The 56438-nt window shown below is 67.5% G+C and carries 54 protein-coding genes and 2 pseudogenes (1 of these 56 running past the window's edge); 27 read left to right on the top strand and 29 right to left on the bottom strand.

Annotated features, from left to right (window positions below):
• From glp to RH858_RS09410, 3 genes are all read left to right on the top strand, one after another.
• A protein-coding gene (glp, locus tag RH858_RS09420) for a gephyrin-like molybdotransferase Glp (protein WP_259534856.1) crosses the window boundary here: on the top strand, positions 1–633 show its 3' end. Its footprint begins 642 nt before the window's first position; 633 of the gene's 1275 nt are visible here — the last part of the coding sequence; the start codon falls outside the window, past its left edge; it ends in the stop codon at positions 631–633.
• Positions 630–2567, top strand: a complete 1938-nt coding sequence (locus tag RH858_RS09415) for a molybdopterin biosynthesis protein (protein WP_259534854.1) — start codon at positions 630–632, stop codon at positions 2565–2567. Before glp ends, RH858_RS09415 begins: the two co-directional genes overlap by 4 nt.
• A 102-nt stretch (positions 2568–2669) precedes the next feature.
• Entirely contained in the window at positions 2670–3071 is a 402-nt protein-coding gene (locus RH858_RS09410) for a TRAM domain-containing protein (RefSeq protein WP_259534852.1), read from the top strand.
• Here RH858_RS09410 and RH858_RS09405 read toward each other — a convergent pair.
• Complete coding sequence (locus RH858_RS09405; protein WP_259534851.1) at positions 3068–3541, bottom strand: hypothetical protein; 474 nt, start codon at positions 3539–3541, stop codon at positions 3068–3070. The two genes, RH858_RS09410 and RH858_RS09405, sit on opposite strands and share 4 nt — an antisense overlap.
• 157 nt (positions 3542–3698) lie before the next feature.
• Positions 3699–3884 (bottom strand): annotated as a pseudogene (locus RH858_RS09400) (hypothetical protein); the annotation flags it as partial.
• A gap of 136 nt (positions 3885–4020) precedes the next feature.
• On the opposite strand from RH858_RS09400, the pseudogene folP reads away from it, so the two are divergent.
• Positions 4021–4872, top strand: a pseudogene (gene folP, locus RH858_RS09395) (dihydropteroate synthase); the annotation flags it as partial.
• Positions 4873–4943: 71 nt separating this feature from the next.
• Positions 4944–6053, top strand: coding sequence for a glycosyl transferase family 2 (locus RH858_RS09390; protein ID WP_310561672.1), 1110 nt, complete (start codon positions 4944–4946; stop codon positions 6051–6053).
• 41 nt (positions 6054–6094) lie between these two features.
• Here the strand turns inward: RH858_RS09390 and RH858_RS09385 are convergent, their stop codons facing one another.
• Positions 6095–6265 (bottom strand): HVO_0758 family zinc finger protein, encoded by a 171-nt coding sequence (locus tag RH858_RS09385; RefSeq protein WP_259534849.1) that lies wholly within the window; start codon positions 6263–6265, stop codon positions 6095–6097.
• A gap of 89 nt (positions 6266–6354) precedes the next feature.
• Between RH858_RS09385 and RH858_RS09380 the strand changes: the two genes are divergently transcribed.
• The 3 genes from RH858_RS09380 to RH858_RS09370 all read left to right on the top strand — a co-directional run bounded on the left by RH858_RS09380 (position 6355) and on the right by RH858_RS09370 (position 8816).
• Positions 6355–7509, top strand: coding sequence for an MFS transporter (locus tag RH858_RS09380; protein WP_259534848.1), 1155 nt, complete (start codon positions 6355–6357; stop codon positions 7507–7509).
• A 77-nt stretch (positions 7510–7586) separates the two neighbouring features.
• The gene (locus RH858_RS09375) at positions 7587–8123 is read left to right on the top strand and encodes a hypothetical protein (RefSeq protein WP_259534847.1); all 537 of its coding nucleotides are present in this window, start codon (positions 7587–7589) and stop codon (positions 8121–8123) included.
• 93 nt (positions 8124–8216) lie between these two features.
• Positions 8217–8816, top strand: coding sequence for a CoA pyrophosphatase (locus RH858_RS09370; protein ID WP_259534846.1), 600 nt, complete (start codon positions 8217–8219; stop codon positions 8814–8816).
• A gap of 30 nt (positions 8817–8846) precedes the next feature.
• Here the strand turns inward: RH858_RS09370 and RH858_RS09365 are convergent, their stop codons facing one another.
• Complete coding sequence (locus RH858_RS09365) at positions 8847–9758, bottom strand: glycosyltransferase (protein ID WP_259534845.1); 912 nt, start codon at positions 9756–9758, stop codon at positions 8847–8849.
• An 85-nt stretch (positions 9759–9843) separates the two neighbouring features.
• Entirely contained in the window at positions 9844–10116 is a 273-nt protein-coding gene (locus RH858_RS09360) for a winged helix-turn-helix transcriptional regulator (RefSeq protein WP_119817294.1), read from the bottom strand.
• Positions 10117–10404: 288 nt separating this feature from the next.
• On the opposite strand from RH858_RS09360, the gene RH858_RS09355 reads away from it, so the two are divergent.
• The 4 genes from RH858_RS09355 (at position 10405) to RH858_RS09340 (ending at position 15536) form a co-directional block, all read left to right on the top strand.
• Positions 10405–11115 carry a methyltransferase domain-containing protein gene (locus RH858_RS09355; RefSeq protein WP_259534844.1) on the top strand — a complete coding sequence of 237 codons (711 nt, stop codon included), beginning with the start codon at positions 10405–10407 and terminating at the stop codon, positions 11113–11115.
• 105 nt (positions 11116–11220) lie between these two features.
• A complete protein-coding gene (locus RH858_RS09350; RefSeq protein ID WP_310561671.1) occupies positions 11221–13176 on the top strand; it encodes an ATPase, T2SS/T4P/T4SS family in 1956 nt (651 codons plus the stop codon).
• Positions 13173–14930, top strand: coding sequence for a type II secretion system protein (locus RH858_RS09345; protein WP_310561670.1), 1758 nt, complete (start codon positions 13173–13175; stop codon positions 14928–14930). Before RH858_RS09350 ends, RH858_RS09345 begins: the two co-directional genes overlap by 4 nt.
• Positions 14931–14996: 66 nt before the next feature.
• Positions 14997–15536, top strand: coding sequence for an HIT domain-containing protein (locus RH858_RS09340; protein WP_259534841.1), 540 nt, complete (start codon positions 14997–14999; stop codon positions 15534–15536).
• On the opposite strand, the gene RH858_RS09335 is transcribed toward RH858_RS09340, so the two are convergent.
• The 6 genes from RH858_RS09335 to RH858_RS09310 form a co-directional block, all read right to left on the bottom strand.
• Complete coding sequence (locus RH858_RS09335; RefSeq protein WP_259534840.1) at positions 15533–16831, bottom strand: MBL fold metallo-hydrolase; 1299 nt, start codon at positions 16829–16831, stop codon at positions 15533–15535. The genes RH858_RS09340 and RH858_RS09335 overlap by 4 nt on opposite strands.
• A 54-nt stretch (positions 16832–16885) precedes the next feature.
• Positions 16886–17395 carry a hypothetical protein gene (locus RH858_RS09330; RefSeq protein ID WP_310561669.1) on the bottom strand — a complete coding sequence of 170 codons (510 nt, stop codon included), beginning with the start codon at positions 17393–17395 and terminating at the stop codon, positions 16886–16888.
• 3 nt (positions 17396–17398) lie between these two features.
• Positions 17399–17944, bottom strand: coding sequence for a hypothetical protein (locus RH858_RS09325; protein WP_259534838.1), 546 nt, complete (start codon positions 17942–17944; stop codon positions 17399–17401).
• 273 nt (positions 17945–18217) lie between these two features.
• Complete coding sequence (locus RH858_RS09320) at positions 18218–18343, bottom strand: hypothetical protein (protein WP_310561668.1); 126 nt, start codon at positions 18341–18343, stop codon at positions 18218–18220.
• Between the two features lie 204 nt (positions 18344–18547).
• Positions 18548–19411 (bottom strand): 2-oxoacid:ferredoxin oxidoreductase subunit beta, encoded by an 864-nt coding sequence (locus RH858_RS09315; protein ID WP_259534837.1) that lies wholly within the window; start codon positions 19409–19411, stop codon positions 18548–18550.
• The gene (locus tag RH858_RS09310) at positions 19408–21180 is read right to left on the bottom strand and encodes a 2-oxoacid:acceptor oxidoreductase subunit alpha (RefSeq protein WP_259534836.1); all 1773 of its coding nucleotides are present in this window, start codon (positions 21178–21180) and stop codon (positions 19408–19410) included. The genes RH858_RS09315 and RH858_RS09310 overlap by 4 nt, the downstream gene beginning before the upstream one ends.
• 252 nt (positions 21181–21432) lie before the next feature.
• Here RH858_RS09310 and RH858_RS09305 point away from each other — a divergent pair, with 252 nt between their 5' ends.
• A complete protein-coding gene (locus RH858_RS09305) occupies positions 21433–22074 on the top strand; it encodes an FAD-dependent oxidoreductase (protein ID WP_310561667.1) in 642 nt (213 codons plus the stop codon).
• Positions 22075–22185: 111 nt separating this feature from the next.
• The gene (locus tag RH858_RS09300) at positions 22186–23889 is read left to right on the top strand and encodes a methylmalonyl-CoA mutase family protein (protein ID WP_310561713.1); all 1704 of its coding nucleotides are present in this window, start codon (positions 22186–22188) and stop codon (positions 23887–23889) included.
• Between the two features lie 18 nt (positions 23890–23907).
• Here RH858_RS09300 and RH858_RS09295 read toward each other — a convergent pair whose 3' ends face one another.
• From RH858_RS09295 to RH858_RS09285, 3 genes are all read right to left on the bottom strand, one after another.
• Complete coding sequence (locus RH858_RS09295; RefSeq protein ID WP_310561666.1) at positions 23908–25494, bottom strand: stage II sporulation protein M; 1587 nt, start codon at positions 25492–25494, stop codon at positions 23908–23910.
• 33 nt (positions 25495–25527) lie between these two features.
• Positions 25528–26175 carry a DUF6517 family protein gene (locus tag RH858_RS09290; RefSeq protein ID WP_310561665.1) on the bottom strand — a complete coding sequence of 216 codons (648 nt, stop codon included), beginning with the start codon at positions 26173–26175 and terminating at the stop codon, positions 25528–25530.
• 103 nt (positions 26176–26278) lie between these two features.
• Entirely contained in the window at positions 26279–27709 is a 1431-nt protein-coding gene (locus RH858_RS09285) for an MATE family efflux transporter (RefSeq protein ID WP_259534831.1), read from the bottom strand.
• Between the two features lie 91 nt (positions 27710–27800).
• Between RH858_RS09285 and RH858_RS09280 the strand changes: the two genes are divergently transcribed.
• The 3 genes from RH858_RS09280 to RH858_RS09270 all read left to right on the top strand — a co-directional run bounded on the left by RH858_RS09280 (position 27801) and on the right by RH858_RS09270 (position 30935).
• The gene (locus RH858_RS09280) at positions 27801–28217 is read left to right on the top strand and encodes a gamma-glutamylcyclotransferase family protein (RefSeq protein ID WP_310561664.1); all 417 of its coding nucleotides are present in this window, start codon (positions 27801–27803) and stop codon (positions 28215–28217) included.
• Between the two features lie 302 nt (positions 28218–28519).
• On the top strand, positions 28520–29731 hold the full coding sequence (ilvA, locus tag RH858_RS09275) for a threonine ammonia-lyase (RefSeq protein ID WP_259534829.1): 1212 nt from the start codon (positions 28520–28522) through the stop codon (positions 29729–29731).
• A 103-nt stretch (positions 29732–29834) separates the two neighbouring features.
• Positions 29835–30935 (top strand): pyridoxal phosphate-dependent aminotransferase, encoded by a 1101-nt coding sequence (locus RH858_RS09270; protein ID WP_259534828.1) that lies wholly within the window; start codon positions 29835–29837, stop codon positions 30933–30935.
• Between the two features lie 21 nt (positions 30936–30956).
• Here RH858_RS09270 and RH858_RS09265 read toward each other — a convergent pair whose 3' ends face one another.
• A complete protein-coding gene (locus RH858_RS09265) occupies positions 30957–31277 on the bottom strand; it encodes a hypothetical protein (protein ID WP_259534827.1) in 321 nt (106 codons plus the stop codon).
• 126 nt (positions 31278–31403) lie between these two features.
• Here RH858_RS09265 and RH858_RS09260 point away from each other — a divergent pair, with 126 nt between their 5' ends.
• Positions 31404–31772 carry an Hsp20/alpha crystallin family protein gene (locus RH858_RS09260; protein ID WP_259534826.1) on the top strand — a complete coding sequence of 123 codons (369 nt, stop codon included), beginning with the start codon at positions 31404–31406 and terminating at the stop codon, positions 31770–31772.
• Positions 31773–31804: 32 nt separating this feature from the next.
• Here RH858_RS09260 and RH858_RS09255 read toward each other — a convergent pair whose 3' ends face one another.
• The 4 genes from RH858_RS09255 to rnz form a co-directional block, all read right to left on the bottom strand.
• Positions 31805–32677 carry an ATP-grasp domain-containing protein gene (locus tag RH858_RS09255; RefSeq protein WP_259534825.1) on the bottom strand — a complete coding sequence of 291 codons (873 nt, stop codon included), beginning with the start codon at positions 32675–32677 and terminating at the stop codon, positions 31805–31807.
• A 69-nt stretch (positions 32678–32746) separates the two neighbouring features.
• Positions 32747–33277, bottom strand: coding sequence for a 50S ribosomal protein L16 (locus RH858_RS09250; RefSeq protein ID WP_259534824.1), 531 nt, complete (start codon positions 33275–33277; stop codon positions 32747–32749).
• 111 nt (positions 33278–33388) lie between these two features.
• Positions 33389–34228, bottom strand: coding sequence for an endonuclease NucS (gene nucS / locus RH858_RS09245; protein ID WP_259534823.1), 840 nt, complete (start codon positions 34226–34228; stop codon positions 33389–33391).
• A 37-nt stretch (positions 34229–34265) separates the two neighbouring features.
• Positions 34266–35192 (bottom strand): ribonuclease Z, encoded by a 927-nt coding sequence (gene rnz, locus RH858_RS09240; protein WP_310561663.1) that lies wholly within the window; start codon positions 35190–35192, stop codon positions 34266–34268.
• Positions 35193–35288: 96 nt separating this feature from the next.
• Here rnz and RH858_RS09235 point away from each other — a divergent pair, with 96 nt between their 5' ends.
• Positions 35289–35960, top strand: coding sequence for a DUF4013 domain-containing protein (locus RH858_RS09235; RefSeq protein WP_259534819.1), 672 nt, complete (start codon positions 35289–35291; stop codon positions 35958–35960).
• A gap of 50 nt (positions 35961–36010) precedes the next feature.
• Here RH858_RS09235 and ugpC read toward each other — a convergent pair whose 3' ends face one another.
• Genes ugpC through RH858_RS09215 form a run of 4 tightly spaced genes read right to left on the bottom strand, consistent with a single transcriptional unit; the run spans position 36011 to position 40542 of the window.
• The gene (gene ugpC / locus RH858_RS09230) at positions 36011–37210 is read right to left on the bottom strand and encodes a sn-glycerol-3-phosphate ABC transporter ATP-binding protein UgpC (RefSeq protein ID WP_259534818.1); all 1200 of its coding nucleotides are present in this window, start codon (positions 37208–37210) and stop codon (positions 36011–36013) included.
• Between the two features lie 3 nt (positions 37211–37213).
• On the bottom strand, positions 37214–38107 hold the full coding sequence (locus RH858_RS09225; RefSeq protein ID WP_259534817.1) for a carbohydrate ABC transporter permease: 894 nt from the start codon (positions 38105–38107) through the stop codon (positions 37214–37216).
• Positions 38104–39165 (bottom strand): sugar ABC transporter permease, encoded by a 1062-nt coding sequence (locus RH858_RS09220; protein WP_259534816.1) that lies wholly within the window; start codon positions 39163–39165, stop codon positions 38104–38106. Before RH858_RS09220 ends, RH858_RS09225 begins: the two co-directional genes overlap by 4 nt.
• A 6-nt stretch (positions 39166–39171) precedes the next feature.
• A complete protein-coding gene (locus RH858_RS09215) occupies positions 39172–40542 on the bottom strand; it encodes an ABC transporter substrate-binding protein (RefSeq protein WP_259534814.1) in 1371 nt (456 codons plus the stop codon).
• Positions 40543–40729: 187 nt separating this feature from the next.
• Here RH858_RS09215 and RH858_RS09210 point away from each other — a divergent pair, with 187 nt between their 5' ends.
• The 5 genes from RH858_RS09210 (at position 40730) to RH858_RS09190 (ending at position 43677) form a co-directional block, all read left to right on the top strand.
• On the top strand, positions 40730–41776 hold the full coding sequence (locus RH858_RS09210) for an AAA family ATPase (protein WP_310561662.1): 1047 nt from the start codon (positions 40730–40732) through the stop codon (positions 41774–41776).
• Between the two features lie 2 nt (positions 41777–41778).
• On the top strand, positions 41779–42405 hold the full coding sequence (locus tag RH858_RS09205) for a protein sorting system archaetidylserine decarboxylase (protein WP_310561661.1): 627 nt from the start codon (positions 41779–41781) through the stop codon (positions 42403–42405).
• A 69-nt stretch (positions 42406–42474) separates the two neighbouring features.
• A complete protein-coding gene (locus tag RH858_RS09200) occupies positions 42475–42696 on the top strand; it encodes a hypothetical protein (protein ID WP_310561660.1) in 222 nt (73 codons plus the stop codon).
• An 84-nt stretch (positions 42697–42780) separates the two neighbouring features.
• Positions 42781–43101 carry a hypothetical protein gene (locus tag RH858_RS09195; protein WP_310561659.1) on the top strand — a complete coding sequence of 107 codons (321 nt, stop codon included), beginning with the start codon at positions 42781–42783 and terminating at the stop codon, positions 43099–43101.
• 105 nt (positions 43102–43206) lie between these two features.
• Complete coding sequence (locus RH858_RS09190; protein ID WP_310561658.1) at positions 43207–43677, top strand: type IV pilin; 471 nt, start codon at positions 43207–43209, stop codon at positions 43675–43677.
• Between the two features lie 22 nt (positions 43678–43699).
• On the opposite strand, the gene RH858_RS09185 is transcribed toward RH858_RS09190, so the two are convergent.
• The 5 genes from RH858_RS09185 to mutL all read right to left on the bottom strand — a co-directional run bounded on the left by RH858_RS09185 (position 43700) and on the right by mutL (position 50345).
• Positions 43700–45868 (bottom strand): S9 family peptidase, encoded by a 2169-nt coding sequence (locus tag RH858_RS09185; protein ID WP_310561657.1) that lies wholly within the window; start codon positions 45866–45868, stop codon positions 43700–43702.
• 108 nt (positions 45869–45976) lie between these two features.
• Positions 45977–47152: a hypothetical protein gene (locus RH858_RS09180; RefSeq protein WP_310561656.1), complete on the bottom strand. Its 1176-nt coding sequence runs from the start codon at positions 47150–47152 to the stop codon at positions 45977–45979.
• Between the two features lies 1 nt (position 47153).
• On the bottom strand, positions 47154–47570 hold the full coding sequence (gene hisI / locus RH858_RS09175) for a phosphoribosyl-AMP cyclohydrolase (RefSeq protein ID WP_259534802.1): 417 nt from the start codon (positions 47568–47570) through the stop codon (positions 47154–47156).
• 72 nt (positions 47571–47642) lie between these two features.
• Positions 47643–47957, bottom strand: a complete 315-nt coding sequence (locus RH858_RS09170; protein ID WP_259534801.1) for a hypothetical protein — start codon at positions 47955–47957, stop codon at positions 47643–47645.
• A gap of 87 nt (positions 47958–48044) precedes the next feature.
• Complete coding sequence (gene mutL, locus RH858_RS09165) at positions 48045–50345, bottom strand: DNA mismatch repair endonuclease MutL (protein WP_310561655.1); 2301 nt, start codon at positions 50343–50345, stop codon at positions 48045–48047.
• A gap of 129 nt (positions 50346–50474) precedes the next feature.
• Here mutL and RH858_RS09160 point away from each other — a divergent pair, with 129 nt between their 5' ends.
• On the top strand, positions 50475–50639 hold the full coding sequence (locus tag RH858_RS09160; RefSeq protein WP_259534798.1) for a hypothetical protein: 165 nt from the start codon (positions 50475–50477) through the stop codon (positions 50637–50639).
• Between the two features lie 21 nt (positions 50640–50660).
• Here RH858_RS09160 and RH858_RS09155 read toward each other — a convergent pair whose 3' ends face one another.
• Positions 50661–52121 (bottom strand): MATE family efflux transporter, encoded by a 1461-nt coding sequence (locus tag RH858_RS09155; RefSeq protein WP_303650966.1) that lies wholly within the window; start codon positions 52119–52121, stop codon positions 50661–50663.
• A 113-nt stretch (positions 52122–52234) separates the two neighbouring features.
• Between RH858_RS09155 and RH858_RS09150 the strand changes: the two genes are divergently transcribed.
• A complete protein-coding gene (locus RH858_RS09150) occupies positions 52235–53659 on the top strand; it encodes a hypothetical protein (protein WP_310561654.1) in 1425 nt (474 codons plus the stop codon).
• A gap of 84 nt (positions 53660–53743) precedes the next feature.
• Positions 53744–56344 (top strand): DNA topoisomerase, encoded by a 2601-nt coding sequence (locus RH858_RS09145; RefSeq protein WP_310561653.1) that lies wholly within the window; start codon positions 53744–53746, stop codon positions 56342–56344.
• Positions 56345–56438: the final 94 nt, after the last annotated feature.

Here is a 56438-nt window from a genome sequence, read left to right as displayed (position 1 = left end):
GTCACACGGCTCGCCGAACGGTGGGGTAGTGACGCCACGTATCGAGAGATCGTCACCGACGACGAGGACGCCCTCGAAAACGCGATCGAACGCGACCTGGACCACGACATCGTCGTCACCACCGGCGGCTCGTCGGTGGGGGAACGCGACCTGGTTCCCGACGTCGTCGACGGACTCGGCGAGCTGCTGGTCCACGGCGTCGCGCTCAAGCCGGGACATCCGGTCGCGCTGGGCGCGGTCGAAGACACGCCGGTCGTGATGCTCCCCGGCTACCCCGTCGCCTGCATCGTTAACGCCGTGCAGTTCCTCCGACCGGTGCTCAAGGACGTCGGCGGGATGCCGCTACCGCCACACCCGACCCGAACCGCGCGCCTGACGCGCAAAATCCCCAGCGAACCCGGCACCCGGACGTTCGCCCGGGTTCGACTGGAGTCGGACGACGCGAACGCCGGCGACGACGAGGGTGCTGACGGCGAGAAACCCTCGCTCGTGGCGACGCCCACCCGTGCCTCGGGGTCGGGGGTGCTCTCGTCGGTTGCCCTTGCCGACGGCTGGGTCGTCGTCCCGGAACCGCTGGAGGGATTCGACGCCGGCGAGACCGTCCCCGTCGAGGTGTGGGAGGGATCACAGTGAGCGACCGAAAGCAGTTCCGCGATCTCGCCACCCCGGAGGAGGCGAGGGAAGCGATCGCGTCGCTCGAGTTGACGGGCGATCCGGAATCGGTCCCCCTCACGGAGGCCCGGGGACGGGTGCTCGCCGAACGGATCGACGCCGGACGCGACGTCCCGGGGTTCGACCGGGCGTCGATGGACGGCTACGCGGTCCGAGCGCGCGACACCTTCGGCGCGGACGAGGCGGCCCCGGCGGTGCTCGATCTCGTGGGCGAGATCCACGCCGGCGAGGAGCCGGACGCGACCGTCGATCCGGGAACCTGCGTCGAGATCTCCACCGGGGCGGTGATGCCCCCGGGTGCCGACGCCGTCGTGATGGTCGAGCGCACGGATCCGGTGGACGGCGGCGACGGGATCGCGGTCAGGACCGCCGTCGCACCGGGCGACCACGTGATGCTCGCTGGCGCGGACATCGCCGCCGGCGCCCGTGCGCTCGGCCCGGGGACGCGGCTCACCCCCCGGGAGATCGGCCTGCTGTCGGCGCTGGGCGTCGAGGAAGTTCCTGTCCGGGGTCGGCCGACCGTCGGGATCGTCTCGACCGGCGACGAGCTCGTCCGGCCGGGCGAACCGCTGAACGACGATCGGGGGGAGATTTACGACGTCAACAGCTACACGATCGCTACGGCCGTCGAGGAAGCGGGCGGGACCGCAAAGCTATACCCCAACGTCGGCGACGACGACGAGGAGATGGAACGGTTGCTCTCGCAGGCGGCCGACGAGTGTGACCTCGTCGTTTCCTCGGGATCGACCTCGGCGAGTGCCGTCGACGTCATCTATCGGGTGATTGAACGGCGGGGAGAACTCCTGTTGCACGGCGTCGCAGTCAAGCCCGGCAAGCCGATGCTCGTCGGGCGGCTGGACCGCAAAGACGGCGGTGAATCCGCGTACGTCGGCCTCCCGGGCTACCCCGTGTCCGCGCTTACCATCTTCCGGACGTTCCTCGCGCCGGCCCTGCGCGAGGCCGCCGGCATCCCGGAACCCGAGACCGCGACCGTCACCGGCCGGATGGCCGTCGAACAGCGCCACGGCGAGGGGCGGCTCCGGTTCCTCCCGGTCGGACTTCTGGATGTCGAGGGATCCACAGAACCCGCGGCCGAAGAGAGTGAACCGCTCGTCTATCCGGTCGACAAGGGCTCGGGGGCGACGACGAGCCTCGTCGAGGCCGACGGCGTGGTCGCGATCGACCCGGATACCGACTACCTTGATGCCGGCGAGCGCGTCGAGGTAGAGCTGTTCTCCCCGGACGTCCGCCCGCCGACACTTCTGGGCGTCGGGGAGGACGATCCCGCGCTCAACCGGCTGCTCGACGAGCTCGACCGGCCGCGGTACCTCCCGGTCGGCACGCGGGAGGGTCTCCGGCGGCTCCGGGACGGGCTTCCGGACGTGGTCGTCACCGCCGGCCCGGTGCGCCGATCGGTCGACGCGGTCGAGCTCGGCGGGTGGACGCGGGAGTGGGGGCTGATCGTCCCGCAGGACAACCCGGACGATGTACGGGGGCTCGGTGACCTGCTCGATCGGGACCTCGCGTTCCGCAACCGGACGAGCGACTCCGGACTGCGAACCGCTCTCGAGGCCGAGATCGACACCCTCGCCGGCGAGCGGGGGTTCGACAGCGAGGAGGCCATCGACGAAATCGACGGGTTCACCCTCGAATCGCGGGCGTTCGAGAGCCCGGCCCGTGCGGTCGCCGCCGGCGACGCCGACGTCGGGATCGGCCTCCGGGCGACCGCGACGGAACTGGGGCTCGGGTTCGTTCCGATCGGGATCCAGGAGGTCCGCGTCCGTGCGAACCCCGAGCGAACCGAAAAGCCGAGCGTCGTCCGTCTCGAATCTGCCCTGACGGGTGAGGATCACCTGGCCGGTCTCGACGGGTTCGAATCCGCGGACGATTCGTGACCGGAAAACGGGGCGCCCGCCCGGTTTTTCCGGGGCGCCCGCCCGGGTTTGCGGCGGTACAACTATTAGGAACGATGCCCACGCGAACGGTAGAGGTCTGCTATGGAAATCTCCGATAACCTGCTTTGTCTGTTCAGTGCTGAACTGCGCGAGAAGGGAGACAGCTACGTCGTCGAGGTGCCCCGTCGCGAGATCGAGACCGGGTCGCTCTCGGCGGGGGAGACCTACCGGGTCGCGCTGATCGCCGGACAGGCAGAAACCGACGAACCGTCCGAGTCCGCGGCTGCCGACCACGACGACGGCCCGCAGCCGCCCGTCGAACCCGGCGAAATCCGGTACGTCGAAATCGAGGATCTCGGCAAACAAGGCGACGGGATCGCCCGCGTCGAACGGGGCTACGTCATCATCGTCCCCGGGGCCGACGTCGGCGAGCGCGTCAAGATCGAAGTGACCGAGGTGAAGTCGAACTTCGCGGTCGGCGAGGTCATCGAAGAGGACCTCTAGGCGCCGCGACGGCTGACGATCACGGCGGGCCGATCGTCCTCGGTCCGAACGTACACGAGTGACAGCCGGTGTTTTCCGGGACCGAACACGAGCGGCCCATCGGCCGTTCTGAGGCGAGGACCGTCGACCGATAGCTGCCGGGCAGTCCCGTCCGGAAGGCGGTAGCTCGCCTGCCACGGCGGACACTCCTCGGACGGAACCGAAACCGGACAGCCGAGCCGAACACGGTCGATCCGGGCGCTCGAGATCCCGCTGTCCGGGACTGTCACCGTCACCGGAACTCGCCCGGCACTGTCGATCCCCGCTACCGCCGTCGAGGACGCCACGAGGTCGGCGGCGGCGCGCTCGAGACGGTCGATCTCACCCTCGACGTGCGTCACAGAGCGTTCCGTCTCCGTGGCCGAAAGCGCCCCCGTTGCGACCCCTACCAGCACGACCGCGAGCACGATCGAAACCGCGGGCCGGATCACGGGATCACGGCTCGCCGGTTCGGTCGGTTCGGTCGGTTCGGTCGGTTCGGTCGGTTCGGGGGCGCTCGATCGGCTCGGGTTCGCCGGCGACGGTCGGTGCTCCCACGTCGACGTCCGACGGTTCCCCGTCGAGCCGGCGTCGAAGCCGTTCGACGGTCGCGAGGGCCCGATCCGCCCGGCGCTCGACGGCCCGGTTGACGCTTCGAACGCTCCCGGCGTACCCCCGAAGCGCCTCGGTGGCCGCCTCGAGTTCGGCCACACGGGACTCCAGTGTCTCGATTTCGGCAGCCAACTCGTCGATCCCGGCCTCGGCCCGGTCGCGTTCGGCGACGCTTCCCGAGCCGTTTTCGTGTGTCGACATGACCCGGGGCCGGCTGGTTCGGCATCACTGATAAACCCCCGGTCGCGTCGGCGTGTTTCCGACCGCCGGGATACACCGGATCGTCAACACTTAATCCGTTCGTTACCACGTACCACTCATGCGAACGGTCCACGCGGCCGGACTGCCGATCGGCGACGGGTATCCACCGCGGATCATGGGCGTGTTGAACGTGAGCGACGAGTCGCCGTACGACCCCTCCGTTCACGACGATCCAGGGGAGGCGGCCACGTACGTGGACGAACAGCTGATCGACGAGGGAGCCGACATCGTCGACGTGGGGCTCGAGTCGGCGAACAAGCGGTTCGACGTTCTCACGGCGAAGGAGGAACTCGATCGGCTCGACGTCGCCCTCGAGGCGATCGAATCGGTGAGCGGCGACGCCGTCTTCTCGATCGAGACCCGCTACGCCGAGGTGGCCGACGCCGCCCTGAATCGGGGGTTCGACATGGTCAACGACGTCTGTGGCTTCGCCGACCCGGAGATGCCGACGGTGTGTCGCGAACACGACGTCGCCGTCTGCAAGATGGCGAGCCCCCCCGACCTCGCCCGTCCGGGGGCCGTCACCGACGTCGACTGGGCGCGTGCGCGGTCGCCGGAGTGGGCGAGAGAGGCCGACTACGTCGACCGGGTGTACGAGGCGTTACAACAGAACGGGCTAACCGACAAGACCATCGTCGATCCCGCGTTCGGCGGCTGGAGCGAGAAGAAGACGATCGAGGACGACCGGGAGACGTTCCGCCGTCTCCGACAGTTCCGGGGGCTCGAGCGACCGATGCTGGTGTCGATCAACCGCAAGAACTTCCTCCGACATCTCGCGGATCGATCGACCGAGGAGGCGCTTCCGGTGAGCCTGGCGGCGACGTCGATGGCCGTCGAACGGGGGGCGGACGTCGTCCGAACACACGACGTGGCCGAGACCCGCGACGCAGCGGTGATCGGCCACGAGTTCGGGGAGCGCGATCCGGGTGGGGGGACGCATCCGAACACGGCACTCGAAGAACCGGGAGCAGGAACCGACTGATGGACTACACACAGGAACGGGTCACAACCCTGCACGATCTCGCCGATTCGACGCCCGACGCGCCGGTGGCAGAGTCCGCCGTCGTTGTCCCGATCGCCGGCGACCGGATCGAGTCGGTGACCCCCGAACACGTCTTCGCGGCCCTGTCGGCGATCGACCCCGCCGAGGTCGTGGTTCCGTTGCGGGCGCCGGGCGGCGTCGTCGAGCGGTTCCGGACGTGGGTCCGGTCGTTCGACCTGTCGGTGACGGTGCTGTGGTGTGGCGCCGACGCCCTCGAGTCCACGCTCGCAGAGCACGGTGTCGACGGGGAGCACGGGAAGGGGCGGGACGTGTGGCTCGGACTCGGCGTCGCGGCCTCCCGGGCCGAATACGTCGTACTCCACGACGCCGACGCGACGACGTACACCCGGGAACACGTCCCCCGGCTTCTGTTCCCGCTCTCGATAGGGTACGCGTTCGCGAAAGGCTACTACGCACGCGTCGAGGACGGTCGGCTGTACGGACGGTTGACCCGACTGTTCGTCTCTCCCCTTATCAGGGCACTCGAGACGCGACACCACCACCCGTTCGTCCGATATCTCGCTGCGTTCCGGTATCCGCTCGCCGGCGAGGTCGCCCTCACCGCCGACCTGGCCCGGCGGGTGCGACTCCAGCGTCGGTGGGGACTCGAAATCGGGCTGCTCGGCGAGGTGTTCGACGCGGCCGGCACGCGCCACAGCGCTCAGGTCGATCTGGGGTTTCACAGACACGACCACCATCCGGTGACCGGGGATCGCGGGCTGTCGACGATGGCAGGCGAGGTGGGCACGGCGCTGTTTCGCACCCTGGAGGACCACGGCGTCGACGTCGACTACCCCACGCTTGCGGCGGCGTACCGTGATGCGGCCGATCGGCTCGTCGAGCAGTACGCTGCCGACGCCGGGTTCAACGGGCTGTCGTACGACCGCGACGCCGAGCGCGAGCAGAGCCGAACGTACGCCGACAGCATCAGTCCGCCGGGACCTGACACGCGCCTGCCGGCGTGGACGGACACGACGCTGTCGCCGTCGGCCGTCGTCGACGCGGCGACCGGGACGATCCGGACGGATCCGGAACCCGAGACGGACTGAAAACGGCGGAGAAAACGGGGGACGGTCGGGAACCGGAGCGCTCAGCGAATGTCCTTCCAGGCCCGCCCGCACTCCGAACAGGTCCTGACGTCGAACAGCTCGTCGGGATCGTCCCGCCGATCCAGCACCTCCTCGCAGTCTGCACACTTGAGCCGTTCGTAGTTGTCCTTGAACAGTTCCCCGTCCCGGAGCCCTTTGCGCGTCGACTTCATGTGGGGGGCTTCGACGCCGGGGCTGTTAAATACCCTGTTCGGTTGTCGGGATTCAACAGGTTTGTAGCCACCGGCACGGTACGACAGGTGTGTCACGCGTTCGACTGTTCGGGACGCTGTGCGGCCTGGTGTTCCTCGTCAACTTCGCGCGGATCGTCTTCGCGCCGCTGGTCGGGGAGTTCATGGACGTCTTCAGCGTCAGGGAGGGCACCATCGGTCTCGTCGTCACCCTGGCGTGGGTCGGCAGCGCCTCGCCCCGGCTCCCGACCGGCTACCTCCTGACGAAGGTGCCGCGTCACTACGTGGTGCTGGGAGCGGGGACGGTGCTCACGGCGGCGTCGTTTTTCATCGCGAGCGCCGCGAGCGTCCCCGCACTGATGGCCGGTGCGTTCGCGATGGGGCTGGCGTCTGGCGCGTACTTCGTCTCGGCGAACCCGTTCGTCTCCGAGCTGTTCCCCGATCGGGTCGGACGAGTGCTGGGGATCCACGGGATGGCGAGCCAACTCGCCGCCGTGCTCGCGGCACCGATCGTCTCCGTCGCGGTCGTGTACGACTGGCGGCTCGTCTTCTACGGTACGGGGATCGCCGCCGCGGCGATCACGACGCTGATCTTTCTGGTCGCCCGGCGGACCGAACTCCCCGAAGCGGGAACGAAGGATCGCGACTTCTTCGGTGCCGCCCGCCAGGAGTGGCGGATCATCGTCACCGGCGTCGCGATGCTGGGCACGGTCGGGTTCGTCTGGCAGGGCGTGTTCAACTTCTACGAGCAGTACATGCTCGCGAAGGGGTTGCCGGAGTCCGTCGCGCGAAACCTCCTCACAGTGCTTTTCGCCGCGGGCGTTCCGGCGTTCCTCGTGAGCGGGCGGCTCGCCGATCGGCTGCCGCACGTGCCGTACATCCTGGGTATCATCGCCGCGTTTCTCGTCAGCGTCTTCGCGTTGACGATGACGTCCGGACTGTTCGTCGTCATCGCCGTCTCCGCAGTCGTCGGCTTCGTGATACACTCGCTTTTCCCCGCGATGGACACGTATCTGCTCGACACGCTGCCGGACGCCACCCGGGCGAGCGCGTACGCGTTCTACTCGGCGTCGATGATGCTGGCCCAGGCCGGCGGCGCCTCCGTCGTCGGCGCACTCGTGGAACGAGGGTTCACCTACGACGCCGTCTTCGGTGGGTTCCTCTCGGCGCTTCTGGTGATCCTGATCGTTCTGACGGCGCTCGAAAGCGCCGGACGACTCCCCTGAACCTGCTGAAGCGACGGAGGCGATCTTCACTTTTCGCGACCGCACCAGTTTTGGCAGCGGCAGCCGTCCGCCCGGACGTGAGCAACGACAGCGCACCGACCGACGCCGACCGGGCGTTTCTCGAGCCGGACGCCCTCGCGGGGGTCGTCGACATGTTCACCGTTCTGGGACGGGAGGAACTCGCGGACGCAGCAGCCGAACTCGCGTTCAAGCGGGGGGAGTCGATCGACCGCGACGCGGTCGAGCGAGCGATAGACGACGCCATCTCGGAGTTCGCCCTCGTCTCTGTCGAACGCGAGCAGACGAACGGCGCCGACCAGGACCCACACCGCCGCCTGTCGCGTCTCGCAGTCGGGCCGACGGCCTTCCCGCGACTCCCGGACGGCGCCGCCGACCTCCCACACATCCTCGAGATCGATGGGAACCGAGCGATCGACCGAGAAGCGGTCGCCACTGCAGTCGAGGAGCGACTCCGGCGGGACGCCGCCCGTGCAGCCGCCGACGGCGACGACGACCGGCTCGAAACGCTGCTCGACGTCTGCTTCGACGTGGACGTCTGGGCCGGGGTCGACACGGACGACGTCCGCGCAGACATCGAACGCGCCCTGGAGTGACCGACAGAGATTCGGTCTCTGTTCGGTGTCAGTCGGCTTTCGCCGGACGAGAACGCCCCACAGAGCTATTGTATTCCGGCGCAAACTGAGGGTATGGATCTGGCGGAGGTGAGCCGTCACGAGCCCGTCGAAGTCGACGGGACGGCACGGGAGGCCGCCGTTCTCGTTCCGGTGTTCTGTCGGGACAGGGAGCCGTGGCTCCTGTTTACCAAACGGGCGGAACACCTCGGCGAGCATCCCGGCCAGATGAGCTTTCCCGGAGGCGGACGCGAACCCGTCGACGGGAGCCTTCGGGCGACCGCCCTGCGGGAGGCCGGCGAGGAGATCGGTCTCCGGCCGGAGGAGCCGACCGTCGTCGGCCGGCTCGACGACATCGAGACGGTGAGCGGCTACGCCGTCCGGCCGTTCGTCGCCAGGATCCCCGACAGGGAGTACTACCCCGACGAATACGAGGTCGCCGAGATCGCCCCGCTTCCCGTCGCGGGGCTCACCGATCGCGGAAACTACGAGTCACAGCGCAGGGAACATCCGCGCCACGGCGACGTCTGTCTCCACTTTTTCCACGTGAACGGGTACACGGTCTGGGGGGCCACCGCTCGAATGCTGGTGCAGTTCCTCGAGTTGACGACCGACTGGAACGTTCCGCCCGAGCCGGACCACGTCGTCGACGAGGACGCCGAGTATCCCGTTTGAATCCGGAACCAGCGTCAACCGATGGCGAGACTACGATTCGACGCGTCCATCGCGCCGATCGTACAGCGCGACCGCACGATCGCGGCGGACCGAGATCCCGCGAGGGTTCCGCGTCGGCGATCGGTCCCGGGCCCGGGCGACGAGCCCGTCAGTGGCGCCGTCGACCGCACCGGTTACGACCCGCCACCCGTTCCCGACCCACGCGGTGGGAGCCCCCTCGCCCCGGACCACGTCCTCGAGGGTCGACCGCGCGTCACACAGCGCCTGTCCGACGAGAGTGCGTGGAACCCCCGGCCGGAGCCCGTAGTTCTTCGCGAGCCGGTAGCCGAGCGCGCGGTACTTCTCCCGCCAATCGTGTCCCTCCTCGGCCAGCGGCTCGTGACCCACCGACAGTCGTTCGTCCCAGACGACCCCGTACTCGAGGCCGGCCAGCCTGTGGGCGGCGTCGCGGGCGCCGCCGACGCTCAGATACTCGTCGAACCCGTCCAGTTCTTCGAGGACACCGCGTCGGAACGCGACGTTCCCGCTCGTGAAGTAACGGACCTCCCGGCCGGCTATCCGACGGTGTTCAGGTTCCTCGAGCGTCCGCCCCTCGCCGGCGACCGGAAGCGACGGGCCGGTGACGACCGGTGCCGACTCGAGTCCCTCCAGGGCTGCCTCCAACCAGCCGTCCGTCACCCGACGGTCGAAGTCGACCAGGGCGACGGCGTCCCCGCGCGCCACTTCGATCCCCGCATTGCGAGCGACGTTCACCGAGCGGTCGGAGATCTCCACGAGGACGTCGACGTCGTCACGGTCGCGAACCATCCCCGTAGTCCCGTCGGCCGACGGCCCGTTGGCGACGATCACCTCGGCGTCCGGCGCGTGTGCCGCCAGCGCGTCCAGACACGCCGCCAGCCGATCGCGCCCGTTGAGGGTGGGCACGACCACCGAAAGCTCCATACACGTCGAAACGCCGGTACTGACTTAAAAGGGCGGATCTCCGTCCGAACGCCGCAACCGTGCGTGTCGCCGGGAGCCGGCGCAGTCAGTTCGTCAGGAAGTACACCTGTTTGCGGGCGTCTTTGAAGCTGTACCGGGAATCGACGAGTCCCTCGTCCTCGAGGCGGTTGAGGGCGTACCGGACCGTCCGGTCGGGCAACAGCGACTCCTCGGCGAGCTGCCCCTGCGAGAGCGGCGAGTCCCCCTCCAGTACTTTCGCGACGAGCTTCGCGCTCGGCGGAAGCTCCCGGAGGCGATCCCTGAATTCGGTGTCGGTCAGCGTTTCGTGGTCGTTGATTTCTGCCGGACTAGTGCTCATACAGCCCCCGAGTTGATCTGCCGTGGTAAAGGTTGGCTACATATTGGGAAAACGGATACGGATTATATAAGGAGATATAAGGTGGAGTTACAGCTATTCGAGGCCGGTATCGGACGGCGGCCCGACCGGAGGATGCGAACGAAGACGAACCGAACTACGTGATAAACCGTTATAGACGGGTGTGTAAAACAATTATGTTTTGTGGCAAATATACGTGGGTAGACGGGATGGGTGACCCCGTCGATCGTCATCAGTACGATTTTAGTCCCCGGGCGTACAGGTTCCCCCGTGAAAGGACAGGAGTGGTACCAGGCGGAGGACGTCGCCCAGGAGTACGACGACAAGCGGTTCTCCGGCGGCGGCCGCCTGATCGATCGCCGCGAAAAGCAGGCGGTTCTCTCGGCGCTGGGGCCCGTCGAGGGCCGGGAAGTACTGGAGGTCGCCTGCGGAACCGGACGGTTCACGGTCATGCTCGCCGACCAGGGCGCCGACGTCGTCGGACTCGACATCTCCTCGGCGATGCTCTCGCAGGGACGGGAGAAGGCCGCCACCGCCGGCGTCTCGGAGAACGTCTCGTTCATGCTCGGCGACGCCGGGCGGCTGCCGTTTCCCGACGATCACTTCGACGCCGTCTTCGCCATGCGCTTTTTCCACCTGGCGGACACGCCAGTGACGTTCCTCCGGGAGCTCAAGCGGGTCGCACGCGAGCAGGTGTTCTTCGATACCTTCCGACGACCCAGCACACGTGTGCTGTACAACTGGGCGCTGCCGATGGGATCGCGGCTCTACTCGAAACGGGACGTCCGGAGTCTCCTCGCGGACGCGGGGCTCGAACTCGCTCACGAATCCCACGACTTCGTGTTGCCGTACGGGTTCTACCGGAGCCTGCCGGGTTCGGTCGCGAAACCCTTCCGCGCGGTCGACGAGGCCGTGGGGAAAACGCCGCTGGGCGACGCCGTCGCGTCGGTCTCCTACTGGGACGCACGCGTCGTCGAGTGAACAGTACCGGGCAGTCTCTCGGAACCGCCCTTCCTCCCCGTCGTTTTCCCGCCCGGGAGCCATCCCGAGCAGGATTTTTAAATACGAACACGAGCCAGGCGCCGTATGTCGCTGCTCGATCGGCTCCCCGGAGGTCGCGACGACGACGTAGCCGACGGCTGTCGCTGTGAAACCACGTTCGAAGAGCCGAGCGGAACCGGCCTCCGGGAGCTGACCGAGCTGCAGGTGGACGCGACAGCGTGTGCCGGCGACGGCAACCTCCAGCAGTCCCCGGCGTGTCGAGCCCGGGTCATTCGGGCGCTCTCCCGGCGGGACGCCGACGTCGTCGTCACCCGCACCCGCGGGAGAACGCGTCGCTACCGCCCCGGCGCGAACGCGCTGTTGCTCGCTGCGGGCAGGTTTCACGAACGCGTCGGCCACCACGACGATCGACTCGCCGGACTGGCCGCGACCGATCCGCTGGACGCCGTCAGGGAGGCGACCGGTCGGGCCGGACCCGTGAGCCGGATCGCGGCCGAAACCGGGCTCGCGGAGGTCGCAGCCGACGTCGAGGGGTACGAGGAGGTGCTTCGGTCGGCGGACGGGGTGCCGATCGCACGGGCCCGGATCGAGGATCGCGCACCACCGGCGGCGACGCTCCGGCAGCGAATCGAACTCGAGACCGGTGCCGTCGTCCGGACGTACGGCCGACCTGACGCGCCGCCCCTGTATCGTCTCACACCGCCGTCGCTGCGGCTCGACCGGAAGCACGCCGAAACGCTGGTTGTGGCCCGCAATCGGCTCCGAGGCTCGTCACGGGGAAACGACAACCGCTCGGCGGATCGTGCGGTGGCCGCGGCGGTCGCCGCGACGGAGCAACCGGACGACGAGAACGGCCTCTCGACCGTTCCCGTAGAACGGCTCGCCACGATCCTCCGAAAGCACACCCACGGGAACGGCGTGTTCGAGGACCTGTTTGCGGACCCGGACGTGACCGACGCGTTCGTCTCTGCACCCGTCGAGGAGAACCCGGTTCGGCTCCTCCGTGACGGCCGGCGGTTCGTCACGAACGTCCGGTTCCCCCCGACTGCGGCTGCCACGCTGGCGTCAAGGCTGCGTCGGGAGAGCGGCCGCGGCTTCTCCCGGGCGGACCCCACGCTGGACGCGAGCCTAGATATCGGCGGTGACCCAGTTCGAGTCGCTGCAACGACGGCACCGGTCACCGACGGGCTGGCGTTTGCATTCCGGCGCCGCGATCGGACGCCCTGGACGCTCCCGCGGTTGATCGACGCCGGGACGCTTCCCCCGCGGGCGGCGGGACTGTTGTCGGTGGCGGTCCAACGCGGCGCGGCGCTGCTCGTCGCCGGCGGTCGCGGCTGCGGGAAGACGACGCTTCTGGGGGCACTGCTGTGGGAGCTCTCGCCCGAAGTTCGGACGCTCGTCGTCGAGGACACGCCCGAACTACCCGTCGACCGGCTCCAGTCGGGAGGCCGGGACGTGCAACGGCTCCACACAGATCAGGGCGGAAACGCGGAGAGAGGGGCAGATTCCGGAGAGAGCGGCGGCGAGATCTCTCCCACGAAGGCGGTTCGGACCGCACTTCGGCTCGGCGACGGGGCGCTCGTGGTCGGCGAGGTCCGAGGAAGCGAGGCGGCGGCGCTGTACGAGGCGATGCGGGTCGGTGCCCAGCAGGAGGCGATCCTCGGAACCATCCACGGCGACGGCGCCGACGCGGTCCGAGAGCGGGTCGTCGCGGATCTGGGGGTTTCGGCGTCCTCGTTTGCGTCCACCGACGCCGTGGTCACCCTCGACGGCGAGTATCACCTCTCGGCCCTCGAGGAGATCCGGGGCGACGGTGCGGACGTCCGGAGCGTCCCGCTGTTCGAGGGGCCGGACGCCGGATCACCGACCGGAGTCTGTGATCGGGGGAACAGTCACCTGCTGTCCGCGCTTGTCCGATCGGGAGAGACATACGCCGACGTCAGGGACGCAGTCCAGCGCCGATCCGACCGCCTCGAACGTCTCGCCGAGACCGATCGCCACCGGCCGTCCGATCTCGATCCCGGGAGGCTGGCTCCGTGAGCCCGCGCGACGGCAGCCGACGGGAAACGGAGCACGCCGAGGAACACGCACCGCTCCGACGTGCACTGTCGTTTCTCGAGAGCGATCTTGCCCCCGAAACCGTCGTCCGGGCGGGCTACTACGCCGGAGCGCTGTTCGGCGTCGGGGTCGGCGCGGCAACGGTCGCGTTGTTCGGGCTCGTTCCGGGAGTCCTGTTCGGGACAGCAGCGGGACTGCTGGCGTCGACGGGAGTCGAGTACGGCCCCCGCTGGCTCGCACGCGTCCGTCGAACACGGTCGCTCGGGGACGCAACCGCGCTGGTCGGCCTGCTCGTACTTCGGGTGCGGCTCGATCCGTCGCTGGAACGGGCGGTTCGGTTCGCAGTCCGAACCGACGAGGGACGCCTCTTTCGGGCGCTCGAGGCACACGTCCGTCAGTCCCGGGGGGGTCCGGAGTCGGGACTCGCCGCGTTCGCTGACGACTGGCGGCCGTACTTCCCCGCGCTCGACCGGGCGGCCGCCCAACTCGCGACCGCGACGACGGTTCCCGCAGGGCGGCGCGAACGCGCACTCGACCGATCGATGGACGCAGTCGTCGACGGCACCAGGAAAGAGCTGGCGACGTACGCGGGGGGAATCCGGAGTCCAGTGACCGCGATCTACGCGTTCGGGGTCCTGCTCCCGCTGGCGCTGGTTGGGGTGTTGCCGGCCGCACCGGCGGCGGGCGTCCCGGTGTCGCTGCCGGCCGTCGCCCTCGCGTACGGCGTCGTCCTCCCGGCGGGGCTTTTGGCTGCGGGAGCATGGCTCCTGGCGCGTCGTCCGGTCGCGTTTCCACCGCCGCCGGTGACGAGCGCACACCCGGACGCATCCGGGACGCTCCCCCGAACTGTCGCCGTCGCCGGGGGATATGCGGCGGCGGCGTGGCTGGTGGCCGGCGCCGTCGCGCCCGGCTGGACGCGACCGATCGCGGCGGTCGGCGTCGGTATCGGTTTCGGACTGTTATCGTGGTTCAGACCGGTCGAGTCGGTCCGGAGACGGGTTCGCGAGATCGAGGAGGGTTTGCCGGACGCGCTGGTGCGGATCGGACAGCGGGTGGCCGAGGGCGACGCCGTCGAGACGGCACTCGAGCACGCGGCGGCGGACGCCACCGGACCGACCGGCGAGGTGTTCGAGGACGCCGTCGCGTACGGGAAGACGTTCCGCGTCGACGTTCGGACCGCGTTTCTGGCGAGAGACGGCGCGCTCGCGACGGTGCCCAGCCCCCGGTTCCATCGGGCGGCCGCACTGCTCGGCGTCGCCGCACGGATCGGCCGCCCGGCCGGGGACGTAATCCTGGATCTGGCGACCCACCTGGAGGAACTCGATCGGATCGAAACCGAGGCACGGGGGCGGCTTTCGGACGTGACCGGAACGCTCTCGAACACGGCCACGGTGTTCGGACCGCTCGTCGGGGGTGCGACCGTCGCGCTCTCCGACCGGATCCGGGCTGTCGACGTCGCAGGTGGGGAGTCGGGGTCGTTCGCCGGAGCGGGACCCGGGAGTGGGGGACCACAGCAGGGTGGAACAGCCGCGACGGAGGCCGCGTTCGCCACCGCCGACCTCGGGCTCGTGATCGGTGCGTACGTGCTGCTGCTCGCCGCGTTGCTCACTGCACTCGCTACCGGGATCGACCGCGGCCTCGACCCCGCGAGCATCGGCTACCGTGTCGGGCGCGCGCTCCCGATCGCCGCTGTGGTGTACGTCGCGTCGTTTCTCGCCGCCGCGGCGGTCTTGTGAGTGACCTCCCCCACGGCGACGACCCGACCTCCAAACGCCCAAGAGCCCGCCCGCCGAAGCGCCGGTATGGATCAGCTGTTCGCCCCGTGGCGGATCGAGTGGATCGAGCGCGAGGAAGATCCCATCGAGGGCTGTCCGTTCTGCGTGCTCCCCGAACGCGACGCCGACCGAGAGTCCCGGATCGTCGCCCGCAGCGAGCACGCGTTCGTACTGCTCAACAACTACCCGTACAACCCGGGGCACGTGATGGTCATCCCGTACGCACACGAGGGCCAGTACGGCGAGCTGTCGTCGTCGGTCATGCTGGATCACGCCCGGCTGAAGGCAGCAACCTTCGAGGCGATGCGGCGGGCGTTCGATCCGGCTGGGTTCAACGCCGGGATGAACCTCGGCGGCGACGCCGCTGGGGGGTCGATCGACGACCACGTCCACACGCACGTCGTGCCGCGGTTTCGCGGCGACACAAACTTCATGGCCGTGATCGGGGAGACGAAGGTGATCGTCGAGGGGCTCGCGGAGACGTACGACCGACTCCACGACGCCTTCGGCGAACTCGAAGACGCAACGGTGACCGACCGGGACGAGGCCGTCCGCCTGTCCGTTTAACTCCGCCCTGCCGACACCAGGCGGACGTCCCCGATCGTCGGCGCGCTCGCGTCGTAGCCGTCCGCCGACAGTTCCGCGGCGAACCGTTCACACCGGTCGCCGTGGTTCACGAGCACGGTGGCGTCCCGGTAGGAGTCGAGAAACGACACCAGCCCCGACCGGTCGGCGTGCGCCGAGAAGTCGTATCCCTCCACCTGCGCGGCGACGGGCATCACCCGGCCGTCGATCGCTGCGGTGCCGGTCTCGAGCAGTTCGCGGCCGGGGGTCCCCTCGACCTGGTAGCCAGTCATCGTGATCTTGTTCACGGGGTTCGACCGGATCTCCGGGATGTACGTCATCGCCGGGCCGCCCGAGAGCATCCCGCTCGTGGTGATGATCGCCGCTTTCTGTTCGGTGATACGTTTCCGCTGGCCGTCCCGGCCGGTGACAAAGCGGGCGTGTGACTTCGCCCGGCGAAGCGCTTCGGGGTCGCGCAGGAACTCGGGATGGCGGCGAAACATCTCGGTCACCTCCGTGCCCATTCCGTCGACGTAACAGGGGATGTCGTACGCGTCGCAGATCAGCATCATCTCCTGGGTGCGTCCGATCGCGAACGCCGGGACGATCACGGTCCCGCCCTCCCAGAGGGTCGTCTGCACGCTCTCGGCGAACCGCTCTTCGACGGCTGACCTGTCGTCGTGTTCGACGTCGCTGTATGTGCTTTCACAGATGACGACGTCGGCGTCGGGCCGGGCGGTGGTGCCCGCGACGAGACGCTGGTCGTCGGTGTGGAAGTCACCGGTGTACAGTAAACGGGTGTCGCCGTCGTCGACGAGGACGTGCGCGCTGCCGGGGATGTGGCCGGCGTTGAAGAAGGTGACCCGGTGGCCGGCCGCCTCGAACGACTCCCCGTAGCCGTGCGTTCGAGAGACCTCCGTCATCCGTTTGACGTCGGTTTCGGTGAACGGACACTGCACTGTCCCGCCGAATCGTCTTCGACGCTTCGAGCCTCCCCTCGCTCCGCTCGCGGAGACGCCGTGGAGCTTCAGGGTGTCCCGGGCGAGCGTCAAGGCCAGTTCGTACGTCGGCGGCGTCCAGTGGATCGGCGACCGCGACCTCCCGGAGAGGAGCGACGGGATCGCGCCGACGTGATCGAGGTGACCGTGGGAGACGACGACGGCGTCCGGCTCCGGTGTCTCGACAGGAAACCGGGGCGGGTTGTCCGCTAGCATGCCGAAATCCAAAAGGAGCGCGTCGTTTACGAGGACGGCGCTCCGGCCGACCTCGCGGGCGCCGCCGAGAAATCGCAGCTCCATTAGCGACTGGTAGTCGTTCGTGCCGTATGACAACGTCGAATCGTCTCGCTTCGATCACATCTCCTCAGGCGGCCACCGAGAGAGGGCCGGCCGATCGTTTTTCCAGGTCACCAACTCGAGAATCGACGGCACGAGCGAGAGCCGTTGCTCGAGGACGTTCACCGGATGGCTGTCGTGGAACACGGCCGGGTTTCGAGCGACTGTTTCGTCACGATGGTCGATCTGGAAGTGACACTTCCCGAGGTCCGGGTGCGTTTCGTCCTGGTGCCACCCGAACGAGTAGTTCCGCTCCCCGTCGACCCACTGAATCTCGTAGTGATCGTACCCGGCGTCGTCCGGAAACTCGAACTCCACACGAAGGTCGGCCGTCTCCGAAGGATACGGCTCTCCCAGCAGAATTTCGGGGTCGACCGTCGCGCAGACCTCGTGTCGCCGGATAGAACTCGGCGCGTACCGGACGTCCCGACACCCGCCCTGGTTGCGTAGCCACGTTTGGATCTCGCCGTGAGCGGTGTGCTGATCGAGTAGACTCCGGTGAGCGAGAAAGACGAACAGCGACGCCATCGATTACTGTGCCGCCTCGCCCGGCCGAGGGTCGGTTTCGGGATCGGTGACGCTTTCGAGATCGTCGTACAGGGAGAGCGCGTGATCGACGAGACGTTTCGTCTCCCGGGAACGCTTCCATCGGCGGATGACTGCGTTTCGCTCCCGAATCTCGTCGCTCGACAGATCCGCGTCAGTCACGGACTCCCCCAGTTCGCTCAGGGAGTTCACGCCGTAGGTGTCCTGCCACGCTTCGATCTGCTCTTGGATCTCTGCGAATTCGTTCCGCAGTTCGTCTTTGGTGTGTTCGGCCGCGAGTTCTTCCACGCGGTCGAGATAGCGCCGTCGATAGTTGGGACCGTATCGGTATCGCGTCTCGTTCCCGCTGTCGTCTTCGACACGTTTGATCTGCCCGTACTCGACGAGCCGCTCGAGTTCGTCCTTCGTGGTGTCCCACGACGCGACGTCGGCTTCGTTCTTGATCCAGTTGACTGACCGGGGTCGCGTGAGCGAGAGCGCGATTTTTCGCACGCGTTCCCTGGTACTGAGTCGCTCAGTCCACGAGTCCATGATGTAGCTCCTGTATTGGTGTACGACGATGGCTCTCTTATAATTTGTTTCTATTCAAAATATAGTGATCCATTTATATAAAACGGGAGGCACGCGAGGCTGCGTACGCGGATGCAGTCAACGACGTCACCGAATCGGACGCCGATGATTTACGCTGACACCGATCTCTTCATCGCGTTGGTGAAAGACGACGATTGGCTCCAGGAGAATGCCGCCGAGATCGCAGTCGAGAACGAGGGGCGAATATACACCTCGCGGGCCACGCTTTTCGAGCTACTGCTGATCTCCGACCGGTTCGAGTTCGATTGGATGACGGCGCTCAGTTACGCCCTCGAGATAGCGTCGATCCCGGAAGACGAGACGGTGCTGTTCCAGGCAGCCGACTACATGGACCAGCACGATCTCACCAGACGGACGAATCCCGATCGAGGACGGATCACTCCGCAAAGACTGAGTACCGACGCCGATCGAAGGGAGGCGCAGTGTTTTCGAGACGTTGTACCGGCGGCTCACTGCGTTCGCCGCCGGCCTTTTTGCTCGAGCTTTTTCAACGAGTGGTGCGCGACCGAAGGGAGCGCACCCGAGGCAGAAAACGGTCGTGGTTCAGTAAAACTCCCGAACCAGGTCCATCGCGTCCTCGGGGGCGCCGTCTGGGATCTCTGTCATCGGCTCGTCGAGCCCCTTCGACTCCTCGTAGGTCTTCGCCCCGGGATCCCGGTAGAGCACGCCCTGGTACTCCCTGGAGCTGTCGAGGATCTTCCGTTTCGCCTCGTCCTCGTCGGTCGGGTCGTGATCGGTGTCCGCCAGGTCGACCAGGTTATCCCGGAAGTAATCGTAGGTGTCGACGTCGTTGAAGGTGACACACGGCGAGAACACGTTGACGAAGCCGAAGCCGTCGTGCTCGATCGCCTCCTGGACGATCTCGGCGTGTCGCATCGCGTCCGAGGAGAACGACTGGGCGATGAACGTCCCGCCGGCCGCAAGCGCCAGCGCCAGGGGATTCACCGGCGACTGCTGGGGGCCCTCCGGCGTCGTCGACGTCTCGAAGTCCGCCCGCGAGGTCGGCGACGCCTGCCCCTTCGTGAGCCCGTAGATCCGGTTGTCCATCACGACGTAGGTCATGTCGACGTTCCGGCGGACGTTGTGGATGAAATGGCCTACCCCGATCGAGTAGCCGTCGCCGTCGCCGCCGGCGACCATCACCTCGAGGTCGGGGTTGGCGATCTTCACGCCCGCCCCGACCGGGAGCGCCCGGCCGTGGACGCCGTGGAGCGAGTAGCTGTGCATGTAGGTACCGATCTTGCCCGAACAGCCGATGCCGGCGACGACGAACGTGTTGTCCGGATCGTTCCCGGTGTTCGCCAATGCCTTCATCATGCCGTTCATCGTCCCGAAGTCGCCGCAGCCGGGACACCAGGTGGGCTGTTTGTCCGACTTGAAGTCGGTGAATCGAACGTCTGAGCTCATTGTGACACCTCCGCTTTCTCCGCTGATTCCTCGAGGACGTCCATGATCGTGCCCGCGAGTTCGTCCGCCTTGAACTGGACGCCGTCGTACTTGTTGATCCGCTCGACCCGTTCGAGCACGTCGTGTTCCACCAGGTTCGCGAACTGCCCGCGCTCGTTGCACTCGACGACGATCGTCGTCTCTGCCGCCTCGACCGGCTCCGAGAGGTCCGGACGGGGGAAGATGTACGGCACCGAGATCACCCGCGCGTCGATACCCTCCTCTTCGAGGAACGAAAGCGCCTCGACGAGTGCACCCTCCGTCGACCCCCACGTGATCACGAGTGAGTCGGCGTCGGGGTCGCCGAACTCCCGGTAGCCGAACTCCTCGCGCTCGATTGCGGTTTCGACCTTCCGGTTGCGTTTTTCGACCTGCTTTTTCCGCATCTCGGTGTCCTCGGTGCGGCGACCCAGTTCGTCGTGTTCCAGGCCCGTGGACATGTGTGCGCCGCCGTCGGTTCCCGGGAACGCCCGCGGGCTGATCCCGTCGTCGGTGATCTCGTGTGGTTTGAACTTCCCGCCCTCGGTGCGGTGGTCGTCGATCGTCTCCTCGTCGACGACGAACCCGCGGTCGATCTCCACCTCGTCCATGTCGAACGCCTCCGGCGGGAACGTCTGCTCGGTGACCGCAAGCGAGAGATCCGCAGCCAGATAGACGGGGAGCTGGTACTTCTCGGCGAGGTTGAACGCCTCGACCGTCTTCCAGAAACACTCAGAAACTGTGGTGGGCGCGAGGACGAACCGCGGCACCTCGCCGTGGCCCCCGTACAGCATCATGTTCAGGTCGCCCTGCTCCTGTTTCGTCGGCATTCCCGTCGAGGGACCCGACCGCATCACGTTGGCGATCACCAGCGGCGTCTCGGAGGTGGCAACCAGGCCGAACGTCTCGGCCATCAGGTCGATCCCCGGGCCGGAGGTCGCCGTCATCGATCGGGCGCCTGCGCGGGCGGCCCCCAGCGCCAGGTTGATCGCCGCCAGTTCGTCCTCCGCCTGCACCACGTGCCCGCCGTACTTCTCGATCCGACCGGTGAGATACTCCATCACGGCCGTCGCAGGGGTGATCGGATAGCCGGCGTAAAACCGGCAACCGGCCGCGATCGCGCCCATGCCGATCGCCTCGTCGCCGTTGAGGAGAACGTAGTCGGCGTCGGTCGTCTCCAGTTCGTAGTCGAACTCGTGGTCGAACTCCTCGGCGACGTATTCGCGGCCGAGCCGGGCGGCCCGTTCGTTGTTCTCGACGATCGCAGTCCCCTTGTCGCCGAACCGCTTTTGCAGCGCCGAGTCGAGGTTCTCGATGGGGAAGCCGCTCACCTCGCAGGCGGCACCCAGGGCGACGACGTTTCGCATGATCGCGCCGCCGGCCTCCTCGGCCAGCTCGTTGAGCGGCACGTCGAGGCCGACGACACCCTCGGGGAGATCCAGCCCCTGCATCGTGGTCCGAGAGCCGTCGTAGATCACGACGGACTCGTCGTGAAGTTCCTCGCGGTTCTCCTCGACGGTTCGGGGAGTGAGCGCGATGAGGACGTCGAGCCTGTCGACGACGCTTTGCACCTGGTCGACCGACGTCCTGACCTTGTACGCCGTGTATCCGCCCCGGATACGCGACGCGAAGTCCTTGGAGGTGAAGACGTGTCGACCGGCCCGGGAGAGCGCCTGTGCGAAGATCTTCCCGGTCGAGTCGATGCCATCGCCGGCTTCCCCGCCGATGGCCCAGTTGAAGTCCGCGGGCATACAAGGCGGGGGTTTCCTCGGAGCGATCAAAAGCCTTCTGACTGGGATGACGCCGAGGAAGTTTACAATCGTTCGATTTTTCTGAAATACATCGTCTCTTCGAGTATAAAAACCATTATATATACGGTTTTCGGTTGTGTTTGTAAACTCATTTCGAGAGACCCGCGTGTTCGAGCGAGGGGCAGGCCAAAAGCGAGGAGTGAGGCGACTCGCGGAAGGAATATCCGTGTGTAATGAAACACAATCACATCCATGGACGCGACAGTCGAAGTCGTCGAAACCGAGAACGTCGGAACCGACACAGTCGCCGTGACGATCTCGACACCGCCGGAGTTTACGGCGGAGCCGGGGCAGTTCGTCCGCCTTGCGGCCACGATCGACGGCGAGGAGTACGCCCGGTTTTACACCTTGTCCTCCCCGTCCGTGACGGACACCTTCGAGGTGACCGTCGGGATCGACCCGGAGGAGAGCGGGCCGTTCAGCGAGTTCCTCGCGACGCTTGCACCCGGAACGACCCTCGAGATGTCCGGTCCTTTCGGCGATCAGTATTACGAAGGGGAGCCGCGCGCTGTGGTCCTCGCCGGCGGGCCGGGGGTGGGACCGGCCGTCGCGATCGCCGAACGCGCGCTCGCAGCTGGCAACGAGGCGGCTGTCGTGTACCGATACGAGGGGTCGCCGGCCCACGGGACGCGACTCGCCCGGCTCCGAGAACGGGGGGCGACGGTTCGGGTCACCGACGCGCCGCTCGACACCCCCGTCGCCGAGGCCCTCTCTGGGGCGGCGGGCGAACAACTGTTCGTGTTCGGCTTCGACTCGTTCGTCGATCTCGCAAAGCAGGCGGTCGAATCGGCCGGTGGGAGCTTCGACGGGGCGAAAGTCGAAAACTTCGGCTGATCGTCGACGAGCGTCGTCCCGGCGACGGCGATCGGCGACGGGGATTGGCGACGGCGATCGACGACGGCGATGGGCGAATCCTTAATGGACGATCGGGGAGAACTGGAGAGCATGTTCGACGACGAGGAACTCGAAGAGATCCGCCGGGCGCGCGAGGAGTGGGAGGCGGAAACGCTCGAACCGGTTCTTGAGCGACACGGCGAACGCAGCGAGCGGTTCGCCACCGTGTCGAACCTCGAGGTCGATCGGCTGTACACCCCAGAGGACGTCCCCGACCTCGAGTACACCGAGGATCTGGGGCTCCCGGGCGAGGAGCCGTTCACCCGGGGAGTGTATCCGACGATGTACCGCGGCCGGACGTGGACGATGCGTCAGTTCGCCGGCTTCGGCACCGCAGAGGAGACCAACGAGCGGTTCCACTACCTCATCGAGAACGGCCAGACGGGGCTGTCGACGGCGTTCGACATGCCGTCGCTGATGGGGATCGATTCGGACGCCCCGATGGCCGACGGCGAGGTCGGCAAGGAGGGGGTCGCTGTCGACACGCTGCGGGACATGGAGATCCTCTTCGAGGGCATCGACGTCAGCGAGGTGTCGACGTCGTTTACCATCAACCCGAGCGCGCCGGTGATCTTCGCGATGTACATCGCACTCGCGGATCGGAAGGGGGTCCCCCGCGAGGAGCTCCGGGGAACCCTGCAAAACGACATGCTCAAGGAGTTCATCGCCCAGAAGGAGTGGGTGATGCCCCCGGAGCCGTCGCTGGATCTGGTCACGGACGTAATCGAGTACGCCGCCGCGGAGACGCCGAAGTTCAATCCCATCTCGGTGTCGGGCTACCACATCCGGGAGGCCGGCTCGACAGCAGTCCAGGAGCTGGCGTTCACGCTGGCGGACGGGTTCGCCTACGTCGAGGACGGGATCGACCGCGGGCTCGACGTCGACGAGTTCGCGCCGCAGCTGTCCTTCTTTTTCAACTCCCACAACTCCATCTTCGAGGAGGTCGCGAAGTTCCGCGCGGCCCGCCGGATCTACGCCCGGGTGATGGACGAGTGGTACGACGCCGCTGACCCGGCCTCGAAGCGGCTGAAGTTCCACACCCAGACGGCCGGTCAGTCGCTGACCGCCCAGCAGCCGCTCAACAACGTCGTCCGGGTGACCATCCAGGCGCTCGCGGGCGTGCTCGGCGGCACCCAGTCGCTACACACCAACTCCTACGACGAGGCGCTGGCGCTGCCCAGCGAACAGGCGGTCCGTGTCGCACTGCGAACCCAGCAGATCATCGCCGAGGAGTCCGGCGCAGCCGACATCGTCGATCCTCTCGGGGGATCCTACGCCGTGGAGGCGCTCACCGACGAGGTGGAAACCGAAGCGATGGCGTACATCGAGGAGATCCGTGAGATGGGCGACGGATCGGTGCGCGATGGCGTCCTCGCCGGGATCGAGAGCGGCTTCTTCCACCGGGAGATCCAGGACGCCGCCTACGAGTACCAGGAGCGCGTCGAGGCCGGCGACGAGACGGTCGTCGGCGTCAACGCCTACGAGATCGACGAGGACACCCGCCCGGAGATCCTGGAGGTGGACGAGACGGTACAAAAGCGCCAGCGCGACCGGCTCGAGTCGGTCAAGCGAAAGCGCGACGACGAGGCGGTCGAGTCGGCGCTTGCCGAACTCGAAGCGGTCGTCGCCGCCGGCGACAACGCGATGCCCGCGATCGTCGACGCGGTGAAGGCGTACGCCACGATGGGCGAGATCATGCAGGTGTTCGAACAGCAGCACGGCAGCTACCAGGAAACCGTCGGCGTGGCGTACTGACGACACCCCCGCGCAGGATCACACCAGCAATCGCAGGTACGGGCTGACGAACGCCTCGATCACCGCCGCCGCCAGGATCAGGATCGCAATGCCGACGAGCACCCAGTAGGTGCGCCGGATCCCGTCGGCGAGATCCACCCGGTCGGCGCGTCCGACGACCCCGCGGAACGCGATCAGCCCCAGCCACAGGCCGAGCGCGCCGGCGATCAAGATTGCGGGGATCTCGACGATCCCGTGGGGGAAGACGAACACGAGCAGCTCCAGGAGGTCGACCTCGAGGCGGGCGATCGCGCCGAACGCGAGGCCGTTAAAAAGGATCGACACCGCCGCCGGCACCGCGAACGCGAGTCCGCCGGTGGCGGTGAGCACCGCGACCGTCCAGTTGTTCGCCGCGAAGTCGAAAAAGAGGCCGATCGGGTTCGTTCCCACGAGTCGCCCGTCGATCGAGGTCTCGACGATCCCGACGAGTCCGCCGCCGATCACGACCCAACCGATCGCGATCCCGGCGGCGAACACGCCGACGATCGTCGCGTGCAGCCCCGGCGTCTCTCGGACGAACGCGAGCAGCTCCCGCCAGCCGCGGGCGAAGCCGTCACGGGCCCGGAAGCGGAGCGGTCGACGCTCCCGGAGGTCCGGCGCCGGCGCCGACAGCTCCTCGCCCCGGAAGGCGGCATAGAGGCTCACTTTCGTCGTCTCCAAAAGCGGCGTCACCACCACCAGCCCGAGCAGGGCGACGACGCTTCCAGCACCCAGAAGCGAGAAGACGCCCCCGACGATGGCGAGCCCGACGAGAACCGAAAGCCCCAGCACCACGTAGGCGACGACTGCGAGCGGTTCGCGGACGAGAAACGCGAGTCCACCTTTCAATCCGGCGAAAAACCCACGACCGTCGACGACGATCGCCGGGCCGACGAACGCCAAAAGCAGCTGCACCAGGAGGATGCCGACGATCGTTCCGAAGACCGCAAGGAGCCCGAGCGCGACGCCGGCAGCGCCACCGGCACCCAGGGCGGTAGCCAGTAGCCCGAGCCCGACGAGCACGACGACTGCGAGCGCGACGAGCTCGACGATCAAAAGTGCGAGGAACGAACGCCAGTCGCGGAGAAACGTCTCCACGCCGGCCCGGGAGCCGTCCGCGGCGCGAAGCGCGCCGTAGACGCCACCGACGCGACCCGCCGACGCGACCGCGTTGAGCCCCACCGAGACGATCCCGGTGAGAACGAACCCGACGACAACGATCGAGACCGCAAGCGGATCCGCGAGCGGCTCGAACACTGCAGCAAGCTCCTCGGGCGTGGTGCCGAGCAGCTCCTCGAGCTCCTGTTCGGGCGGTTGCCCGACAGATCCGGGATCCCCGAACGGATCCTGCGCCCCCTCGACGGCCGGATCGTCGACCGGGATCGGTCCGATCTCGAGGGCGCGCTCGCGGAACGTCGCGAGCCCACTTCGGGTCCACAGCACCCCGGCAGCCAGCGCGAACGCCAGCAGGCTGATCACGCGACTCACGGCGGGGACGCCGGCACCGACGAGATACCACGGGAGAACGTCGTGGGGGCGATACACGAGCGTCCGGGCGGCGTCGCGAACGCGGGAACCAATACGCATTATCGGCGGATTCGTCCTGGAGTGTGGAGAAGCTTATGTGTCGTGTTCGATCGCTTCCATCATCGTCAGCACGTTGTCCTCTTCGCCCGGTAGCTGTTGGGGATAGGCACCGACGCCGATCACGAGGTCGTCGCCACTCTCGACCGCGCTGCTCACGTGGAGGTAGATGTCGATCTCTTCCCCACCTTCCATGCGAATTTCGCCGGCGAACTTCGTCTGGGTCGTGTCGGTGCCCAGAACGGTCACCGGCGCTTCGTGTTCAACCTCGAGATCGCCGATGTCGGCGTACTGGTCCTGAATCATCTCTGCGAGTTCCTCGTTCGAGCGGTCGTCGACGGGGTTGAACGTCCGGCCGAGAACCTCCACTTTCGGGGTCGAAAGCGCCGTGAAGATGGCGGCGCGGAGCTCGCCGAGCGGCCCCAGTTCGACGGCTTTTTCGTACTCTGCAGTCCGGTTGGTCACCTGGACGGTCTGAGACTGCCCGGCGGCTTCGAAGGTCCGCTCGATCACCTGTTGGTCGAATTCGTCGAGTTCGTATCCCGCGTCTCGAGCCACCGACTCGGGAACCTGGGCGAGCGCGGCTTCGAAGGCGACCGGCTCGTCGTTCAGTACGCTCGTACAGCCTGCCGACGTCGCCGCCAGCGTGATCCCGGCTCCGGCGATGAGTTCGCGTCGTCGCATGTGACAGCACCGAGGGACCGCAGGAACTTGAACCGTGGAGACCGTCCGACCGACTTGTCCCTAATTAAGCCGGATTAACGACGACAGGCCGGTTCGGCGTCGATCAGTCGACGTCGGGATCGCCAACCGAGTCGCCCTCGACCGCGTCGGACGCCCCCTCGTCGCTGCGTTCGTCCATCAGCCTGGCGGCACGGTCGGCCCAGCCGGCGTAGCCGAAGCCGTACGCCACCACCAGCGCCATCCAGACGTACGCCACGAAGACGCCGACGTACGCGCCCACGGGCCCGTAGCCGAGTGTCGATCCGAGCAGCCACGACAGCCCGAGGAAGAAGACGAACATACCGCTGAGCCGCGCGACGAACGGGATCCGGGTCTCGCTTGCCCCCTGCAGCGAACCCGAGAGCGACGAAAACGACACGAGCGCGACCGCAGAGAGCCCGTACACCTGGGCGAACGCCGCACCGTAGGCGAGCGCTTCGGGATCCTCCCGTCCGAACAGCTCCACGACGGCCGGATGGGTGACGACCGATTCGGCGAAGACCGCAAGCAGGATACCGATCGTCCCGACCGTAGCAATCCCGAGTCCGGCGACCGCCCAGCCGTTGAACCGCGCCTCGGCAGGGTTACCCGCCCCGAGTTCCTGGCCGACGAGTACGCTCGCGGCCACGTTGTACCCCCGCGAGAGCGGCCCGGTCACCTGCTGGTAGACGCGACGACCGATCTGGAATCCCGCGTTGACGACCTCCCCGAACCCCAAAAGGAGGGCGTTGAACGGGAACTCCGCGAGCTCCGAGCCGAACCCCTCCGCCATCCGTGGAGCGCCGACCTGGAGCAACTGTTTGGCGATGGTGAGATCGCGGGGACGGGCGAAGTTCGCCGGCGTCCAGGTGGTGTAGATCGCGGCGCACAGAAGCGTCGCCGTGAGGACGTTCGCGGTCGCGGTCGCGAGTCCCACCCCGACGATCTCGAGGCGAGGGAACCCGAACAGGCCGAGACCGAGAACGACCGAACCGGCGATGTTCAGGGAGTTGGCGGCCACGTTGACGTACATCGGCGTCCGCGTGTCGCCGGTCCCCTGAAGCGCCCTGGCGCCCACGAGCGCGACGTGGCGGGCGGGTGCGGTTGCAAAAATGATCGCGAGATACACCGCCCCCAGCGCCACCACTCGGTCGCTCGCGCCGAAGATCCGGATCGCGAACTCCCCGAGGAAGTAGCCGAACGCGACGAACGGGACGCCCGCGAGCAGGCCCAAAAGCAGCGCCTGGGTCACCACCTCGTCGCGGCGGGCGGTGGCGCCGGCGCCGGTGTCCTGCGAGGAGAGCGCGATCGCGCCGCTTCCCAGTCCCAGCCCGATCCGCAGCGGGAACCGGGCGTACAGGTCCGCCAGCCCGATCGCGACCACCGCCGCCGGCGAGAACAGCGCCGTGACGATCACGTCGGTCGTGCGCATCGCCGTGCGGAACGTCTGTTCGGCCATCACGGGCCAGGCGAGCGCGAACACCCGACGCCAGACGCGCCGCAGACGCGAGAGCATCTACAGTCCCGCTTGGACGGCGACGGTTTGACGCTACCGGAGGCGGCCCGACGCGCCGGCTTTTTGCCGAGCGCCGCCGGAGATGACGTGAATGGACGTCTTCGTGTACGGAACCCTCACCGCGCCCGATCGCGTCGGGGAACTGCTCGACTCGTTCGTCTTCGTCGGGGCGGCGACGCTCCACGGGCTCCACGCGGTGGAGGGGAGGTATCCGACGCTCGCGCCGGGCGGGCGGGTCGCCGGGCGACTCCTCCGCACCGGCGAAATCGAACGGCTCGACCGATACGAAGGGGTCGATCGCGGCCTCTACGCCCGGGTTTCGGTTCCAGTCGAAGACGAACGCATCGCAGAAGCCGCCGTCTACGTCGGAGATCCCGAGCGACTCGACGCCGACGTCACCTGGCCGGGGACCGGTCCGTTCCGCGATCGGGTCGAGGAGTACCTCAAAACCGAGAACGTCCGGATCGTCCCCACCCCGCCGAACGATCGCGGCCGAGACCCACCGTAACGGGTGTCAATTCACCAACGGTTGTGTGGGAATCATTCACTATGACGTTCGGCAGACACTCGTCATACGACAGAATATCCCGCCCCGGTCTTGCGGTTTTACTTTCACCTCGCCTGCCACACCTTTATATACTCTCGGGTACATCTCACACTTGCACGTCACACGCGTGCAGACTCAGTTCCCCCACCCTTTCGTTTCGGACACCGATCGATCAGCCCCGGGCTCGCCGTTCTCGTGGCGACGATCCGCCGGGGCATCGTTTCCATCGAAAACCATTAGCGTCCGCCCTCGCTGTGGTTCGTATGCTCACCCTCGAGGACGTGCTCGAAGCCGACGACCGGATCCGGGACGTCGTCCGGTGGACGCCGCTCGAGCGCTCCCACAGTTTCTCCGAGGAGACGGGAGCGGACGTGGCGTTGAAACTGGAGAACTTCCAGCGCACCGGCGCGTTCAAGATCCGGGGGGCGTTGAACCGGATCGAAACGCTGGACGCAGACCGGAAGCAAGCGGGCGTGATCACCGCCAGTGCGGGCAACCACGCACAGGGGGTGGCGCTTGCGGCGACCCGCGCCGGCGTCGACTCCACGATCGTGATGCCGAAGTTCGCGCCGATCTCGAAGGTGAAAGCCACCCGTCGGTACGGCGGAACGGTGATCCTCCACGGTGAGGACTACGACGCGGCACAGGCGCACGCACGCGAACTCGCCGCAACCGAAGACAGGACGTACGTTCACGCGTTCGATGACGAACAAGTCATGGCCGGCCAGGGCACGATCGGCCTCGAGATCGTCGAAGACTGCCCGGAGGTCGACACCGTCGTCGTCCCGATCGGGGGTGGCGGGCTGATCGCGGGGATCGCGACGGCCGTGACCGAACAGCTCGATGACGTCCGGGTGATCGGCGTGCAGGCGGCGGGAGCGTCCTCGGCAAAGGAGTCGCTCGAACGTGGGGAGATTTACGAGCGCGACCAGGTCGACACCATCGCCGACGGGATCGCCACCCGGCGGATCGGCGACAAACCCTTCGCGGTGATGCAAGAACGGGTCGACGAGGTGGTTACCGTCACGGATCGGGAGATCGCACTCGCGTTGACCCTCCTGTTAGAGCGGACGAAAGCGCTCGTCGAAGGGGCAGGAGCGGTGTCGCTTGCGGCGGTGCTGTCGGAGGCGTTCGACTACGAGGACGGCGAGACGATCGTACCGGCGCTTTGCGGCGGGAACATCAACCTCAATCAGCTGACGACGGTGGTGATGCGGGGGCTGGTTCAGCTCGGCCGGTACCTGAAGATCAGGACCGTGCTGAAGGATCGCCCAGGGGCGCTGCAGTCGCTCGTGGACATCATCGCCGAAAGCGGGGCGAACATCTACGCCATCCACCACGATCGGACCTCGCGCAAGGCGGCGGTCAACGCCGCCGAGGTGGAACTGGAGATCGAAACCCACGACACCGAACATGCCGAGGAGTTGATCGCGAAGCTTCGCAGCCGAGGATACGCGGTGGACGTACTCGACTGACGGACCCGTACCCGTGGTCTGTCGGGAACGAGAAGGGAGTAGCCGGGACCAAACGGGCAGGTAGGGACGAAAAAGGGAACAGGCCCCCGATCGGAACGGGAGTATGGAGTATCAGGAGCCGCAGTTCTTCGCGGTCATGCAGTACGCCTCGCGAGCGGAGGGCGACGTCATCGACATGGTGTCGGGCAACCCGGACTGGGAGCCGCCGGCGGCGCTCCGGGAGGGGCTTCGGGAGTACGCCGACGCCACCCCCGACGAGTTCCAGTATCCGCCCAGCGAGGGGCTGCGGGAACTGCGCGAGGAGATCGCCGCGAGACGCAACGTCGACGTCTCGCAGGTGGTCGTCACCAACGGCGCCGGCGAGGCGAACTACCTCGGGATGGCGAGCGCCCTCGACCGGGACGCCGGCGACGGCGTCGTACTCGTCGATCCCGTCTACCCGTACTACCCGGGGAAAGCCCAGATGCTCGGCGGGGAGCCGGAGCTGGTTCCGGCCCGGCGGGACGGCTCGCTGGACGTCGCTGCGTTGGTCGAGGCAATCGACGACGAGACGGCCTGCGTGGTGCTCAACACGCCGAACAATCCGACGGGCGCGGTGTACGACGTCGACAACGTCCGGCGGGTGATCGAACACGCCGCCGACCACGACGCGGTGGTCGTCGTCGACGAGGTGTACGACCACTTCGACTTCGGGGGGGAGTTCGAGAGCGCGCTCGCGATCGACGCGGAAAACCGGATCGTCACCAGCGCGTTCTCGAAGTCGATGGCGATCACGGGACTCCGGGTCGGATACGCCGTCCTGCCGGAGACGCTCGTGGGCGGTGCCAAGACCCGCCACATGCTGGTGAACGTGGCGACGAGCCGGCCGGCGCAGGCGGCGGTGTTGCGCGCGCTCCGGGAGACGGAGCCCGAGTACTACGAGCGAACCCGGGAGCTGCTCTCCGAACGGATCGACGCGTTTACCGACGCTCTCGACGCCGCCGGCGCAACGTACACGACGCCCGAGGGGTCGTTTTACGTGCTCGCCCGGTTCGACGGCTTCCCGGGGACAATGGAGAACGTACAGCAGTTGATCGACAAGGCAGGCGTCGCCGGCATGCCCGGCGAGACGTTCGGCTCGACGCGGGAGGACTGGATCCGGTTTGCGCTCGTGACACCTCGGGCGACCGAGGCCGCACAGCGGCTCGCGGAGTACTTCGAGTGACGAGCTGCGAGAACGGGGCAGCTACTCGGCGGTGTCTGGAAGCTCGTACTCCTCGGGGGCAGGGACGTAGAGGACGTCGATGGTGAAGCCGAGCGCCATCGGCAGCGCGATCATCACCGACAGCGCGACCGCGGGCGATCCCATGTCGAAGCCGATGCCGAGCGGCCCGGTAAACAAAAGCGTCGAGACGAAAAGCGGCACCGGCGGCACCAGCACAGAGTAGACGAGCCAGCCTCCGGTGGTCTTCAGGCGGATGCGGAAGAACCGCATCATGATCGCCGATCCGAGGGTGTGGAGACCGACCACCACGGCCAACAGCAGCAGGCTCACGACCGAAACCATACCCCGGATACGGCTGCGACGCTTTTCTCCCTGTCGGAGCGCGGTCGCCGTCTCGAGACCCGTCGGCGTCCGGCCGGTACCGCCGAGAAGCGAACCCTTATGGGTGAAACCGACCTACTCCAGGATATGAGAAGGGACGACCGCGACGACCCGTTCGGCGACATTTTCGACGAGATCGAACGGATGATGAACGAGGTGACCGGCGGGGGAGACGATCCGGGCTTCGGGACGGAGACGCACGTCGACGTGTTCACCGAGGAGGACGGCGTCCGGCTGGTCGCGGACCTCCCCGGCGTCTCGAAGGAGGACATCAACCTCCAGTGTGACGGGGAGATCCTCACCATAAGCGCCGTCAGCGCCCGCCGGGAGTACGACGAGCGGATCCGACTCCCGGTTCGGGTGGACGAACACTCCGCGAGCGCCCGGTTCAACAACGGCGTGCTCGAAGTCGAGTTTGACCGTGCCGACGACTCCGCGTCGATCGATCTGAACTAGCGAGCGATCGTTTTCGTCCGTTCCTCCCACTGCTACTCGTCGGCGAGGCTCCGGATCAGCCCCGCGAGTCGGTCGTAAAAACCCGGCTCGTACTTGTCGGCGTCGTCGACGGTCGGACGTGCGTTCGTCTCGTTTACGAGCCACCGGTCGTCCGTCCGGAGGAGGTCGACGCCGAGGTACTCGATCCCGAGCGTTCGGGCCGTCCGTTCCGCGAGCGTCCGCCCCCGCTCCGGGAGGTCGACCCCGACCGCCTCGCCGCCGCGGTGGACGTTGTGTTTCCATCTCCCCGCCCTGCGGGCCGCGTCGGGGAGCCGCCGTTCTACTGCGCCGACCGCGACGCCGTCGACGACCATCACCCGGTAGTCGCGCGCGGCGGGGAGGAATTCCTGGAGCAGATACGAACGGTCCCCGGTCGCATCGAAGTCGTGGACGAGATCCAGATAGTCGACGATGCCGGACAGCGAGTCGAGGTCATCGACCCGGGTGACGCCCACGCCCCTGGTCGTCGAGTTCGGCTTGACCACCAGCGGAAACCCGATCTCGCGGGCGGCGTCGACGACCGACGACTCCCCGACCGGGTTCGAGACGTATCGGGTCTCCGGAACCGGGATCCCCTCGCCCGCCAGTCGAGTGTACACCGCGGCCTTGTTTCGCGAGGTGGCCACCGCCCGGAGTCCGTTCACCCACGGAACCGAAAGCAGCGCGTCGACTGCGCCCCCTTCCATCAGCCGCGACGGATAAACGAAACCGACATCGAACCCCTCGAAGCGGTGGCTATCACCCTCGGAGACGTCGAACACGCGGCTCTCGCAGGGAACGTGCTCGACGGCGATCCCGCGATCGCCGAGCGGCTCCCCGATCCGGTCGAACGTCTCCCGTTTCGTGGCGACTGCGAGCCGGAGCATACCGCCCGAGAGAACGGGAAGAAGGAAAACCGCGTCGACTGTCTACCGGGGAAGCGCGGGCGAAGCCGATCAGGCGACAAGCAGCTTCTCGCCCTTCTCGACGACGATCCGGCAGGGCGGAGAGATCTTGTTGTACGCGCGGCGGAACGCCTCCTTTACGGTGTCGGCGTCCTCGACGCGACAGTAGGCGGTAAACACCGGCTCGTCGGCGCCGATCCGGGCGGCGGTGCCGACGGGCTTGCCGAACGACTGGCGCATCCCGTCGGAGACGCGGTCCGCGCCCGCGCCGGTCGCCTGCTTGTTCTCCCGGATCACGTGGTGGGGGAACTTCCGGAGCACCATCTTGTAGTTCTCCTGGCCGATCGCCTGCAGCAGGTGGCGGTTGGCCGACAGGCGGGCCGCCTCGAGGGCGCCGTGGCGGAGCTGGACCTCCTCTTCGACCCGGAGGCTGATGTGGACCGGATAGTCGTCCGGATCCGACTGCAGGTTGCCCATGTTGTGCTGTGCGATCTTCGATCCCGGGATGCCAGTGACGTACTCCCGACGGGTGTACGCCGGTTTGCTGATCTCCCGGTACATGGAGGCGGGTTTGTCTGACATGCTTACTTGCCCGGAAAATCGCTCGTGGCGCGAATAAACCCTTCGAAAGCCCGAAGCGAGGATGTGACGACGTGCCACCGGCACCGAGCCAAGGATGTCCGACCGTCGGGATCAGCCGTCGGTCAGGCCGGTGTCGGTCACACCGGTGTCGTCCACGCCGGTGTCGGTCACGTCGACGTCGACGCCAGTCGGATCGAGTGCGACGTGTTCGAAGCCGCGCTCCGCGAGCAGTTCGGCGGCGCGGTCGGTGATCGAGGGCGAAACGAGGATCCCCCGCACCCGGGATTCGTCGCAGTCGCCACGGCCGGTACCGTCGGCAGCGTCGCCGACGGACCCGTCGACGCCGAGTTCGCGTTCGAGCGCGTCGACGTACCGTCCGAGCTGGCCCGCGGCGGCGGGGCCGACCCGCCGGCGCTTCAGCTCGACGACGACCGGCCGCCCCTCACTATCGACGCCGAACACGTCCATCGGGCCGGCACTGCTCTCGCGCTCGGTTGCTTTCGGCTCGAACCCGGGCTCGATCAGCGACGGGTTCGCGAGTATCGCCTCCTTGAGGTCGGCCTCGCTGCCGGCCACCTCGAGGTCGTCGCCGCCGGTGACCGCCATCGCCGACAGCTGGTGGACCGCCTCGAACCGGACGTCCAGCCGCTCGTCGGGGTTGGTGCGCTCGCTGCGCACCCGGAGACGGCCGTCCCGGACCGCCGCGTAGTGTTCGCTGCCCGGCGGCTGCCAGTTCACCGGCGTGCGCTTGGTCGCGGTGTGAACGAGCGCCGATCCGTCCGGCTTGAGTATCAGCAGCCGATCGCCGGCGCCGAGGCTGGATTCCGCCCGGCCGTCGTACTCGACGGTACACCGCCCGAAGACGGTCACGACGTCGTCCCGGTCGAGGGCGGCCGAAAGCTCCCACAGCGCCTCCCGGTGGGCCGGCTCGTGGAGGGTCGTCACGCTCACGAGCCAGTGTATGCTGCCGCCGGTCAAAAGGAGTGCGTCACGCGTCGGGATACGGGATCTCGATCCGCGTTCCGTCGTCCGGGACGAACGCGTCGCCGAAGATCGACTGTGCCTCCCGTTCGATCGGGGAGGGGTCGCCCGCGTACCGCGAGGAGATGTGCACGAGTGCGAGTCGCTTTGCACCCGCCCGGTCGGCGATCCGGGCGGCCTCTCTGGCCGTCGAGTGGGCCGTCTCGCGTGCGCGATCGGCGTACTCCGACGCAAACGTCGCGTCGTGTACCAGCAGGTCGGCGTTTTCGGCGATCTCGACGGTCTCGTCGACGGGTCGCGTGTCGCCGGTGTAGGCGAACCGCCGGCCCGGGCGCGGCACGCCGACAACCTGTTCCGGGTGGATGACGCGCCCGTCGTCGAGTTCGACGGCTTCCCCTTCGTGGAGTCGGCCGTACGCCGGGCCGGGCGGGATTCCCAGCTCCTCTTCGGCCTTCTCCCGGTTGAACTTTCCCGGCCGATCGTCCTCGATCAGCGCGTACCCCTGTGCTCTGGTGCGGTGGTTCGTCCGGAACACGCGAACCTCGTACTCTTCCGCCCGGAACGCGACGTTTCCCGGGGAGACTTCGTTGATCCGGATCGGGAAGTCGGGATCGTGACCGCCGGCCCGGAGCAGCGACTTCACGTGAGTCCGGGTGTTCGGCGGGCAGTGGATCGAAAGCGGCTCCGTCCGGTCGTTGAAGTCCCACGTCTGGACCAGTCCGGGAAGCCCCAGAACGTGATCGCCGTGGAGGTGAGTGAGAAACACGTGCGAGACTGAAAAACCGGTCCCGAACCGCATCATCTGCCGCTGGGTCCCCTCGCCGCAGTCGAACAGCAGCCGATCGCCCTCGCGGTTGACCACGAGGGCGCTGGGGCCCCGCTCGGTCGTCGGAACGGCCCCGCCAGTCCCGAGAAACGTCACGCGGAAAGACATGGGCGTGACTCCGGCGTCGGTTTTTAAACCAGTGTCGGATCCGCCGGACCGTTGCGATCGACGCGCTCTTTTCCGCGCCGCCGGAACCCCGGAACGATGCGAACCGCGCTCGCGTATCCGTTTCGGGGGGACGGTCGGTTCGACGCCGTCGCCGTCGGCGGCGGCCTCCACCTGCTTGCGGTCTGGCTACCGGTGGTTCCGTTCCTCGCGGTGGCCGGATACCTCCTCCGCGTACTCGAGGAGACGGCCGAGGCGCCCCGACTCCGGGACGCAGGTCGCCCCGGCTGGCGGCCCGTCGGTCCGCTGCTTCGGGACGGTGTGGTCGCCGCAGGGATCTGTCTGGCGTATCTGGCCGTGCCCGTCGCGTTGCTGGTCGTCACGCTCGGCGGTCCGCTCGAACAGGTCGATCCGACGGGGAGCGCCGACGGGCTCTTGTTCCTGGTCGGCTCGACGGTCGTGTTGCTGGTCTCCCTCGCGGCCGTCTATCCGCTTCCGGCGGCGCTCGCTGCGTACGCCCGTCGCCGTCGGATCCGCGCGGCGTTCGACCGGCGGCTGCTCGGGACCGCCACGCGGGACGGGGGATACCTGTTTGCCGTTGTCGTCGCGGCGACCGGGCTCGCTATCGCGGCGGCGGCGTACGCCCCCCTGAACGCGGTCGCGCTCGGCTTCTTTGTCGCGTTCGTCATCGAGGTCGCCGCCGCTGCACTGGTGGGTTCGGCTGCCGGCTCCGCGTGGGAACGGGCCGGGTGGGGAGAACGAGCGGAGTAGTGAGAACGGGCCGGGTGGGGAGAACGGTCGGCGACCGGTCGGCGGTGAAGCTACAGCCTCGGGGCGTCCATGTCGGCGTCCTCGAGCGACCGATTGTGAACCGCCTCGCCGGACTCGGCGTCGAAGAGGTGGATCGCGTTCAGCGGGATCCCGATCGAAACCGCCGATCCCGCCTCGATGCGTCGGAGTCCCTCGATCGTAGCCGTGAGTTCGGGGCCGTCCGCAAGCGAAAGGTGGACGCTGTTTTCGTTACCCATCGGTTCGACGACGTCGACGGTGCCGCGGAAGCACCGGTCGGGCTCGACGCCGGTCGGCGTCTCCAGTTCGCCGTCGGATGGATCGCCTGCCTCCCCGTCGACGGCAGCATCGATTCCGGGGCCGATGCGGATGTCCTCGGGTCGGATACCGAGCGTAATCGCCTGTCCATCGACGACCGCGTCAGCCGCCTCGCCCGACAGCGGATATCGCAGTTTCCCGACGGCGAGCGTCCCCGACTCCACAGTCGTCTCGAGGAAGTTCATCGACGGCTCGCCGATGAAGCCGGCGACGAACCGGTTCGCCGGCCGGTGGTACGCCTCCAGTGGCGTTGCCACCTGCTGGAGCCGACCCGAATCGAGGATCGCGATCCGGTCGCCCATCGTCATCGCCTCCGTCTGGTCGTGGGTGACGTACACCGTCGTCGTTCCCAGATCAGCCTGGAGCTGCTGGAGCTCCGTGCGCATCTGGGAGCGGAGCTTGGCGTCGAGGTTCGACAGCGGCTCGTCCATCAAAAACACCGCCGGGTCGCGGACGATCGCCCGCCCGAGCGCGACGCGTTGCTGCTGTCCCCCCGACAGAGCGCCCGGCTTGCGGTCGAGCAGCTCCGGGATGTCGAGCAGTTCGGCGGTCTCTTCGACGCGCCGATCCATCTCCTCGTCGGAGAGATCCGTCGACTCCTCAAGGCCGAACCGCATGTTCCCCCGAACGGTCATGTGGGGGTACAGCGCGTACGACTGGAACACCATCGCGATGTCGCGTTCTGCGGGAGGACGCTCGTTGATCCGTCTCCCGTCGAGCCGGATCTCGCCGTCAGTCACCGTCTCGAGCCCGGCGACCATCCGGAGCGTGGTCGATTTCCCGCAGCCGGACGGCCCAACGAGGACGAGGAACTCCCCGTCCGCGATGTCGACCGATACGTCTTCGACGGCGACGACGGATTCGTCGCCGTCGCCGAACACCTTCGTCACCGCATCCAGTTCGAGTTGTGCCATGAGTTATGTCTCCCCCGCAACGCCTTTCGCGAACTGTTCGCCGAAGAGGACGTACACTACGAGCGTCGGCAGTGCCGCGATAAACGCCCCCGCCATCTGGAGGTTGTACTGCTGGACGAACGACCCCTGGAGCTGGTTGAGCGCGACCGTCACGACATTGTTGCCCGGATCCGAGATCAGCACCAGCGCGAACAGCAGGTCGTTCCAGATCTGCGTGAACTGATAGATCAGCGTGACCGCAAAGATCGGCACCGAAAGCGGGAGAATGATCCGACGGTAGATCGTCGCGGCGGAGGCGCCGTCCAGCCGGGCCGCCTCCAGCATCTCGTCGTCGATCGTCGCGTAGTACGACCGGAACAGGACCGTACAGATCGGCACGCCGTATGCAGCGTGGGTAATGCTCAGGTGGATGAGTCCATCGTAGTCGTCGACGACCGCAAGCGGGATCCGACCGGCGAGGTCGACGAACGACCAGAACTGCGTCAGCGGCACCAGCACCGACTGGTACGGCAGGAACACCCCCGAAACGAACAGCACCAGTACGCCGAGCTGTCCCCGCCAGCTCAGGTTGGTGAGGCCGTACGCCGCAAGCGAGCCCAGAAGCGCAGACAGTACCGTCGCCGGCACCGCCATCAGCAGGCTGTTTACGAGCCCCTCGCGCAGCCGGTCGAACGCCACCTGCCAGGCGGCGGTCGTAAACTCCCCCGGCGGCGGCGGCGCGAACGGGGTCGTCTGCGTGAAACCCGTCTGAGTCTTGAAGGCCGTCACCAGTCCGGACTCCAGTGGCGCGAGGTAGAACGCCACCATCGCGAGCAACACCGCGTACAGGCCGATCCGGCTCCGGTCGATCGCACCGAGTCCACCGAAGAAGCTGTCGTCAGAACGGTCCTCGCTCATAGTTCACCCCGCCTGTACTGGAGGTAGAGGTACGGTCCGATGACGCCCAGCGCCATCACAAACAGGACCATCGCGACCGCCGCACCGTAGGCCCACTGGAGTCGGTCGAACGCGACCCGATACATCATGACCGCGAGGATGTCCGCCGAACGGCCGGGGTTGACCCCGAACAGGACGAACAGGAAGTCGAACGCCTTGAGCGCGAACACCATCAGCACAACCGCTGCCGACATCGTCGAGGCCCGCAGTTGCGGAACGATCACCCGCCAGTAGAGTCTGATCGTGCTGGCACCGTCGATCCGGGCGGCCTCGTACTGGTCGGTCGGGATCGCGCGCAGGCCGGCGAGATACACCACCATGCAGTAGCCCGAGAACTGCCACATCAACGCGAAGATGATCGCCGCGAGCTTGAATCGCGGATCCGCGAGCCACGCCTGCGCGAGGAAGTCGAGATGCACCGCCCGCAACGCCTCGTTTATCAGCCCGATCCGCGGGTTGTACAGCCACGACCAGAAGATCGCCGTGACCACGAACGACAGGCTCATCGGGAGCAGGTAGATCGTCCTGAAGGTGTTTTCAAACCGGATGTCTCGATCCACGAGGATCGCAAGCACCAGGCCGAGCGCGAGCGACAACACCGTGAACACGACGAGCAACACGAGCGTGTTCCGGAACGCGGCGATAAAGGACGCGTCCGTGAGCAGGGTCCGATACATCTCGAGGGTGAACTCGTCGTACGTCGGCTGTCTGAGTCCCTCCCACCCCGTCAGCGAGATGACGAAGTTCCACGCCACCGCGCCGTACACGAAGATCAACACGAGCAGCCCCGGCGGGCCCCAAAACGGAAGCGACTCGACGAACTCGCTCCGGCGAAGTCGATCGATGAGGCTCGTCTCCGGTGTCCCGGCGCCGTGTGCCGGTTCGACGCCGCCGTCGGTCCGGAGACAGCGGTCGCTGGCGGCGACGCTATCGTCGCTTTCGGCGACGTTCTCCGCTGTGCTCTCCCCCGCTACGTCGTCATCTCCCGCGCCGGCCCGGCGCAAAACCCGCCCCACCATGGGGCGTCAGAAGGCGTTGCTGATCGCGTCGAACGCCTGATCGACGTCGAGGTTCTCGTTGAAGTTGGCGAACGCCTCCTCGAGTTCGGAGTGAACCGCCGGCGGAGCCGCCGTCCCGTGGGCGATCGTCGGCGGCTGGGCCGTCGACTCGCCGAAGTCCTCGAACTGCCTGGTGAGGAACGGTCCGAGATCGTCCGTCGGCACGTCGGTGCGCGGCGGGATCGACCCCTTGATCGGATTGAATCGCTCCTGGGCGTCGACGCTGCCGGCGTACTGGAGGAACTGCTCGGTCGCGTCGGGCGAGGGGTTGTTCGTCGGGAAGACGAACGAGTCGATTACGGAGTGGTACACGCCATCCGTCCCCGGGAACGGCACCATATCCCAGCTGTCGCCGAACTCGAAGCCGTCCTCTGCGCGGTACTGTCCGGCCGCCCAGTCACCCTGGTGGATGAACGCCGCGTCGCCGGCGATGAGCTGACTGTTCCCCTGGTCCCAGGAGATAGAGCCGGCGTCCTCGGGGTAGTAATCGGCGTAGTCGGCCAAAAGCGACAGCGACTCCCGGATCTCGTCTTCGAGCGCGTCGACGTCGCCGTCGACGAACGAGGTGTACGCGTCGACGCCGTGTTGTCCCAGGAAAACATCCTCCCACAGCTGCAGCGACGACCACGGCGACTGCGTCTGGTGAGCCAGCGCGGCGACGCCGGTCTCGTCGGCGACCGTCCCGAGGACGTCGAGGAGCTCGTCCGGATCCTCGATGGCGGCCGGGTCGACGCCGGCGTCCTCGATCACGTCGACGTTGTAAAACAGGTTGTTCATCCGATGGATGTTGATCGGGACCGCAACCAGGTCGCCGTCAGGCCGCGAGAGGTCGACGATGTCGTCCAGGTACGCATCGCGCATCTCGTCGCTCCAGACGGTGTCCCCGATGTCCTCGAGCAGGTCGGCGTCCGTATACGGCGTAAGCGCCTGTCCCGGCCAGATCTGGAACGTACTCGGCGGGTTGCCGTCGAGGACGCGGTTCTGGATCACCGCGTCGATCGCCGACCCCGCGCCGCCCGGTGCGGGGTTGTCGACGATCTCGACGTCGGGATGCTGCTCGCGGAACCCGTCCAAGAGCGCATTGTACGCCTCCTCCTCGCCGCCGGCAGTCCACCAGTGGACGATCTCCAGATCACCCTCTTCTGCCGGTTCCGGCTCCGTTTCCGCGTCGTCCTCGTCGTCATCCTCGTCCTCGCCGTTCTCGTCGAGGTCGAGGTCCTCCTCGGGATCGTCCCCGGCACAGCCGGCGACGCCCGCGACGCCGACCGCCCCGGTCAGCGCGATGTACCGCCGTCTTGAAACGTGCCGCTCGTCTTCGGTCTCTGTTTCTCGTGTCATGCGTAACCAGTTAGCCCTCCTGCAGCAAGTAACTTAACGATTATGATAAATTAACAATAATGTGGATAAATTGTCCCACGACAGTGCAAACCGGAAACGCGATCGATCGCGCAACGCGGGGTCGGGTTCCAAGCAGCCGAAAACCGGACCGACCGATTGATATCCGTCGGTCGGCAAACCCGACTCGATGGACGGCCCGCTGTGGACCGAACGGCACGCGCCGACGCTCGAGGAACTCCCCCAGAGTGAGGCCCGCGAGAAGCTCCTTCGAGCGGTCGACGAGCCGATGAACCTGATCGTCCAGGGACCACGCGGGGTCGGGAAGACGGCAGCGGTGCGGGCGCTGGCTCGGCGCACACACGAGGACCCGGACGCCGACCTGATCGAGATCAACGTCGCGGACTTCTTCTCCCGGAGCAAAAAAGAGATCCGCGAGGACCCGCGGTTCGCCTCCTTCCTCGCGGGGCGGTCCCGGATGGCGAAACGGGACATGATAAACCACGTGCTCAAGGAGTCGGCGGGCTACGCGCCGGTGTCGGGGTCGTTCAAGACGGTCTCGCTGGACAACGCAGAAGAGATCCGCGAAGACTTCCAGCAGGCGCTTCGCCGGGTGATGGAAAAGCACCACCGAACGACACAGTTCGTCATCACCACCCGCCAGCCCACGAAGCTGATCCCGCCGATCCGGTCGCGGTGTTTCCCGGTCCGACTTCGGGCGCCGACGGCCGAGGAGACGATGGCGGTGCTCGCCCGGATCTGCGAGGCCGAGGAGGTGCCGTACGACGACGACGGCCTGGAGTTCGTCGCGAGCGCCGCCGGCGGGAACCTCCGGCGGGCGGTGTTGAGCGCACAGGCGACCGCCGTGGGACAGGAGGAAGTGACGATGACCGCCGCCTACGAGACGCTCGGGGAGGTCGGCGACGACGAGGCGATCCGGGGGGCGCTGTCTGCCGCGAAGGAGGGAGACCTCTCGACCGCCAGATCCGAACTCGACGACCTGCTGGACGAGGGGTACGGTGGCCAGGAACTGCTCCGAGAACTGTTGGGCGTCGCTCGGGCCGGATCAAGCTACAGCGGCCGGGAACTGGCTCGCCTCCATCGACTCGCCGGCGACGCCGACCGTGACGTCGCCGAGGGAACCGACGACCTCGTCCACCTCACCCACCTGCTCGCTGCGTGGGGACAGGGCCGGGAGACCCTGGATCCCCCGCCGGTCGGCGGAGGCGAAGCCTGACGATGCCGCTCGGACGGCTCCCCCGCGTGGCCGTCGCGCCCGGCGCGTGGCGATACGCCGCCCCGCTTTTCGCGCTGGGCTTTCTGCTCCCGGTCGCGCCGTTGCTCGCAGTTGCGGGACTCGCAGGGGGCGTCGCAGTGCTGTGGTTCCACCGCGATCCATCCCGTACTCCGCCGGAGGACGGGTTCGTGTCGCCGGCCGACGGCCGGGTGTCGGTGCTCCGGACCGAGGGCGACCGGGTTCGGGTGGGCGTGTTCCTCAACGTCACCGACGTCCACGTCTGCCGGGCGCCGTCGGACGGCGTCGTCGAGGGCGTCGATCACCGGGCCGGCGCCCACCGTCCCGCGTTTTCGAAGGACTCGGAGCGCAACGAGCGCGTCGACATCGACTGCGGAAGCTACGAGGTGAGCCTCGTTGCAGGTGCGTTCGCCCGGCGGATCCACCCGTACGTCGAGCCGGGCGAGCGGCTCCGTCGGGGCGAGCGCGTCGGCCACGTCTCCTTCGGCTCGCGTGCGGACGTGTTGCTCCCACCGGGCATCGATCGCGAGGACGTCCGCGTTTGCAAGGGAGATCGGGTTCGGGCCGGCGAGACCGTGATCGCACCGGTGCCGGCGTCGAAGCCTTTTTAATTCGGCTTCAACGCTTGAGAAGCCGACAAAGCTTTATCTTGCAGCCGTTCGGATTCGAAGTTACCGCCTATGGATCCGGAAACACTCCAGTCGATGATCGAAGCGAACGGAGAAGTGATGGTGAACGTCGAGGAGTTCGAGGTCCCGCTCGAACTGCACATCCACGACACGACGTTCGACGGGAGCCAGGTGACCCTCGAACTGTCGGACGGTGAACTCTTGTTCGACACCGACAAGGTGACCGGCTACTGGAAGCACTACCACAGCCTGGCCGACTACGGCCTCGAGTAATCGGGAGCGCGTTCCGGTCGCTGACGCGACGTTTTTTGGACCCGTCATCCACTCCTATAAGTCCATCCAGCCGCAAGACCACGTATGGACGAGCGGTGGAAACACGTCCTCCGGCAGCGAATTCGGGAGCTGGGCCGCCGCTACGAGGAGGCCAGACACGCCTACTGGGAGGGAAAAGAGGACGTCGATGGGGAGCGCGACCGCTCGGGCGCCGAGCGCTACGACCTGCCGACCGACGAGGACGGCAACGCCCGGCTGGTCTGCCGTCGTTACGCCGAACGGCGGCCGGTTCCCGTCGATCGAACGGGCCGGCCGGCGTGTTTCGAGCCCGACCACCCGGACTGTGAGGGGTGTCGGGAGGACGTCCGGGACGGAACCGTGGAAACCTACGACGACCGTTTTTAAACGTTGCGTGGTAAGGATACGATCGAACAGGCGTCACGACCGAACCAGCAGAAGACACTGAAGCGTCACGACCGAACCAGCACGACACACTGAAACGGGATCGAATTGACGACAGTCGACGCGAACACCGGAGGAACGAACCGAGCTACCGGGTCGACCGACAGGGCCCAGTCCGAGACGATCGGGAGCGTTCTCCTTCTCGCGCTCGTGGTGATTCTCGTCTCGACGGTCGGGCTCGCCGGCCTCGCCGCGATCGGCACGTTCACCCCCACCGAACCAGCCGCGAGCGTCGGCGTCGACGGCGTCGTTGACGGCGAGGAACTGGCGCTCGTCGTGGTTCACGAGGGGGGCGATGCGCTGTCCCCGGACGAGATCGTGCTGCTCGTCGGCGAGGGCCAGGACCGACAGCGCCTCGAGTTCGCGGACGCCACCGGCGACGACGCCACGTTTCGACCGGGCGACCGGCGGGAGCTAACCGCTGCCCCGTTCGATCCGCCGGTCCGGGTGCTCGTCATTCACGCTTCGAGCGGCGCAACGCTCGGCGACGGAACCATCACGGGATCGGACTCCTCGTGAGGCGCCGGTTTGCTACAGTTTGCTACGCTTCGTCTTCCTCGCCGGCGTCCGCCGCGGAGAGCCCGTCGTCGCCGCGTTCGAGCGCCTTCGGGACATCGTGGTACTCCGAATAGCCGTCGAACCACCGCGCGATGCGTTCGATCCGGTCGACGACGTGGCCGGGCTCGCCCGATCGTGAGAGTTCGTGGCCCTCGCGGGGGTACCGGACGAACCGGGTCTCGACGTCGTTCTTCCGGAGGATCCGATAGAACAGCTCGGCATCCGAGATCGGCGTCCGGTAGTCGTCCTCGCTGTGGATGAGGAGGGTCGGTGTCTCCACCTCGTGGGCGTGGCCGGCGGGCGACTGCTCCCAGAGGAACTCCGGCTCCTCCCAGGGCGTCGTGTCGAAGTCTCCTTCGACGAGTTTGTACGCCCCGTCGGTCGACCCGTAAAAGCCCGCGAGGTGATAGACGCCCCGCTGGGAGACCGCCGCCCGGAAGTAGTCGGTGTTGCCGACCGTCCAGCCAGTCATGAACCCCCCGAAGGAGCCGCCGGTGAGGAAAACGTACGACTCGTCGACGTACTCGCGGTCGGCGACCTCCCGGACGCCGGCCATCACGTCTGTCAGGGTTGCCTCACCCCACTCTCGCTCGATTGCCTGCATGTACTCCTCGCCATACCCGGCCGAACCACGGGGGTTCGACCAGAAGACGACGTATCCCCGGGCGGCGAGCGTCTGGAACTCGTGCCACATCGTCCCGCTGGTCGACCACATCGCGTGGGGCCCGCCGTGGATCTCGACGAGCAGGGGATAGGAACCCTCGGGAGCGAACCCGGGCGGCGTCAGCACCCACCCCTCGACGGGGCCCTGTTCGGATTCGAACGCGAGGGGCTCGGGCTCTCCGACGTGGACCGATTCGAGGTACGCGTCGTTCAGCGCGGTGAGCCGGTCCAGTTCCTCCGTCCCTCCGCCAGGCGAGACGAACACGTCGCCGGGGTGGTCCCACTGAGACATCGCGACCGCAACGGCGACGTCCTCGGAATCGGCATCGGAACCGGAGACGCCACCGGGGCCGTCCCCGCCGGAGCCGGCGGCGGAAGCGCCGACGTCCATCCCCGCGAGGGTTCCCTCGCGGACCAACCGCGCCGGATCGTCACTCCCGTCACCGGGCACCGTCCACACCGCCGTCTTCCCCTCGTCCGGCGTGGTGAAGTACAGCGCCTCCTCGTCGGGACCCCAGCGCGGGGCGGCCCCGTAGCCGAGCGTCCGGTCCAGCCCGGCGGTGACGTCCGTGACCTCCACGTCCGCCGGGTCGTCCGTCCCGGCGGCCTGGGCGGCGTCGATCACGTGGAGGTCAGCCTGCTGGAGCGACGCCTGCTCGGCCTCGACGTGGACGAACGCGACCGAACCGTCCGTCGTCGCCGCGAGTCCGGTGCCCCAGCCGGTAGTGCGGTGGAGCCGCTCGACCTCCTCGGCGTCGGTGTCGTACGCGAGGATTCCGTACTCCAGCGAGTCGTCCGGATCGTCGCCGGCCGACTGCGTGAAATACAGCGTCGAATCGTCACCCCACGCCGGCCCGTTGAAGTCAGCGTCGCCCTCGATCGTCGGGGAGATCGCCGTGATCGGCCCTCCCTGTTCGTCCCGGTCGTCTCCCTCCTGTTCGGCCTCGAGGTCGAGGACGTACACGTGTGACCGGCGTCCGTCGAAGTACTTCTGCATCGACCGGTAGACGGTCCGGTCGATCACCCGGGGATCAGGTTCGTCGGGCTCGTACTCCTCGTCGACTCGTCGATCTCGTTTCTCCGCCCTATCCTCCTCGGTCACCGATTGGACGAAGGCGATTCGACTCCCGTCGGGCGACCAGTCGATCGAACTCACGCCGCCGACGACGTCGGTCACCTGGCGGGCCTCGCCGCCGTCGACGGGCAGCACCCACAGCTGTTGTCTGTCGTCGTCGGCTCCGCGGGTGGAGGTGAACGCCAGCCTGTCGCCGTCCGGGCTCCACCGCGGCTCGGCGTCGACGCCCTCCGCGAGCGTGAACCGCCGAGCAGGCTCGGAGCCGTCGGTCGGGACGACGTACACCGTCGCCTCGACGGACTCCTCGTCGTCGGGAACCGTTCGGACGAACGCGACGCGGTCGCCGTCGGGGGAGAGTCGGGGATCTGTCGGTTTGGCGATGTCGTGGTAGTCGCTCGCCTGAATCCGCTGCATACCCTCGCCTCGACCGGCGACGGGAAGAACGTTCGGAAGCCGGAAGCGGTCGGCTTCCGCGTCCGCGCCGCGATCGGTGCGCCGTTCCGCCGGCGGGTCCGCCAACAGTCACCGGTCCGTCTCGGTCAGCACCGCCGCCACGAGCTCCCGCGTCTCCCGTGCCTCCGCCAGTCGGGCGTCGAGTTCCCCGCTCGCAAGCAGCTCCAGTCCCTCGTCGGACAGCTCCTCGCGGGCTCTGGCGCCCCGTCGGAGTGTTGCGTACTCGTCCTCGCGAGTGAGCGACCTGATCTCCCTGAGGTGAACCACCGGCTCTTCGGCGTCGAGCCTGGAGACAACCGGGATCAGCTCCTTGATCCGGTACTGCAGTTCGTCGGCCGCCGCGGGCGGCCACTCGATCGAAAGCGGCGCCGCGTCGATCCGGTCGAGATACGTTCGATGGACTGCGACGGTCGTCCTGAGCGCCCCCGGATCGTCGACGTAATGCTCCAGTTTCGAGGGGGAGTAGTCGACGTACTCCAAAAGCGTCGGGAGCGGCTCCTCGCCGGCCGATGCGTCCTCGACGTACTCCTGGAGCTCCCGCGGCGGCTGGTCGACCTCGACCAGCGGGTACCGCTCGGTGCGCTCGATGAACTCGAACAGCGCCCGCGCACTGGCCTCTCGTTTGAACGACTCGAACGCCTCGTTGACCGCGTCGTTGTACGCCTCGATCGGCTCCCGGAGTCGATCGACCGGTGCGTCGGGATCGACGTCTGCGAAGTCGGCGACCCGCTCCAGCGTTTCGATCCGCTCGTCCAGCGCCGACAGCGCCTCGTTGGCGTTGCGCCGGGCGAGACGGTAGGCGTCGACGGCGTCGTCGCGTTCCTCGAGCAGTTCGACGTACTCGCCAGGGGTTTCGAGCGCCTCCCGAGCGGCCGCGAAGTCCGACGCCGAGAGCCGGCGCTTGTCGACGGCCTCCCGTGCGGCCTCGAAGGCGTCGACGGCGAGCGCGTCGTCGGCGACGTCGACGGCCGCCGAGAACTTGCTTTCGAACGTGAGATACGCCCCGAAATCCCCCGTGCCGGTGGCGTCGTCCTCGTAGCTGTCGAGCACCCGATGTGCACGGCGGTAGGCGTCGGCGGCCGCCTCCACGCGGTGGGTTCCGAGGTCGTCGATGCGACGCTCGATCGCCCGGAGCTCGTCGTAGCGCTCCCGGAGTTCGGCGGCCGCCTCGCCGGCCCGAGCGAGAATCGATGCGGCCGACCCGGGGGTGTCCGCTCCGCCGACAGTGTCGGTTCCGTCAGCCACCTCAGTACACCTCGTCGGGGTCGAAGACGCGCTCGCCGACGTGTTCGCCGTCGATGGTCCGGTAGAAACACGAGCGATGGCCGGTGTGGCACGCGCCGCCGTCCTGTTCGACGAGATACAGCAGGGTGTCGGCGTCGCAGTCGACCCGGACCTCGACGATCCGCTGGAGGTGGCCGGAACTGGCACCTTTCTTCCACAGCTCCTCGCGCGATCGGGAGTAGTAGTGTGCAAAGCCGGTCTCGCGGGTGCGTGCAAGCGCCTCCGGCGTTACGTACGCCAGCATGAGCACCTCCCCCGAGTCGGTGTCCTGGGCGACCGCGGGGACGAGGCCGTCCTCGCCGAAGTCGACGGGGACGTCGCCTTCCTCGGACGTCGCCGCCCCGGAAGCGACTCCGCCGTCGTCGGTGTCGGAAGTCATGATCGGATCAACGCGACCCCGGTGAATAGGCCTTTTGTGTGGGGCGGGACCCGACCGGCCACGCGACCGACACTAGTCGTAGTTGAGATTCGTGAGCCGGTAGTGGGTCGTCGCGTGGTTCCGGATCACAACGAGATAGTAGGCGTCCTCGAGCCGCTTTAGCTCGACGTCGAACTCGCCCGGATTACCCGGATTCAGCGACGCCGGAGAGTCCTGTAGCGCGAACGAAAACGTCCCCGAGTTGCCCCGAACTCGGCTCGATTTCCTGGCTTTCGCGTGGATGAGTTCCCCGTTCCGCTTTACCTCGAGTGCTCCCGTGAGCTCCCAAGTGTTGTCGCGGTACCGGACGGACTCGCCCTCGAGTTCGGGCTTTTCGATCTCGACCATGTTCGGGTCGACGCAGGGAGGCCCATTATCGTTTGGGTCGAAAGCGGTCGGGAGCGGTGCCGGGAGTTTTGCCCCGAGCAGCGACGCTCACTCCGCGCGCCGTCCGGCGTGTCCCGGATAGTCCCGCTCGAACCGGTCCTCGATCTCCCCCCGAGAAAGTTCGATGACGGTCGGCCGCCCGTGCGGACACGCATATGGGTTCTCACAGTCGTCCAGTTTTGAGAGCAGTTCCACGACCGAACCGTCAGTGAGTCCGGTGTTGCCGGTCACTGAGGGGTAACACGCCAGGTCAGCCAGCAGGTCGTCGACAGCTTCGAGGACGGACTCGCCCGCGTTGGCGTCGGTGCGTGCGAGTCCGACGAGCACGTCACGGAGGAGTTCCGGCTCGAGCGCGGCGTCGAACACCGCCGGGACCGCACTCACTTCCACGGTACGGTCGTCGACGCGGTCGGCCTCGAACCCGAACTCGGCGAGGCGATCGGCCGTCCCGTCGGCGTCGAAAAGCGTCGCCTCCCGCGCGGTGAGTTCGAGTTCGACCGGCTCGGCGAGCGCCTGGGCCGGCGGACCGTCGGCGAACGCTCCCCGGAGCCGCTCGTAGTTGATCCGCTCGTCGGCGGCGTGCTGGTCGATCAACACGAGCCCGTCGTCGGCCTCGCCGAGCACGTAGGTGTCGAACAGCTGGCCGAGGATCGACAGCCGCGGGAGCGACTCGTAGGCTCGCTCGGCGTCGGTCGTCTCCCCCGAGAGAGTCCGCTGGCTCGTCGGCTCCGAGGCGTCGAACGTTCCGTCGATAATCCGTCGAGCGTTCTCGTCGGAACCGATCGACGCGTCATCGTCGGGGCCCATCGAGGTGTCGCTTCCCCGGTCGGCGATCCCCGCCGCCCCGGAGCGATCGATCCCGTCGACGGTCCACCCGTCCTCGTCCGCCGGGGAGACGCTTTGGGTGTCTCCGGTTTCGACCTCGTCAGTGGCGCCTGTGTCGTCTCCCGTACCTGTGTCGTCTCCCGTACCTGTGTCGTCTCCCGTACCTGTGTCGTCTCCCGTACCTGTGTCGTCTCCCGTACCTGTGTCGTCTCCCGTACCTGTGTCGTCGACGACATCGCTGACGTCGACGTCCGTTCCGGTCGTCGATTCGGCACCCGCTCCCGAGAGGTCTCCGGGCCCCTCGTCGATATCGGCCGCAGCCTCGTCGAACTCCGCGACTTCGTCGGGGGCCTCCGGCGACACCGATGTTTCCTCCGGCGACACCGGCGTCTCCGCGGGGGACGACCGTCCCCGTGGCGCCGACGACCGGAGGATGCCGTGCTCTAGAAGCGCGTCGCTGACGGCAGTTTCGACGGCCGATTGAACCGCCTCCGGGTCGTCGAACCGGACCTCGAGCTTCCTGGGGTGGACGTTCGCGTCGACCGCCCCGGTCGGGAGTTCGACGAACAGCACGGCGAAGGGATATCGCTCGGGGGCAAGCTGTCCACCGTAGGCGGACAGTACCGCGTTCCGGAGCTCGCTTACGGTCACGTACCTGTCGTTGACGAACGTCGCGAGATACTCCCGGGTCGCACGGTTTACTTCGGGCTCGGAGACGAGCCCGTGGACGCGATCGACTGGCGTGTCGAGGTCGGCGGCGGCGGCATCGAACTCCACCGCGATCATCCCCTCGGCGACTTCCCGGCCGTAGATCGACAGCACCGCAGACCGGAGGTTTCCGTCGCCCGGAGTCGCGAACCGCTCTCGGTCGTCCACCTCGAAGGAAACCGCGACGTCGGGGTTCGCGAGGGCGTACTGGGTGACGACTGTCCCGACGCGGTCGGTTTCGGTCGTCTCGGTGGCGAGGAACTTCTTCCGTGCGGGGGTGTTGAAAAACAGGTCCCGCACCTCGATTGTCGTCCCTCCTGGACAGCCGACCCGGCGGACCTCACCGGCGTCGCCACCCTCGACGGTCAGTTCGGCACCGACCTCGTCGTCCAGGGGTCGCGACCGGACGGTGAGCCGCGAAACGGCGCCGATCGCGTGCAACGCCTCCCCCCGAAACCCGAGGGTGGCGACCCCACCCGCGAGGTCGTCGACGTCGCCGATCTTGGAGGTGGCATGTTGGGCGACCGCCTCGGGGAGCTGCTCGCGGGGGATTCCGACGCCGTCGTCGCGCACGCGGATCGCCTCGGTTCCGCCCGCACGGATCGACACCGAAATCCTGTCGGCGCCGGCGTCGAGGCTGTTCTCCACGAGTTCCTTCACGACGGAGGCGGGACGCTCGACGACCTCGCCGGCGGCGATCTGCTGGACGGTTCGCTCGTCGAGCTGTCGGATCGTCGGCGGTTCGTCGGCGTCCGTCTCCGGTCCCTCCGCGTTCGTCTCCGGTCCCTCGGCACCCGTCGGTGGCCCGTCAGTCATCGTCGGCGATGCGGGCCGAATCCACTTGAAGCCGTGCCCCACGTCTCGACTGCTCCACCGCTCCCGTGATCCCGGTCACGGAACCCTCGCGGGCCAACGTTTATTCGTCCGGTCGGCCTTGCTCGAACGATGAGCCTGTTCAGAAAAGCCGGCGAGAAGTTCGAGGAAACGAAACGGGCGTTCACGAACGCCCGGGAGCCGGCGTACGTCTGCCGGTCCTGCGAGGAGCCGATCTCGGAGGACTACGAGCACTGTCCCCACTGCGGCGAGGCGGTAGTCGAGCCGGTCGAGTGAACGCGTCCGTCGGTGGGTAGCTCAATCGTCCATGGTCGGGTCGTCCTCGGCGCTGCCAGTCGTGGTCTCGATCTCCCTCTCGACGACCCCCTCCTTCCAGCCGCCACGGGCGAACCAGGCCACGCCGACGAAGAACGAGGCGGTCGCCGAGGCCGCGAACGCCCACCACAGCCCCTCGACGCCCCAGTCGAGCGCCGAAACGGTGATCGTCGTCCCCGGAATCGTCACCGTCCAGGCGAACGAGAGGTACACCGCCGCCGGGATCCGGAAGATCCACCGCGAGAGCATCGACAGCGCCATCGCCACCTTGGTGTGACCCGCACCGCGGAACGCCCCCTGGATCACCATCAGTCCGCCGAAGAAGCCCCACGCCAGCGCGACGATGCGCAGGAAGACGATCCCTTCGTCGATCACCGCGGCGTCGTCGACGAAGATCGCGATCGCGATCTCGGGGAAGACCCAGACGAGCCCACCTGCCGCAAACAGGATCGCCATCGTCGAGAGCGTCGCCGTGCGGGTCACCGCGACCGCCCGGTCCGGCGTGCCGGCACCGAGGTTCTGTCCGACGCCGGTCGCGGTCGCCTGTCCGACGGCCCCCGAAACGGTCCATGAGACGGACATCAGCCTGACGCCGATCCCGTAGGCGGCCGTCGCGGCCGGACCGAACCTGGCGACCAGCGCCGCAAGCGCCACCGCCGCGAACGACCGCGCCCAGCCGTCGATGGTGGCCGGATAGCCGACCTCGACGAGCTTGCCGAGGATCTCCCGGTCGGGCCACAGGTCGCCGACGTGGAGCTGGATCCCCCACGACCCCTTCACGAGGATGTAGATCCCGACGACCGCGGCGACGAGCCGCGAGAGGAACGTCGCGACCGCGGCGCCGCGGGTTCCCATCGCCGGGAACGGCCCCCACCCGAGGATGAGAAACGGGTCGATCACGATGTTGATCCCCGCCGAGACGGCCACCAGCCACATCGCCGTCTTCGTGTCGCCGGCACCCTGCAACGACGACCGGAACGCGAAAAACAGGAACGTCAGCGGCAGCGTGAGAAAGATCACCTCGATGTAGGCCAGCGCCTCGACGTACACCTGGTCGCGCGCGCCGATCCAGTACAACAGCCAGTGCCGGGACAGCAGACCGACCGCCGCGAGCGCGATCGACACCACCGTCGCCAGAAGCACCGTCTGGGAGACCACCCTGTCGGCCCGGCGGTCGTTGCCCGCGCCGACGTGCTGGGACACGAGCGCGATCGTCGCCGCCGTGAGCCCCATCGCCGTCGAGACGAACATCCACGACAGCGGAAACATGAGCGACACGGCGGCGACGGCCTCCGGGCTCACCCGCCCCACCCAGAACATGTCCGCGAGGTTGTACAGCGTCTGCAGCAGGTTCCCCAGGACCAGCGGCCACGCCAGCCGGAAAAGCCGCGGGCTTATCGCCCCTGTGGTCATGTCGACGCGCGCGTCCTGGTTTCCGGTCACGCTTCCCGGTCGACCGACGACTCCTAGTGTGCTACAGTTTTTGATTCCGGTCGACCGGGAGGATGCGTTCGACGGCCGAACATACATGATCGAAGAGTCCCCAGACATCGGGTATGGCCCGGTCTAGACGTCCTCGACGGCGAACGGTCGCGATCGCGATCGTCCTCGCTATCGCAGTCGTCTTCGGGGTCGGGGCGCTGCTCGAACCGACGACCCACGACCCGCCGGAGGTCGAACAGGTCACCGAGGAGGACCTCGTCCAGCCGGTCGAGGACGGGAGCTACCTGTGGCCGTACACGAGCCGCGGTGAGACCACAAGCGAGCGGACGCTCGCGATCAACCTCCTCGTGCACGGTCCGGACGACGCGGTCCGTCGGAGCCTGACCGACCGGACGAGCTTCGAGTTCGAGGAGGAGGAGGAACCAGCGGGAGACGAGCCCGACGAGCACGGCGTCGTCGTCGACGACGAGGGGCTCGAGTGGGCCGACGCCCACGGTGCCGTCCGGTACTCGTACGTGGACGCGTCACCCCGTGGCGGGGACGCAGTCTGGCTGACCGAGGCGTATCAGCTCCACTCGGGGACGTATCTCGGCGAACGATACCACGTCCGGGCCTACACCCATCCCGAGGAGGACTGGACCGCGATCCAGGCGCACACCGACTACTGGGACTGGTTTCGGCTGCGACACACCGTTCCGGACATCCACGAGGCCGGCCTCGAGATAGAGAGCGACTACCTCGAGGCGCCGTTCGTGGAGGAAGTCAGGCGGGAGTATCACGGGATCGAGGGCGGGTACAGCGACGGCTGGCTCTCCGTGATCGAACTCGAGTCCGAAATCGAGGACCCCGACGATCTCGACGCCGTCGACGATCCGGAAACCGGCCTCACCGACAAAGCGACGACAGACGAAGCGACTGCCGACGAAGCATCCGACAACGAAGCGACTGCCGACGACGACCCGCACTCGGCTGCGATCGACCCGCTCGGCGGAGCCGGAGTAGCGTGGATACTCGGACTGCTGGGCATCGTCGGCATCGCCGGGATCCTCGCCGCAGAGACCCGACGGGACCTCGCACGCGCCGGCCGGGCGGTCGTCGGAGAGATCTCCCGACGGCGTCGGGCGATCGCGCTCGCGACGGCCCTCGCCGGGATCGTCCTCGGGGTCAGGGTGATCGGAATCGGCGTCGAAACGGCAGTGCCGGCACTTCACCCGAAGGCGATCGCTGCGGTGCTGTATCCGATCCTGGCGCTGGGGATGCCTGCAGCGGCACTCCTCCTGGCTCGTGGGACCGAACCGTGGGCGGCGGCGTCGTTCGCCCTGCTCGGGGCCGGCGGGGCGTTCGTCGTCGACTTCGGGATGGTGTCGGTGTCGTTCCTCCCGATCCGGCTGGTGTTGCACCGCATCGGGCTGCTGCTCGCGTTGACGCTCATCGCGGCCGGCAGCGCGATGGGGGACGAGCGGGGCAAACAGTTCCTGGCGGCAGGACTCGCGGCGTGGTTCCTCGGCCTCGGGTTGCCGCTCGCCGACGTGATCTGACCGCAATCGGTGGGTTTCCGCGGTACGGACCGTCCGCCAGCCAGCACGAAAGCTTTAGGCGAGCAACCGGCCTATGGGCGGGCGATGAGTCGGGGTCCCGAGCTGATCGTCACCGAGAAGGAAAACGCCGCCCGCCGGATCGCCGAGATCCTCAGCGGCGGCTCCGCGGAAACCGAGCGACGCAACGGCGTCAACGTCTATCGCTGGGGCGGCAAGCGCTGCATCGGGCTCTCGGGCCACGTCGTCGGCGTCGACTTCCCGCCGGAGTACAACGACTGGCGGGACGTCGAGCCGGTCGAGCTGGTCGACGCGCCGATCGTGACCGAACCGACCCAGGAGAACATCGTCGCCGCGCTCCGCCGACTGGCGCGCAACGCCTCTCGCGTGATCATCGCGACCGACTACGACCGGGAGGGCGAACTCATCGGGAAGGAAGCCTACGAGCTCGTCCGCGAGGTGAACGACGAGGCGCCGGTCGACCGGGTGCGGTTCTCCTCGATCACCGACCGTGAAGTGAAAGACGCCTTCGACGATCCCGACGAGATCGACTTCGACCTGGCTGCCGCCGGCGAGGCCAGACAGGCGATCGACCTGGTGTGGGGCGCGGCGCTCACCCGGTTCCTGTCGCTTTCGGCGCGCCAGCTCGGCGACGATTTCATTTCGGTGGGTCGGGTCCAGGGGCCGACGCTCAAGCTGCTCGTCGACCGGGAACGGGAGATCCAGGCGTTCGACCCCGAATCCTACTGGGAGCTGTTCGGGGAGCTGTCCAAGCGGGACGCCGGTGCCGGCGGCGCCTTCGAGGCACAGTACTTCTATGCGGACGTCGACGGCACCGAGGCCGAACGGATCTGGGACGGTCCGACCGCCGAGACGGTCGCGGCGGCGCTGCGGGCGGCCGACGGCGCCGAGGTGGACGACGTCGACCGCCGGACCCGGAGAGACGACCCGCCGGCCCCGTTCAACACCACCCAGTTCATCCGCGCGGCCGGATCGCTGGGGTACTCCGCACAGCGCGCGATGTCGCTGGCGGAGGACCTCTACACCGCCGGGTTCGTCAGCTATCCCCGGACGGACAACACGGTCTATCCCGACGATCTCGATCCCCGCGAACTCCTCGAGGCGTTCCGCGGGTCGCGGTTCGGCGACGACGCGGAATCGCTCCTCACACAGGAGTCGATCGAGCCGACCGAGGGCGACGAGGAGACGACCGACCACCCGCCGATCCACCCGACCGGGGAGCTGCCGGACGCCTCGGAGCTGTCCGACGACGAGTGGGAGATCTTCGAACTGGTCGTTCGGCGCTTCTTCGCGACCTGTGCGCCGGCGGCGACCTGGGAACACCTCCGGGTCGTGGCGCTCGCCGACGGCGAGGCGAGCCGGATCGCCGGCGAGGCCGATCCCCGGGCGGCGCTGCGGGATCCCGACGGCACGACGGGGATGCCGGAGCTCCTCGCTGACGGCGGGCTCCGTCTGAAGGCCAACGGCAAGCGCCTGCTCGAACCGGGCTATCACGAGGTGTATCCGTACGTGTCCTCGAGCGAGACGATCGTGCCGGACGTCGAAGCGGGGGAACGGCTCGACCTCGGCGAACGCCGGCTTGAGGCGAAGGAAACCCAGCCGCCCCGTCGCTACGGCCAGTCGCGGCTCATCGAGAAGATGGAGGAGCTCGGGATCGGGACGAAGGCAACGAGACACCACACGATCGAGAAGCTGTACGACCGCGGCTACGTGGAGAACGATCCGCCCCGGCCGACGCGGCTCGCGGAGGCGGTCGTCGAGGCGGCAGAGAAGTTCGCCGAACCGATCGTCAGCGAGGGGATGACCGCCCAGCTGGAACGGGACATGGCGGCGATCGCAAACGGCGAGAAGGAGTACGACGAGGTGACCGACGAGTCGAAGGAGCTACTCGAGCGGATTTTCGAGGAGCTTGCAGACTCCAGGGAGGAGATCGGGAACCACCTCCAGGAGTCGCTGAAGGCCGACAAGACGCTGGGACCATGTCCGGAGTGTGACTCCCAGCTGCTGGTCCGAAAATCGAGATACGGCTCCTACTTCGTCGGCTGCGACGGCTACCCCGACTGCGAGTACACGCTGCCGCTGCCCTCCACGGGGAAGCCGCTGATCCTGGAGGAGACCTGCGAGGAGCACGACCTCCACCACGTGAAGATGCTCGCCGGGCGGAAGACGTTCGTCCACGGCTGTCCCCAGTGCAAGGCCGACGCGGCCGAGGAGGCCGACGACGAGGTGATCGGCAACTGTCCAGCCTGCGGCGAAAGCGAGGGTGGAGAGCTGGCGATCAAGCAGCTCCGCAACGGCTCTCGGCTGGTCGGCTGCACGCGGTATCCGGACTGCGACTACTCGCTGCCGCTGCCACGCCGGGGCGAAATCGAGGTGACCGACGAGCGCTGCGACGAACACGATCTGCCCCACCTCCGGGTCCACTCGGGTGATGAGCCGTGGGAGTTGGGGTGTCCGATCTGCAACTACCGGGAGTACCAGGCCCGGAGGGAAGGGTCGGAGCTCGAAGTTATCGACGGGATCGGCGAGAAGACCGCCGAGAAACTCCGGGAGGCCGGCGTCGAGGACGTCGGCTCGCTGAAGGAGGCTGAGCCGGACGAACTGGCCAACCAGGTCGACGGCGTCGGGCCCGACACGGTGCGGGACTGGCAGGCGAAGGCGGACTAATCACGACCTTTTTTAACGGGGGCCTCGGGCGCGCTCACGGGTCGCTCCGCTCGCTCACGGGTCGCTCCGCTCGCTCACGGGTCGCTCCGCTCGC

This window comes from Halalkaliarchaeum sp. AArc-GB, assembly GCF_031432225.1.
Taxonomy (GTDB): Archaea; Halobacteriota; Halobacteria; order Halobacteriales; family Haloferacaceae; genus Halalkaliarchaeum.
Note: the sequence above shows the minus strand (reverse complement) of the source record. Positions and strands in the feature narration are given on the sequence as shown.

Coding starts and splice junctions, on each gene's coding strand:
- RH858_RS09410 (WP_259534852.1), top strand. CDS start 2,670: ATGGAAATCTCCGATAACCTGCTTTGTCTGTTCAGTGCTGAACTGCGC.
- RH858_RS09390 (WP_310561672.1), top strand. CDS start 4,944: ATGGACTACACACAGGAACGGGTCACAACCCTGCACGATCTCGCCGAT.
- RH858_RS09385 (WP_259534849.1), bottom strand. CDS start 6,265: ATGAAGTCGACGCGCAAAGGGCTCCGGGACGGGGAACTGTTCAAGGAC.
- RH858_RS09370 (WP_259534846.1), top strand. CDS start 8,217: ATGGATCTGGCGGAGGTGAGCCGTCACGAGCCCGTCGAAGTCGACGGG.
- RH858_RS09365 (WP_259534845.1), bottom strand. CDS start 9,758: ATGGAGCTTTCGGTGGTCGTGCCCACCCTCAACGGGCGCGATCGGCTG.
- RH858_RS09360 (WP_119817294.1), bottom strand. CDS start 10,116: ATGAGCACTAGTCCGGCAGAAATCAACGACCACGAAACGCTGACCGAC.
- RH858_RS09350 (WP_310561671.1), top strand. CDS start 11,221: ATGTCGCTGCTCGATCGGCTCCCCGGAGGTCGCGACGACGACGTAGCC.
- RH858_RS09340 (WP_259534841.1), top strand. CDS start 14,997: ATGGATCAGCTGTTCGCCCCGTGGCGGATCGAGTGGATCGAGCGCGAG.
- RH858_RS09335 (WP_259534840.1), bottom strand. CDS start 16,831: ATGGAGCTGCGATTTCTCGGCGGCGCCCGCGAGGTCGGCCGGAGCGCC.
- RH858_RS09330 (WP_310561669.1), bottom strand. CDS start 17,395: ATGGCGTCGCTGTTCGTCTTTCTCGCTCACCGGAGTCTACTCGATCAG.
- RH858_RS09325 (WP_259534838.1), bottom strand. CDS start 17,944: ATGGACTCGTGGACTGAGCGACTCAGTACCAGGGAACGCGTGCGAAAA.
- RH858_RS09315 (WP_259534837.1), bottom strand. CDS start 19,411: ATGAGCTCAGACGTTCGATTCACCGACTTCAAGTCGGACAAACAGCCC.
- RH858_RS09310 (WP_259534836.1), bottom strand. CDS start 21,180: ATGCCCGCGGACTTCAACTGGGCCATCGGCGGGGAAGCCGGCGATGGC.
- RH858_RS09305 (WP_310561667.1), top strand. CDS start 21,433: ATGGACGCGACAGTCGAAGTCGTCGAAACCGAGAACGTCGGAACCGAC.
- RH858_RS09300 (WP_310561713.1), top strand. CDS start 22,186: ATGTTCGACGACGAGGAACTCGAAGAGATCCGCCGGGCGCGCGAGGAG.
- RH858_RS09295 (WP_310561666.1), bottom strand. CDS start 25,494: ATGCGTATTGGTTCCCGCGTTCGCGACGCCGCCCGGACGCTCGTGTAT.
- RH858_RS09290 (WP_310561665.1), bottom strand. CDS start 26,175: ATGCGACGACGCGAACTCATCGCCGGAGCCGGGATCACGCTGGCGGCG.
- RH858_RS09285 (WP_259534831.1), bottom strand. CDS start 27,709: ATGCTCTCGCGTCTGCGGCGCGTCTGGCGTCGGGTGTTCGCGCTCGCC.
- RH858_RS09280 (WP_310561664.1), top strand. CDS start 27,801: ATGGACGTCTTCGTGTACGGAACCCTCACCGCGCCCGATCGCGTCGGG.
- ilvA (WP_259534829.1), top strand. CDS start 28,520: ATGCTCACCCTCGAGGACGTGCTCGAAGCCGACGACCGGATCCGGGAC.
- RH858_RS09270 (WP_259534828.1), top strand. CDS start 29,835: ATGGAGTATCAGGAGCCGCAGTTCTTCGCGGTCATGCAGTACGCCTCG.
- RH858_RS09265 (WP_259534827.1), bottom strand. CDS start 31,277: ATGGTTTCGGTCGTGAGCCTGCTGCTGTTGGCCGTGGTGGTCGGTCTC.
- RH858_RS09260 (WP_259534826.1), top strand. CDS start 31,404: ATGAGAAGGGACGACCGCGACGACCCGTTCGGCGACATTTTCGACGAG.
- RH858_RS09255 (WP_259534825.1), bottom strand. CDS start 32,677: ATGCTCCGGCTCGCAGTCGCCACGAAACGGGAGACGTTCGACCGGATC.
- RH858_RS09250 (WP_259534824.1), bottom strand. CDS start 33,277: ATGTCAGACAAACCCGCCTCCATGTACCGGGAGATCAGCAAACCGGCG.
- rnz (WP_310561663.1), bottom strand. CDS start 35,192: ATGTCTTTCCGCGTGACGTTTCTCGGGACTGGCGGGGCCGTTCCGACG.
- RH858_RS09235 (WP_259534819.1), top strand. CDS start 35,289: ATGCGAACCGCGCTCGCGTATCCGTTTCGGGGGGACGGTCGGTTCGAC.
- ugpC (WP_259534818.1), bottom strand. CDS start 37,210: ATGGCACAACTCGAACTGGATGCGGTGACGAAGGTGTTCGGCGACGGC.
- RH858_RS09225 (WP_259534817.1), bottom strand. CDS start 38,107: ATGAGCGAGGACCGTTCTGACGACAGCTTCTTCGGTGGACTCGGTGCG.
- RH858_RS09220 (WP_259534816.1), bottom strand. CDS start 39,165: ATGGTGGGGCGGGTTTTGCGCCGGGCCGGCGCGGGAGATGACGACGTA.
- RH858_RS09215 (WP_259534814.1), bottom strand. CDS start 40,542: ATGACACGAGAAACAGAGACCGAAGACGAGCGGCACGTTTCAAGACGG.
- RH858_RS09210 (WP_310561662.1), top strand. CDS start 40,730: ATGGACGGCCCGCTGTGGACCGAACGGCACGCGCCGACGCTCGAGGAA.
- RH858_RS09205 (WP_310561661.1), top strand. CDS start 41,779: ATGCCGCTCGGACGGCTCCCCCGCGTGGCCGTCGCGCCCGGCGCGTGG.
- RH858_RS09200 (WP_310561660.1), top strand. CDS start 42,475: ATGGATCCGGAAACACTCCAGTCGATGATCGAAGCGAACGGAGAAGTG.
- RH858_RS09195 (WP_310561659.1), top strand. CDS start 42,781: ATGGACGAGCGGTGGAAACACGTCCTCCGGCAGCGAATTCGGGAGCTG.
- RH858_RS09185 (WP_310561657.1), bottom strand. CDS start 45,868: ATGCAGCGGATTCAGGCGAGCGACTACCACGACATCGCCAAACCGACA.
- hisI (WP_259534802.1), bottom strand. CDS start 47,570: ATGACTTCCGACACCGACGACGGCGGAGTCGCTTCCGGGGCGGCGACG.
- RH858_RS09170 (WP_259534801.1), bottom strand. CDS start 47,957: ATGGTCGAGATCGAAAAGCCCGAACTCGAGGGCGAGTCCGTCCGGTAC.
- mutL (WP_310561655.1), bottom strand. CDS start 50,345: ATGACTGACGGGCCACCGACGGGTGCCGAGGGACCGGAGACGAACGCG.
- RH858_RS09160 (WP_259534798.1), top strand. CDS start 50,475: ATGAGCCTGTTCAGAAAAGCCGGCGAGAAGTTCGAGGAAACGAAACGG.
- RH858_RS09150 (WP_310561654.1), top strand. CDS start 52,235: ATGGCCCGGTCTAGACGTCCTCGACGGCGAACGGTCGCGATCGCGATC.
- RH858_RS09145 (WP_310561653.1), top strand. CDS start 53,744: ATGAGTCGGGGTCCCGAGCTGATCGTCACCGAGAAGGAAAACGCCGCC.